We start from the raw sequence: 57,671 nt of genomic DNA, 5'->3' as shown, positions 1-57,671 counted from the left end.
CGGAGCGGCTCCGGTTGATGACCATTGCTGGCGTCGGAACAGCCCCGGGCCGCACCCTTCGTCGCTACGAGCGACCACTCGCCGAGAGGCGCTTGTTGGGCGTCAGCGTCAACTTCCCCGGTTCGCCGGGATGCCCGCGTTAGCCTGGGCGCCATGGTGCGCAGGCGCAGGGGGTGGGCCGCCGTGATCGCGGTGGTCCTGACGGCGGGCAGCGTGATCATCGGTGGCGGCGGCGCGGGAGCGGCGCCGCCATCGGCGCGTTGCTCGGAACCCGCGGGGCGGGATTTCGAGCGGGCCGTGCCGGAACAGACCGGTGTGGACTCGGGCCTGCTGGGCGCCGCACTGGATTTCGCGGCCTCGCGGAATCGCTTGAACGTGCAGGTTTTCCGGCACAATTGCCTGATCGGCGAGGGACCCTGGAATGCCGAAACCGGTGGCGTGCCGTGGAATGTCTGGAGCGTCACCAAGAGCGTCGTCTCGCTGCTGGCCGGAATCGCCTGGGATCGAGGAAAACTCGATATCGGCGCCACCCTGGACCGCTATCTCCCGCCGGGCATCGGCGATCCCGAACATCGCACGATCACCGTGGAGAATCTGCTCCAGGAGACCTCGGGCCTACGCGTGGGCGCGGTGACCGAGGGGATTACCGGCATCGTGCCCATCGATCCGTTCAGCGCGGTACAGGCCCTGGGGGTGCCGTTCGACGATCCGCCGGGCACCGCCTTCCAATACAGCCAGCGCAATGTGGATCTGCTGTCCTATGTCGTGGAATTGGCTGTCGGCGAACCACTCCAGGAATTCGCGCAGCGGGAACTGTTCGGCCCCCTCGGAATTCCGCGCACCGATTACTACTGGGCGCGCGACCGATCCGGGCACACTTACGGATACGCGCATCTTTTCATCCCGCCCGACGATCTGGCGCGCATCGGGATGCTGGTCGCCGAACACGGTCGATGGCACGGCCGCAGCATCGTTTCCAGCGCCTACCTGAAACGCGCGCTCACCCCGTCGGACACCAACTCCTGCTACGGCTATCTGTTCTGGACCGGTCCCGGCTGCGCGGAGAATCCCGAATTCCTGCCCACCGACAGCTATTCCATGTCCGGATTCGGCCTGCAGCACGTATATGTGGTGCCCAGCCTGGATCTGATGGTGGTGTGGACCGGCGTCTTCGGCGTCCACACCACGCAGGGCCCGAGCGGCCTGCTGCAGAACTGGACCGAGCCGCCGCACGAGTTCTTCCGCCGTCTGTTCGCGGCGTTCACCGGGGATTCGATCCCCGATCCGGGCCCCTACGTGGAGGCCCCGCTGTCGGTCGACGTCGGCGGGTATTTCGATCCGGACATCACCCTGGCCGTCTTCGGTGTCGGCGCGGATGCCTATCCGGGTTGTAACCTGCTCTCCTGCTTGAACGTTCCGTTGCACGCGCCGTTCAGCGACGCGCCGCCGGGCTGCCTGCTGGTGGCATGCGTCGGACCCGATCCGCGCACACCGGGAATTCGCTGACCGGCCGTCACTCCCGAGCTCGAATGTTTACGGCGTGACCGCCGCCCGGCTCGCCAGCTCCCGTAGTTCGTCGGCCGGTCGGCGACCGGCGAACTGCAGCAGATCACGCACCACCTCGCGGGCGCGATGATCGGTGTGCACCAGTTCGGGGGTTAGTCGCTCGGCATTGAGCAACGCCTCCAATGCCTCACTCGCCTGCCGCCGCTGCGCGTGCGCGCGAGCCACATCGACCAGGAAGCGGGCCTGCCGCTCCGGCGAGAGGATCGACGCGTCCACGGTGCGCGCGGTATCGAGTGCCTCACCGGCATCACCCAATTCGACCGCCACCGCCACCGCGTGCACGGCGACGCCGGTCGGACCGAACTCGGTGTCGAAATCGTTGCGGCCCTCGCCCAGCCGGTCGGCGGCGGTCCGCGCCGCCGCCAGCCCGCTGCGGGCGGCCGTGCGATTTCCGTCCGTCGCCGCGATCACCGCCAGCATGAGCTGCAGAGATCCGTAGAGCGACAACACTTCCGGTTTGGGTTGCTCGGATGCCGCCTGCGCGGCGAGCGCCGCCACCGACACCCGCGCCGCCTGCTCGGCCTGTTCCAATCGCTGCAGGCGCAGGAAGGCCTGTGCCATGCGATAGGTCCCGGCCACCACGCTGAGCGCGTCACCGGATTCCTCGGCCGCGGACAGCGCGCGGTCGGCCGCGACCCAGGCCGCGTCGACTTCTTCCTGACGGGTGAACGCCGTCGCGGCCACCTGATAGGCGCGCGAGAGCAGGGTCAGCACTTCGGGTCGCTGTGTGGTGCAGGACCGCGCGGCGTGCTCCAGATCCGGGATCAGTTCCAGCAGACTGCTGCCCACCTCGACGAGGCGGGATTCATGTGCCAGCTGCCAGGCCAGATCGACGCGCTTTTGTAGCTCGGCGAGATCCGTTGCCGACTCGCGATCGGATTCGTCCCCGAAAAGCTGTTCCAGCGCCGGATGTCCGGTGAGCAGCAACCGCAGTTGCTCGAAAACCGCCGAGCCGGGCCGATGCCCGTCGCCGCGGTCGGCGGCCATGGGTTCGGCCGCCTCGGGTCTGAGGTCGCGTACCGCCACGCCGAGCACGTCCGCCAGTCTTTGCAGAACGGACAGTCGCTCAACAGGCAGCACATCTCGCTCGACCTGCGACACCCAGCTTTCCGAGCGCCTTATGGCCGCTCCCAGTTCCTTCTGCGATAGTCCCCGCCGCCGGCGCAACTCCGCTACCCGTGCCCCAAGGGTACTTTCGGCCACCGGGTCAAACTCCTTCTGCCTGATCGGCTTTCCCGGCCGTCACCGCCCGCTTGTTTCGCCGATGTCTACCATGCCCTTCTCCTTCCGCCCTTTCCGTCCAGACGGGATCTGCCGACAAGGATTCCAGACCGGGCGAGCTTACGGCGCACAGTATGGAACATGGATTTTTCTTATTGCACCGCAATTTTTCTGTGTTTAACGTTTGAAGAGGACCCGTCGAACCAAACGGACGACAAGAGGTGGTCATGCCCGGCGAACTTCTCTTCTTCCTACTCGGAGCCGGAATCGGCGGCGCGGCAATGTGGTTCGCGGCGTGCGCCCTTGCGGCCACCAAGTATTCCTCCACTGCCGACGGGGCGACGGTGCAATCCATCACCGCGCGCCTCGAACGCGAGGGTATCCGGAACTCGCCCTCGATGAAAGGTCAACCAGCGGCACATCGAGCACAGCCCAGATGACCGCCGTGCCCGATACCGACGAAGTTCGTGTGCGCCTGAGGTTTCCCGGAGGAATGATCTTGGATTATCGGGCCGACCGCGCAATTGCCGAACGCCTCGCAGCGCATTTGCGGCCGCATCGCATTGAAGTGACCATTGACGGCTCGCTCACCGACCGACTACCCCCCTTGCCGTGCGCGGAACTGTGGACGGATTGATGATTCAAAAACGGACCGTGCACATTGTTGTGCACGGTCCGTTACGGGTAAAGCTGATCAGTTGTTCAGAAGAACTTCCGCGATCTGAATGGTGTTGAGCGCGGCACCCTTCCGGAGATTGTCACCGGAGATGAACAGCGCCAGACCACGGCCGTCCGGCACACCCGGATCCTGGCGGATGCGACCGACGAGCGACTCGTCGATGCCCGCCGCGGCAAGGGGGGTCGGCACGTCGGTGAGTTTCACGCCGGGCGCCTTCGCCAGCAGTTCCTCGGCGCGCTCCACCGAAAGCGGCCGCGCGAATTCGGCATTGATCGAGAGCGAGTGGCCGGTGAAGACCGGGACGCGCACGCAGGTGCCGCTGACCAGCAGGTCCGGCAGACCCAGGATCTTGCGGGACTCGTTGCGCAGCTTCTGATCCTCGTCGGTCTCGCCGCTGCCGTCGTCCACCAGCGCACCCGCGAGCGGGATCACGTCGAAGGCGATGGGGGCCACGTACTTGTTCGGGGCCGGGAAGTCCACGGCCGAACCGTCGTGCACGAGCTTCTCGGCATCGCCGATGACGGCGCGCACCTGGCTCGCGAGTTCCTCGACACCGGCCAGACCCGAACCCGAAACCGCCTGGTAGCTGGACACGATCAGGCGCTGCAGGCCCGCCTCGTCGTGCAGCACCTTGAGCACCGGCATGGCGGCCATGGTGGTGCAGTTCGGGTTGGCGATGATGCCCTTGACCAGGTTACGGGTGGCTTCCGGGTTCACCTCGGAGACGACCAGCGGCACCTCGGGATCCTTGCGCCAGGCCGAGGAGTTGTCGATGACGGTGACACCGGCCGCGGCGAAGCGCGGGGCCTGCACCCGGGACATGGTGGCACCGGCCGAGAACAGCGCGATGTCCAGTCCGCTCGGGTCGGCGGTCTCGGTGTCCTCGACCACGATGTCCTTGCCGCGGAACGGCAGCGTCTTGCCCGCCGAGCGCGAGGAGGCGAAGAACCGCACCTCATCGGCCGGGAAGTCGCGCTCCTCCAGCAGCTTTCGCATGACCGCGCCGACCTGACCGGTCGCGCCGACGACGCCTACACGCACACCCATTGCTCTATCGCCCCGTTCCGCCGTGGACCACGGCGACCTCGTCGCCGCCCAGATCGAACGCCGAGTGCAGCACCTTCACGGCCTCGTCCAGATCGGTGTCCTTGACCAGCACCGAGATCCGGATCTCCGAGGTCGAGATGAGGTCGATATTGATGCCGGCCTCCGCGAGCGACTCGCAGAAGGTGGCGGTCACGCCCGGGTGCGACTTCATGCCCGCGCCGACCAGCGACACCTTGCCGATGTGGTCGTCGTACACGACCTGGGAGAAGCCGATATCGCCCTGCCGCTTGGTCAGCAGCTCGACGGCGCGCGGGCCCTCCAGCTTGGGCAGGGTGAAGGTGATGTCGGTCTTGCCGGTCTCCACCTTCGAGATGTTCTGCAGCACCATGTCGATATTGATCTCGGCATCGGCGACCGCGCGGAACACCTTGGCGGCGTAGCCCGGCTCGTCCGGAATGCCGACCACGGTCACCTTGGCCTCGCTGCGGTCGTGCGCGACGCCCGTGAGGATTGCTTGCTCCAAGGGGATGTCCTCCATCGATCCGGTAATCATGGTGCCCGTCTTGTCGGTGTACGAGGACCGCACGTGGACGGGCACGTTGTAGCGGCGCGCGTACTCGACGCAACGCAGCATGAGAACTTTCGAGCCGCAGGCGGCCATCTCCAGCATTTCCTCGTAGGAGACGGTGTCCAGCTTCTGGGCGTCGGAGACGATGCGCGGGTCGGCGGAGAAGACGCCGTCCACATCGGTGTAGATCTCGCAGACATCGGCATTGAGCGCGGCGGCCAGCGCGACGGCGGTGGTGTCGGAACCACCGCGGCCCAGCGTGGTCACGTCCTTGCTGTCCTGACTCACGCCCTGGAAGCCGGCGACCAGCACGATGGTGCCCTCGCCGAGCGCCTGCTGCACCCGGCCCGGGGCCACATCGATGATCTTGGCGTTGCCGTGCGTGCCGGTCGTGATGACACCGGCCTGCGAACCGGTGAACGAGCGGGCCTCGGCGCCCAGCGAGTGAATGGCCATGGCCACCAGCGCATTGGAGATGCGCTCACCGGAGGTGAGGAGCATGTCCATCTCACGGGCCGGGGCGGCGGGCGCGACCTGCTGGGCCAGATCCAGGAGTTCGTCGGTGGTATCGCCCATGGCCGAGCACACGACGACCACGTCGTGGCCCTGCTTCTTGGTCTCGATGATCCGCTCGGCGACCCTACGGATGCGCTCGGCGGTGGCGACCGAGGATCCTCCGTACTTCTGGACGACTAGAGCCACGGCGGAAATCCTCCAAGATCGACAAACTGCTGCTACCGACCCACAACAGTACCGGCCCAGGTCTCGCGGATTTCCGCCTACCTCCTCCTACTTGGTGAACAAGGCGTTGAACAGCCAGTGGTACTTGGTGTTCTGGAAGGCGGCGATCGACCACTCGCCCCCGGTGCGGACGACCACGTACTGCACCATCTTGGTGTTGAAGCGAGTGCGCTTCTTGTTCCCCTTCACCACCGCACCCATCCCGTGCACGAGCGCCACGTCCGGCGCCACGAAGCGCACCGAGGTGATCTCGCCGATCGTGCGGGTGCCCTTCAGGTACTTCGCGAACAGCGGAACGTGCGAGGCCTCGATCGCCTCGCGCCCCTTCAGTCGCTGGCCGAACCAGGTCGTGTAGTCCGCGTCCGGGGCGAAGACGGCCGCGAAGGCCGCGGCGTCCCCGGCCTCCCAGGCCCGGTCGGCGCTGGCCAACAGGTCGCGGATGGCGGTTTCGTCGGTGAGTTGCTGCGTGGTCATGACCCCTCCAGATATCTGCTCAGATCATCAACTGATCGAGTAAGTAGTTGAATGAGTAAGATATTGTCCGAGTAAGACTAGGCTGTCAACCGATGACCGAGAAATCAGGGAAAACCCCGACACACGAGGAGCTGGGGGCCGCGCTCACCTTCGCCGCCCAGCGCAGCGCCACCGATGCCGTCATGCTGCACGGCGCCATGGCCGACAAGCTCGGCCTGCACGTCACCGACCTGCGCTGCCTGAACATGCTGCGGATCGGCGGACCGGCCACCGCCGGGGAACTCGCCCAGCGCACCGGCCTGACCACCGGGGCCATCACCCGGATGATCGACCGGTTGCTGAAGGGCGGTTTCGTTCGGCGCGAACACGATTCGAAGGATCGGCGACGGGTGATCGTGACCGCGCTCGACGACCGCATCGACGAGATCGCGCCGCACTACGAGGTGCTGGCGCGCGAGTTCGGCAAGATCGCCGGCGATTACAGCGACGAGCAGCTGGAGTTGCTGCTCGAGATCTTCAACCGGCTGCACGAGACCTCGCTGCGCGTCACCACGCTGCTACGCGAAAGCGACTGAGCCCGAAGGACTCAGTCGCTTTCGAAAGGAATTCGGCAGGGCGATCAGATCCGGTCGAGCCAGGTGACCTGAGTGCCGTTGCTGAACTCCTGCCGCTGGGTGACGGCGAACTGGGCCGGGCTGAAGTTGCCGCCGATCATGGGCAGGCCCGCGCCCGCGATCACCGGGTAGCGCTTGATGACGAGCTGATCGATCTCGTCGACGAGTACCCCGGCGAGCTTGGAGCCGCCACAGAGCCAGATGCCCTTGCCCTCCTCCTTCTTCAGGCGCCGAACCAGGCCGACCGGGTCGGACTCGACCAATTCGACCGCGGGATCGGCGATCTCACCGATCGTGGTCGAGAAGACGTACTGCTTCAGGTGCGAGTACGGGCTGGTCATGCCCGCCGCCAGCCCGGGCTCGTAGGTGCCGCGGCCCATGAGCACGGTGTCCCAGTCCCGGTTCGGCACACGGGCGACCCCGGCCTGCTCCCGCATGAAGTCCGGGACGGTCTCCGGGTAGCGCTCGTTGATCCAGGCCGCCAGATCGTCGGCGATCGGATAGAAGTCGTATTCACCCTGCGGACCGGCGATGTAACCGTCGAGGGAGACCGCCACGTAGTAGGCAAGCTTTCGCATGTTGTACCGCCTTGTTCGTAGTACTATGTCCGTAGTGGTTACGAACGTAGTACTACAGATGGAGTGGTGTCAATGGCTCGGACGAATCCGGAGCGGCGCAATGCGTTGATCGACGCGGCCATCGAGGTCCTGGCCCGCGACGGTGCGCGCGGGCTGACCTTCCGCGCGGTCGACAAGGAGGCCGGGGTGCCCGCGGGCACGGCCTCCAATTACTTCCCCAATCGGGACGAGCTTCTCCTGCAAGCCGGGCACCGCTACTACGAGCGGCTACAACCCAGCACCGAGACCATGGACCACCTGTTCACCGGACCGCGCACCCGCGAGACCATCGCCGAGCTGATGCGCGAAACCGTCGGGCGGGTCACCGATTTCCGGACGGGATATCTGGCGTTGCTGGAATTGCGCTTGGAGGCCGCGCGCCGCCCGGAGCTGCAGGCGGTGCTCACCGAGCGGGTGCGCGCCGACATCGACTTCAATGTGCGCAACCATCTGGACGCCGGCCTGCCCGGCGACGCCGATTCGGTACTGCTGCTGTACCTGGCCCTCAACTGGCTCATTGTCGAAAGGCTCACGCTGCCAGGAATTTTCACCGAGGAGGAGGCGGGGCGGTTGATTCGGGTCGCGGTGGATCGGGCCATCCCGACCTTGTGACGAGCATCACTTCGGGCGAATAATCTCCAGGCATGCGAGCGAGTGTCGGTGACCATCTGGTCATCCATGGGCGCAATGTCGGACTCCCCGATCACACCGCGGAAATCGTGGAAGTGCGTGGCGCGGACGGGGAACCGCCCTACGTCGTCCGCTTTTCCGACGGGCGGACCAGCCTGGTGTTCCCGGGTCCCGACTCGGTAGTGGAGCCCGGCTAGCGGGACCTGTTTCCGATCTCCGGAAACTATTTACGATCTCCATGCGGGGTGCGCGGATTCCCATGTCAGCCAGGGAAAACCGGTCGCACAAGACCGACCAGTCGGTAAGAAGCGGAAGTCGACACAGTTGACTCCCGAAGCGACGCTGGTCACAATCGGTCCCCGAGTGGAGGGTAGATATGCGCACGAAAACTGATCACCGGTTCGTCATCGACATCGATCCCGACCAGGTGATGGACGCGCTGCTCATGGTCGAGCAGATGCCTGATTGGTCGCCCTCCCACCAGGATGTCCGGGTCGCCACCCGCGACAAGTTCGGCCGTCCCAAACGGGTCTACGTGTCGGCCAACCTGATGGGCCGACCAGACCGGCAGGTCGTCGAGTACACCTGCACCGAGAACCGGGTCGAGTGGCGGGTTTCCGAGTCGAGCGCCGGAGCCGGCGGCAAGGGCTGGTTCGACCTCGCCGAAACCGAGGACGGCGCAACGGAAATCTGGTACCACTCGGAGATCTACCTGCCGATTCCGGCGCCCGGCATGATCATGAAGCGCAGCGCCCGCAAGGAGGGCGAGGCGATGATCAACAACTTCGTCGCCTTCGTCGAGGCGGTCACCGGCGTCGAGGGACTCGGCGAGATCGACGAGGCGACCTACGCCGAACCGGCCAGCGAATACGAGCAGTCCGGCGGCGGCTTCGTGCAGCCCGGCTACGGCCAGCGGATGGAATACGGCCGCAATTTCGAGCCCGGCTTCGGTACCGCGTAGCGGCCGGGCTTCGGTACGGCTTGATGCTCGTGGTGAACACTCGCCGCTGACACTGCCTTTCGAGCCGCGCGTTAGGCAATATGTCCCTCATGCCCGGTCCCTTACGAGCCCGCATCATGCCGGTCGCCGAAGACGCCTCGGTGACCCAGCTGGAACTGTTCTTCGACCTGGTGATCGTCTTCGCCTTCACCATGGTCACCGACTTCGCCGCGCACGAGACCACCGCGGTCAATCTGCTGCGCTCCCTGCTGATCCTGGCCATGCTCTGGTGGCTGTGGATCGGCTACTCCTGGCTCGGCAATGTGGTCAAGGCCGACGAGGGCATCGCCCGGGTGGCCATGTTCGTGGCCATGGGCGGCGCCTTCATGATCGCGCTGACCATTCCCGAGTCCTTCCACGATCTGCCGGGCGGCTGGTACGGGCCGCTGGTCTTCGTCATCTCGTACCTGGTCGTACGCCTGGTGCACCTGGCCGTTTTCTGGCTGGCCAGCGCCAACGACCCCCAGCTGCGTCGGCAGGTGATCCGCTGGGCGGCGGCCTCGGTCAGCGTGGCCAGCGTGCTGCTGGTGATCGGTGCGTTGAGCCACGGGACCACCCAGCTGGTGCTGTGGCTCGCGGCGCTGATCTGGGAGATGGGCTCGACGTTCTTCGCGGGCGACGAATGGCGGCTCTACTCGGCCTCGCACTTCGCCGAGCGGTACGGGTTGATCGTCATCATCGCGCTGGGCGAATCCATCGTGTCGATCGGCGTCGGCGTGGCCGGGCTGCCGATCTCGTGGTCGATCACGGTGGGATCGATGCTGGGTCTGACGGTGGCAGCCCTGTTGTGGTGGGCCTACTTCGATGTGGCCGCGCTGGTGGTGGAGCACGCCATGCATCGGGCCGGGGGCGAGCGCCGCATCCAGATCGCGCGCAACTGCTACACCTTCTGGCACTTCCCGATGATCGTCGGAATCGTGGCCATGGCACTGGGTTTGAAGAAGGTGCTCAGCTATGTCGGTGGAGCGCAAGGGCATTCGCTCAGCGATGAGCTGCACGGGATCCCGTTGTTCGCGCTGTACGGCGGCGTGGTGGCGTATCTGATCGCGCTGGTCGGGTTCCGGCACTACGCGACCGGGAAGGTGCTGGTGCCGCGCGTGGTCGCGGCGGTGGTGCTGCTGATCCTGATTCCGCTCGCGTCGGCACTGCCCGCCCTGGCCGCGCTGGGCATGCTGTGCGCGGTCCTGCTGGCCTTGATCGGGTTCGAGGTGGTCCGGTATGCCCAGCCGCGCGATCTGATCCGGCACGGGCTCGACTGAGGGGTCGTAGCGAGGGCTCAGAAGCGGGGCCGGTGGTCGACCGACTCGGCCACCCGCTCCCCCGCGTGCACGGCCTCGCGGATCTGATTGATGTTCTCGCGCAGCGCATCCGCCACCAGTTCGTCGGTGCGCGGATCGGCCAGCACCTGGAAAACCACGCGGAAGCTGGCGTCGGCGATGCCGCGAATGATGTCCTCGTGGAACGGGACATAGCGCACCCGGCCCAATTGCGGGTCCTGCCGGATGATTTCGAGGATCATCTGGTCGATCTCGGAGCGGTTCTCCTCCAGCGCGCTGGCGATATTGCGGGTGTACTGTCCCGTGCGCAACACCTCGGCGACCTCCTCGAGCACCGCCACGGTCACCGGGCGCTTGATCGCGTCGACGATCGCGCCCACCGAACGGTTCACGACGGCCGCGGTGATCCGGTCGCCGAACGCGCGGTCGGCCACGCGCCCCAGCCGCACCGCGATCACCACGATCCGCAGCAGCCGGAAACCGCGGAAGAACGGGCTGGTCACCGGGATCATGCCCAGGACCTCGTACCAGTAGATGAAGGGGAAGGTCCAGTTCCAGCCCTCCCGCCGCCAGCGCCACAGGAATTCGGCCAGGAACACCGCGCAGATGCTGTAGTCGAGGATCCGGATGGCCCGGTAGGTCTGGTCCGCGACCGGGAAGAACGTCACCCAGACGACCAGCGCGACGGACACCACCGCGAGGGCGAGCATGACGAAGTCCATCCACAGGACCGGCGGCTTGTGGGGGAACTCCTCCGCCTCCGGTGCGTCGGCCTCGATCACGACGTCCCCTTCCTCATCGAACGGTCCCGCCAGCGTAGTCGGCGCAAATGACCGGGAAGGGGTCCGCGGTGCGCGTTACTTACCGGCGCGGATGATCGCCTCGATATTGCGTTCGGCCACGGCGGTAATGGTGAGCGACGGGTTCACCGTCGCCGTGCTGCCCGGAATGGCCGCGCCGTCCATGACGTAGAGCCCCGGATGCCCGTGCACTCGCCCGTAGCCGTCGGTGGCCTGCCCCAGCACCGCGCCGCCCAGCGGATGCGCGGTGAAGAAGCCTTGCGCGTCATAGCCGATCGGCGTGTAGTCGACCATCGAGCCGCCCGCCTGCGCCACCTTGTGATCGACCGCGCGGCACGCGGCCACCACCCGATCCTGCGCCTCCCGCGGCCAGCTCAGCCCGACGGCATTGCGGCCGCGGTCGTAGCCGAAGCGGGCGCGGGTCGGATCCAGCACGATGCCCAGCGAGGCGATCGCGCCGGTATCCACCGGAATGCCCGGGACATACCAGTTTTCGAGGTGCAGCGGCATGCCCGACTCGTCGAGGATGCGGCTGGCGCTGGGCACGCCGCCGCCGGCCGCGCCCGGGGCGGTGAAGCTACGGGCCAGCACCACATCGCCATTGGTGCCCCAGCCGTCGCCCACGTGCTCGTTGAGATTGGGCAGGGCGCCGGTGGCCTGCGCGCGCACCAGCAGTTCGGAGGTGCCGACCGAGCCCGCGCCCAGGAACAGGCGATCGCAGGTGAGGGTGCGGGTGCCGAGTACCTGGCCGGTGGGCGACAGCTTGGTCACCGAGACCACGTACTTGCCGGAGCCGTCCTGGCCGATGGAGTCGACCCGATGGCCCGGGAAGATGGCCGACTTGCCGGTGCCCTCGGCGTAGCGCAGATAGTTCTGGTTCAGATCGAACTTGGCGCCGTTGGAGTTTCCGAGATTGCTGCGCGCCGCGGTCGCCGACGCGCGGCTGCCGCCCGCCAGTTCGGAGCGCACCACATCCCAGTTGAAGATCGAATCATTGGCCTGCGGTTCATATCCCGCGGCCCGCACCTGCTGATCCCACATCCGGGAGTGGGCGAAGGGCGCGGAGTCGTAGACGTCCTGCGGCATGGCGGACAGCCGCAGCATCTGCCGGACCCGCGGGTAATAGACCGAATCCAGTTCGTCGTAGCTCACCACGCCCCGGAAGACCTGATCGAACAGGTGCTTCGGCGGCGCGACCATGGCGCCGGTGAACACGATCGACCCGCCGCCGACCGCCGCGGCCCGCCACACGTCGATGCCCGGGTATTCGGTGACGTCGAGTACGCCGCCGAAATCCGCGAACGGCATGGGCACCCGGGTGACGCCGGTGAAGCTGGTGCGATGCCAGAAGCCGCGGCCGTCGGGCAGATCGTCGCCGGTGAAGATCTCGCGCCAAGGATCGTTGGGCCAGCGTGAGCCGCGCTCCAGCACCGAGTTCTGCACGCCCGCCTCGGCCAAGCGCAGCGCGGTCACCGCGGCGCCGAAACCGGAGCCGATGACGATGGCCTCGCTGTGTTCGGGCGGATCCGGTAGCGGCGCGAAGATTTCCGGCACCCAGGCCTGGAACAGCGCGTTCCACAGCGGATTGGCCGACGCCGTACCGGCGCCGCGCGTGGCGGCACCCGTCCCGGCGCCCGCCAGCAGGGCCGCCATCCCGGCAGCCTTGAGCACGGCGCGTCTACGCAACCGGCCACCTCCCTCTGTTCGCATGGCCGCGCGCGAGATTACCGGCCGTTGATCACCGCCTCAACAGGTTCGGGAACTATCACAACGATCGGCGGTCACCTCTGACCGATATGGGCAATCCGCTCAGGCCCGCAGGCGCTCCCGGCGCAACCGGTCGACCTCCGGGAGATCCAGCGGCGGAAGCGAATCCACGCCCAGGGCCCGGCTCAGCAGGTAGTCGGCGAGCTCGGGATTGCGGGCCAGGGCCGGGCCGTGCATGTAGGTGCCGAGCACCGAACCCTGCACGACGCCCTCGAGGCCGTCGCCCACACCGTTGCCGACGCCCTTGGTGACCCGTCCCAACGGCTTGGCGTCACCACCGAGTTTGGTTCCGCCACGGTGGTTCTCGAAGCCCGTGAGGGGCTGGGCCAGACCCGGGATCAGCGGCTGGGTGGCGACCTCGCCGATGGCGCGCTTGTCCTGCGGGGAGGTGGTGACGTCGAAAAGACCGACGCCGTCGACCCGTTCGCCCGAGGAGGTCTCGTACCAGTGGCCGAGCACCTGGATGGCCGCGCAGATGGCGAGCACCGGCGCGCCGCGCCCGGCGGCCTCCTGCAGGCCCGGGTAGCGCTGCAGGTGGCGGGTGGCCAGGCGCTGGGCGCTGTCCTCCGCGCCGCCCAGGGTGTAGACGTCGAGCGAGTTGGGAACCGGCTCGGTGAGCGGGATTTCGATGATCTCGGCGTCGTAGCCGCGCATGCGGGCGCGCTGGCGCAGCACCACGGCATTGCCGCCGTCGCCGTAGGTGCCCATCACGTCGGGCAGGACGAGGCCGATGCGGACGGTCGAATCGCTCATGCTTTGGTTCCCGCCTCCAGATCGCGGTTCAGGTCGCGGAACGCGGTGTAGTTGGCCAGCACCTCGACGCGGCCGGGCGGGCAGGACGCGATGGCGCGCAAGGGATCCGCGACGGTGATGTGCTCGACTCCAGCGTAGGTCAGCCGCACCGCGAGATCGGTGGCCCGCTCGCCCGCGGCCACCACCTGGGTGCCCTCGAAGTGCTCGAAGCGCACATCCCACAGCCAGGACAGGTCCTCGCCGTCGGGCACCTGGCCGTTGACCGCGATCACCAGACCCGTTGCGGCCGGGTCGATCATGGACAGGGCCTCCTGCCAGCCGGCCGGGTTCTTGGCCAGCAGCATGCGGGTGCTGCGGCCGTCCACGTCGATGCTGCGGTAGCGGCCCGCGATCTCGCGGACGGTGCCGGTGGCAGCGGCGGCCTTGACCGGATCCGCGCCCAGCGCGACAGCGGCCGCCACCGCCTGGGCGGCGTTGCCACGGTTCGCCCGGCCCGGAAGGGCAAGGGAGAGCGGGATTTCCAGCCCGTCGGGACTGTGCAGGCCCTGCTCGTCGACCCGCCACTGCGGCTCGGGACGCTTGAAGTCCGCGCCGGTGCTGTACCAGTGCTCGCCCTCCCACACGATGGGCTCGCCGCTGCGCGGGCAGCTGGTGGCGTCCACCGACCAGCCGCTGCCGGCCGACACCCACACCACGTTCGGGTGGTCGTAGGCGATGGAGGTGACCAGCACGTCATCGCAGTTGGCGATGAGCACGGCGGCGGGATGCCGGGCCATGCCCTCACGCAGGCGGCGCTCGATCATATTGATCTCGCCGACCCGATCGAGCTGGTCACGGGAAAGGTTCAGCAACACCACGACCGACGGGTTCAGCGCGTCGGCCACATGCGGCAGGTGCAGTTCGTCCACCTCGATGGCCGCCAGGGGCGCGGTGCGGTGCGCGGTGAGCGCGGCCACGATGCCCGCGTCCATGTTCGCGCCGTCGGCCTGGGTGGCGACCCGGCCGATAGTCTGTAGCGCCGCGGTGGTCATGCGCGTGGTGGTCGACTTGCCGTTGGTGCCGGTGATCAGCACCGTGCGCTTACCGCGACCCAGCTGCGTCATCAGCGAGGGATCGATCTTCAGCGCGATCAGCCCGCCGATCATGGAGCCGTTGCCGCGCCCGGCCCGCCGGGAGGCCCACGAGGCGGCCGTCGCCGCCCGCAGCGCCAGCTGTCCGCGCATCGAGATGTCTGCCACGACGCGAGTTTATGGGGACGGCGGGAGCGATGCGCGGGCGGTATCGAGGCCGGTGATGTGAACTACACCGCGGTCAGCTCTTGTAGAGCAGCTCCTCGTAATGATTGGCGTAGTAATCCTCCAGCTGCTCCACGGTTTCCGGGGTCGCCGGCTGCAGTTCCTTGACCATGGTCGCGTGCGAGGGCATATCGACCTCGGCCCACTTCTCCGGCTTCCACAGATTGCTGCGCAGCATGGCCTTGGCGCAGTGGAAGAAGATCTGCTCGATGGCGATCTCGATGGCCAGGATCGGGCGATGGCCCTTGACCACCATGTCGTCGAAATACGGTGCGTCGCGGACCAGCCGGGCACGGCCGTTCACGCGCAGCGTCTCGCCGCGGGTGGGGATCAGGAACAGCACGCCCACATGGGGATTGGACAGGATGTTCAGGTAGCCGTCGGCGCGGCGGTTGCCCGGGCGCTCGGGAATCACGATGGTGTGGTCGTCGAGCACCTTCACGAAACCCGCCGGATCGCCCTTCGGGGAGGCGTCGCAATTCCCCTCGGCGTCACTGGTGGACAGCACCACGAACGGCGAATTCGCGATCCACTGCTTGTCCCGCGCGTGCAGCGCGACGCGCTCCTTGGAGACGGCGCGCGGGTTCACCTCCCCCAGGAGTTCACGCAGTTCGGCCGGGTCGGTGATCTCGCTCATGATTCGATTCAACGCGCCCGGCACCCGTGCGCACCAGCGATTTTCCCGTGGTGTGAGAAATTCCCTAGGCGTCGAACATATTCGGCTGGCCCGCCGTGAAGCGAGCGATGTCCAGCTGCCGGAACGGTTCCAGCGCCTCGGAGCGGTAGAGCGTGAACAGCTTGCAGCGCGGGGCATCCGACCCGGAGACGTCGAGGATCTTGTTCACGGCCGTGCGGGCCGCCTCGGACGCACCCTCCATGGTGGCGAGGTCCACGTTGGTGCGTACGTAATCGCCCGCCAGGAACAGGTTTCCGAGCGTGGCGCTGTGCGATTCCGGGCGCAGCGCCCAGGATCCGGCCGTATTGATCAGCAGCGGATCGGCATTGACATTGCGTTTCTGCGCGGCATCCCAGGCGATCCCGGTGTCCAGGAACCAGGAGTGCAGATCCTCGTCGCGCAGCAGGTCGGCCCGATCGTTCAAATGGGCCTTCAGCTGCGCCCACACCTCGCGGGCGATCTCCTCGTGCGTGCACTCCTTGGCCGTCTTGCCGTACAACATGCCGGGCGTGTTCCAGTCGGAGATGTCTACCGACAGGCAGTCCTCCACGGTGCCGTCGCCCAGGCCGGTGACCGGCGTGCGGTTCCAGAACTGGCCCTGGGAGATGGAGGTCAGCGACCACGGCGAATCCACGTAGGCGACGTGGCCGCGCGCGATATCGGTGCGGCGGCGCAGGAAGAACTGGATGCCGGTCATCCAGTCCACGGTCAGCTGGCTCATGCCCGCCAATTCCGGTCGCAGCGAGAGGATTTCGGGTGTCCACAGGGCGCGGGCCACCTCCACCGGCATCGCGCTCACGTAATGGTCGGCGATGACCGTCTGGGCCGATCCGGACGAATCGACCACGCGCGCACCGGAGATCCGCGCACCGTCGACATCCAGGCCGCGCACCTCGGCATTGACGAAGGTGACTCCCAGTTCCCGGAGCCGGTTCACCCAGGGGTCGATCCACGCCTCGTTGGTGGCCCCGTTCAGGAGCCGGTCCAGCGCACCGTCATTGGCGACCTCGAGCGGGTTGCCCAGGAACTGCTCGCCCATGGTGCCGATGGTGAGGGTGCTGGCCTTGTCCTCCTTCGCGGCCACCAGCAGGGTGGTCAGCGTCCGCGAGAGCAGCATGCGAAATTCGTTGGAGCGCTTGCCCGCACCCACGTAGTCGCGCCAGGAGACCTGGTCCCACTGGCCGTAGCGGCGGGCGTCGCAGCTGGTGTTGAAGACCAGCAGGCGATTGGCGAAATAGAGGGCGTCCGCGGTGCCCATGCTGGTCGAGGTCGCGATGGCCGAGCCGACCGTCTCCCGGAAGTCGGCCGGGGTGGACCAGATCTTGCCGAACTTGCCCATGGGAATGAGGGTGTCGTCGGCGTCGGTGCGGGAGAACCGGGCTTCCGGGGCGGCGACCAGGTTGTCCCACACACCGTTGGCATTGCCCGCGAACGGGATTCGCCGCATGGTGTCGGGAATGTGGCGGTAGAAGCCGGGGAAGAAACGGAATCCGTGCTCACCCCACAGTTCCGGCCGCCCGTCCTTGCCGCTGCCCGGCACCGCGATGCTGCGCGCCTTGCCGCCGAGGGCCCGCCGCTCGTAGACGGTCACCTCGAAGCCGCGTTCGGCCAGTTCGTGGGCGGCGGTCAGACCCGCGACCCCGCCGCCCAGCACCGCCACCCGACGCCCGGTCTCGGCTCGGGCGGAGGTCGGTCGCGCGGCCCCCGCCGCCACCGTCCCCGCCATCGCCCCGGCCGCTATCGCTCCACGCAGCACTGTCCGCCGCGTGACGGACAAACGCTGTCCTGCCATACCCGTTACCTCCCACGCCTGGGGAGGATCCTAAGGAGCTGTCGCAGACAGATGGTCCGTTGGGGTGGAAATTTTCAGACTGATGCCCCGGAATTTTGGGGCTTTCCGGCCGGCCGAGGTCGCGGTGAACGCTCCGACGATCACGATCACGGCTCCGACCAGGGCCAATGCCGACGGAGTCTCGTTCAGGAAGGCCCAGGAGGCCGCGATGCCGACCACCGGCACCGCGAGCGACAGCGGGGCCACCGTGCTCGCCGGATAGCGGCTCATCAGATAGGTCCACAGGCCCGAGCCGGCGATGGTGCCCAGCAGGACGATGTAGGCCAGGGCGGCGAAGGCGGGCCAGCCGCTCGGCGAGAACGAGTCCAGCAGATCGTTCCAGCCGGTGGTAGGGCCCTCGGTCAGCGCGGACAGCGTGAACATGGGGATCGGCGGCACCACGGCCATCCACAGGGTCAGGTGCAGCGGGTTGACGTTCTCGGATTCGGCGGCGGCCAAACGGGATCCGATATTGCCGAAGGCCCAGCCCAATCCGCCGAGCAGGGTCAGCAGCAGCGGCAACAGCGCCGCGTGATGCGAACGGTCCCAGCCGATCACGGCCATACCGGCCATGGCCACCGCGATGCCCGCCAGCTGAATGCCGCGCAGCCGCTCCCGCAGGAAGACCGCGCCCAGCAGCACGGTGAACGGCGCGGACGACTGCAGCACCAGCGACGACAGACCGGTTGGCATCCCGGTCCGCATGGCCGTGAACAGAAAGGCGAACTGCAGGATCCCGAACCCGACCCCGTACAGCAGCAGCCACTTCCACGGCACCTGCGGCCGCGGCACGAAGATCAGCACCGGAATCGCGATCACGGCGAACCGCAGCCCCGCGAAGAAGAACGGCGGGAAGTGCTCCAGCCCCACATGAATGGCCAGAAAGTTCAGGCCCCACAGCACCACCACCGTGAGCCCGAGCAGTCGATCGCGATTGGTCATGCCGAAAATCTTGCGGGCACCAATAGGTAAGAACAATCGAATAATTCTGCAACAACGATGTAGTACAACTTAACCGTGCAAGCAGATCCACCCCGCTCGGTCCCGCCTCCACGCCGCGTCACCCGGGACACGCCCGGCGAATCCGCGCCGGATGTGTCGCGCGGTCCCGCCCGCGCGGAGACCGGCACGCCGCCGAGCACCCCGGCACGGGCGCGGCGGGTGGTGGCGGCCAAAACGACCGGAGCCGAGCGGACCGAGGCACCGGCCGGGCCGCTCATGTCGCTGGAAAGGCTGCGCGTCCTGCGCGAATTGGCCGATCGCGGGACGGTTGCCGCTGTGGCCGAAGCACTGTCGATGACGCCGTCGGCGGTGTCGCAGCAGTTGAAGGTGTTGGCCAAGGAAGCGGGCGTCGCGCTCCTGGAGCCCGATGGTCGGCGGGTGCGGTTGACCGACGCGGGACGGGCGCTCGTGGTCCGGGCCGATGAGGTGCTCGAGGCCATGGAACGCGCGGTCACGGAGATGGCCGAGTATCGCGGCTCGCCGCGTGGGCGGGTGCGGGTGGCCCTGTTTCCGTCGGGGGCGACCCTGCTGCTGCCACATGTGCTGGCCGAATTGGCGGACAGCGGCGTGGAGGTGGTGGCGGCCGACGAGGACGTGCCACCGGGTGAGGTGCCGCGTTTGCTGGCCGATTACGACGTGGTCCTCACCCACCGCGATGAGCGGGCGCCCTCGCTGGGCGGCCCCCGGGTGTCCGCACGGGTTCTCATGCGCGAGCCGATCGACGTGGTGGTCGCTCCCGATCATCGCCTGGCCCGGCAGGGTGCGGTGGTGCCCGCCGAGCTCTCCGACGAGACCTGGGTCAGCGTCCGCACCGGGTTCCCGGTCGACGACGTGCTGCGCTCGATCGCCACGGTCACCGGCGTCCAGCCCCGAATAGCCCAGCGGCTCAACGAATTCAGCGTCATCGAGGCCCTGGTGGCCAGCAACTACGGCATCGCCCTCATGCCCCGCTACGCCGTCCGCCACCCCGACCTGGTCATGCTCCGCCTGGCCGGTGTCCGCGCCGCCCGCGTCTACGACCTCGCCACCCGGCCCCATGCCGACAAGCGCCCCGCGGTCGCCATGGTCATCGCCGCCTTCCAGACCGCGGCCCGCCGCGCGACGGGCGCGGAGTAGCGCCGCGGAACACCGGAATTCAGCGGTTGACTTGGAGTGCACTCCAAGTTTTAGCGTGGCGGCATGAGCATTCGACTCGGGTATCAGATGCCGAACTTCAGCTACGGGGTCGCGCCGCGGGACTTGTTCCCGGCGGTGGTGGCGCAGGCGCGCGAGGCCGAGGCGGCGGGGTTCGACGCGGCCTTCGTGATGGATCACTTCTACCAATTGCCGCTGCTCGGGGCGCCCGAGGAGCCGATGCTGGAGGCGTACACGGCGCTGTCCGGGCTGGCGGCCTCGACCGAGCGGATTCAGTTGTCCGCCTTGGTGACCGGCAATACCTACCGGAATCCGGCGCTCACCGCCAAGACCGTCACCACCCTGGACGTGGTGAGCCGGGGGCGGGCCGTGCTGGGCATCGGGGCCGGCTGGTTCGAGCTCGAGCACCAGGCCTACGGATTCGACTTCGGCACCTTCACCGAGCGGTTCGAGAAGCTCGAGGAGGCCCTCGAGATCATCACGCCGATGCTGCGCGGGCAGCACTCCACCCACGACGGCAAGTGGTATCGCACCCAGGACGCCATGAACGAGCCGCGGGTGCGCGACGATCTGCCGATCCTGCTCGGCGGTGGCGGCGAGAAGAAGACCTTCGGGCTGGCGGCGCGCTTCGCCGACCACCTCAACATCATCTGCAATGCCTCCGAGCTGCCGCGCAAGCTCGACGCCCTGCACGCGCGCCTGGACGAGGTCGGCCGCGATCCGAAGACGCTGGAGACCAGCTTCCTGGCGTTCGTCATCGTCGACGAGGACGGCGATCGCGCGCGCAAGACCCAGGCCGAGATGCTGGCCCGGATCGGCATCACCGACCTGGGCGCGCTGCCCGTGGAGGCACTGCGCCAGACCCCGGCCGACCGCCAGTTCGTCGGCACCCCGGACCAGGTCGCCGAGCAGATCCAGACGCGGGTGCTCGATCAGGGAATCGACGGCGTCATCGTGAACATGGTGACCAACGGCCACGAGGCGGGCGCGGTGGAACTCGCCGGTCGCGCGCTGGCGCCCCTGGTCAGGGCCTGACCTCCGGCAAACGGAATGTCCCGCAGTTCGATTCGAACTGCGGGACATTCTCGTCTTCGCGGAGCTAGTGCTGCGGCGGGTAGCCGCCGTCGCCCGGCTGCGGGTAGCCGCCGCCCGGCTGCGGCTGATAACCACCCTGCGGCGGCTGCTGGTAGCCGCCCTGCGGCGGGAACCCTTGCTGCGCCGCGTGATAGCCGAAATCGTCGGCCACCATGGCGGCCAGCTCCAGCAGTGCGCGCCGGGTGGGCTTGCCGACCAGTTCCAGGTCGATCTCCGCGCCCTCGGCCAGGTGGTCGTCGAACGGGACGACCTGCACCGCGCGGGTGCGGTCCAGGAACAGCTTGCGCAGCTGGTCCAGGTCCACGGTCGAGGATCCCTTGCGAGAGGCGTTGACCACCACCACGGTTCGCTCCACCAGCTTGTGGTAGCCGTGGTGGTCGAGCCAGTCCAGGGTCGCCGAGGCGCTGCGCGCGCCGTCGATGGCCGGGGAGGTGACCAGCACCAGCGAGCTCGCCATATCCAGCACGCCGGACATGGCCGAGTGCATCAGGCCGGTGCCGCAGTCGGTGAGGATGATGTTGTAGAACTGCTGCAGGATGCCGATGGCCTTGCGGTAGTCCGCCTCGGAGAACGCCTCCGACACCGCCGGATCCTGTTCGGAGGCAAGCACTTCCAGGCGACTCGGGGCCTGCGAGGTGTGCGCCCGCACATCGGAGTACCGGCTGATGTGCCCGTCCTCCAACAGGTTTCGCACCGTGGAGCGGGTCTGCCGGGGAACGCGGTGGGCCAGCGTCCCGAGGTCCGGGTTGGCGTCGATGGCGATGACGCGGTCACCGCGCAGCGAGGCGAAGGTGGAGCCGAGACCGACCGTGGTGGTGGTCTTTCCGACGCCGCCCTTGAGCGACAGGATGGCGATCCGGTAGTCCCCGCGCACCGGCTGGTTGACCCGGTCCACCAGCTGCCGGTACACCACATCCGCGGCCGACTCGCCCGGATTGATGGCGCCGCCGGACGCCTTGTGCACGGCGCGGCGCCAGCCGCTGCGCGGTGCGCGCTTGGCCCGCTTCAACAGGTTCAGGTCATTGACCGAATGTCCCGGCGGCATCGGCTGCTGGCCGTACTGCTGCCCGAAACCGCCGGGCTGCTGCTGTTGCTGCGGAAAACCCGGCTGCGACTGCGGATTCCAGCCCGGCTGGAAGCCCACCTGCGGCTGCGGCGGTTGCTGCTGCTGCGGCGGCGCGGCCGGGGGCGGCGACCAGCTGTAGATCGGCCCGCCCGGCTGATCATTGGACGGCGCGAACTGGCCCGGCTGGCCCGGTCCGCCGAAATGCCCGGGCTCCATGGGCGTTTCGCCCTCGCCCGAAGCACCGGCCTGATCGGGGAAGACCCGGCGCACCATGCCGTCGCTGCCGATCTCCTGGCGGATATCGCCGTACGGCGTGTGGTCGACCACCTCGCCCAGCGGCCCGCCCGGGGCCGGAAAACCGTTCGGCGCACCGGGATTCGGCGGCGGCGCGAACTGCCCGGAATCCGGCGGCGGGAAGCCCGGAGGGCCGTAAGGCCCCGGGCCGCCCGGCGCGAAGGGATTGTGGCCGTCGGGACCGCCCGGGCCCGCGAACGGGCCACCCGGCGCGGCAAAGGGATTCGGGCCGCCCGGTCCACCCGGGAACGGCCCCCCGCCCATGTGCACCGTCTGGTCGATCGAGTCCGGCACCGGCGGGAAGAACCCGGCCACCTGATCCTCGGAGTCGGCCCCGCCTTCCTTGGCCCCGGCGGACTCGTCCAGCGCTGCCGCGTCCGCCTCCGACGCCTTCACGGCGTCGTCGACGTCCTCCTGCTCGACAGGCTTCGAGGTCGAATTCTGATCTTTCGTGGTCACGTGTCCCCCATCTGCTCGACAGCTCGAACAGAGAGCTCGGCGCTATTGCGTCCCAACGCTAGCATTCTCGAGCCCTCCAGACGTGGCGAGCCCGCCTCGACGAAGTCGAGACGGGCTCTCCTACCAGCGCTTTCATTCAGCTCTTACGAGCAGCTCGGTTGACCGCCGAGACCACCGCGCGCAGCGAGGCGGTGGTGATCGAGGTGGCGATGCCGACGCCCCAGGTGACCTGGTCGCCGATGGCGACCTCGACGTAGGCCGCGGCCTGGGCGTCGTCACCGGAGGACATGGCGTGCTCGCTGTAGTCCAGCACCCGCACGTCGTAGTCGATGGTGGCCAGGGCGTCGACGAAGGCGGCCAGCGGGCCGTTGCCCTCACCGGCGATGGCGTGCTCGACGCCGTCCACCTTGACCACGGCCTCGATGTGGTCGACGCCGCCGTCGACCTCGGAGGCGGTGACCTTCTGGCGGATGCGCTCCAGCGGCAGGATCGGGGTCAGGTACTCCTCGGAGAAGACGTCCCACATCTCCTTCGGGGTGACCTCGCCGCCCTCGCCGTCGGTGATCTTCTGGACGGCCTGCGAGAACTCGATCTGCAGGCGGCGCGGCAGCACCAGCCCGTGATCGGTCTTCATGATGTAGGCGACGCCGCCCTTGCCGGACTGCGAGTTCACCCGGATCACGGCCTCGTAGGTGCGGCCGACGTCCTTCGGGTCGATGGGCAGGTACGGAACCTCCCACACGATGTCGTCGACATCCGCGCCCTGCGCGTCGGCGGCGGCCTTCATGGCGTCCAGGCCCTTGTTGATGGCGTCCTGGTGCGAGCCGGAGAAGGCGGTGTAGACCAGATCGCCGCCGTAGGGGTGGCGCTCGGCGACCGGCAGCTGGTTGCAGTACTCGACCGTGCGGCGGATCTCGTCGATATTGCTGAAGTCGATCTGCGGGTCGATGCCGCGGGAGAACATGTTCATGCCCAGCGTGACCAGGCAGACGTTGCCGGTGCGCTCGCCATTGCCGAACAGGCAGCCCTCGATGCGGTCGGCGCCGGCCTGGTAGCCCAGTTCCGCGGCGGCCACGGCGGTGCCGCGGTCGTTGTGCGGGTGCAGCGACAGCACGATGGAGTCGCGGCGGGCCAGGTTGCGGTGCATCCACTCGATGGAGTCGGCGTAGACGTTCGGGGTCGCCATCTCCACGGTCGCGGGCAGGTTGATGATCAGCGGCTTGGCCGGGGTGGGCTGGATGATCTCGGAGACCGCGTCGCACACCTCGCGGGCGTAGTCCAGCTCGGTGCCGGTGTAGGACTCCGGGCTGTACTCGTAGCGCCAGTTGGTGTCCGGGTAGCGCTTCTCGACCTCCAGGCACAGCTTCGCGGCGTCGGTGGCGATCTTCTTGACGGCGTCGCGGTCGGCGCGGAACACGACCTTGCGCTGCAGGATCGAGGTCGAGTTGTAGAAGTGCACGATCACGTTCGAGGCGCCGGCGCAGGCCTCGAAGGTGCGCTCGATCAGCTCGGCGCGGGACTGGGTCAGCACCTGGATGGTGACGTCGTCCGGAATCGCGCCGTCCTCGATGATCTCGCGGACGAAGTCGAAGTCGGTCTGCGAGGCGGACGGGAAGCCGACCTCGATCTCCTTGTAGCCCATGCGCACCAGCAGGTCGAACATGCGGCGCTTGCGGGCCGGGCTCATCGGATCGATCAGGGCCTGGTTGCCGTCGCGCAGGTCCACGGCACACCAGCCGGGCGCGCGGTCGATGATCTTGTCCGGCCAGGTGCGGTCGGGCAGCTCGACCGGCTCGACCTCCTCGGCGAAGGGCCGGTACCGGAACACCGGCATGGAGGAGTTCTTCTGCGTATTCCAGGCGGGCTGGTCGGCGGGCGCGGGCTTGGACGGCGGGGTGATGTTGCGCGTACCGGATACGAAAGCGTCAGCAGGGGACATGGCGATTTATCTCCGAGGTGTGGCTGGATCCCAGGTATGGGGTAGACCGGCACGGCACATCCCCGCGACGGGAGCCGGTCCGTATCAGAACCCGTCGCGGCGGCCGAGGAGAAGTGCCCGCTGCATGATGATCACGAGTTTACATGCGGGCAATAGATGCCCGGAAGCCGGGGAGGCGGGGGCCACACCCGAGGTCTGCACCAGCACGGTCCGAGTGTGTCACCCCTGCGCGGCGGACACGCAGAGTTCGTGAATGAAGCGCATTTTGTCCAGAACCGGGTCGGCCAGCACGAAGGGATACGGATCCCGGTGGCCCATGGCGCGATTCATCATGTTGAGCGCCCAGACCAGGGGCAGCCAGAGTTCGATGATGCGGTCGAAGGCGGCATCGCCGATCGGGGAGCGGTCCAGGGTGGCCCCGGCGGGTGCGAAGCCGAAGGCGGCCGCGGTGTCGAGGGTGTCGCGGATGTGCAGGTAGTGGGCGAAGGTCTCGGCCCAGTCCTCGGTGGGGTGCATGGTGGCGTAGGAGGAGACGTGGGTGTTCTCCCAGCCGGGTGGCGCGCCCTCGGCGTAGTGGCGGTCCAGGGCCTGCTGGTAGTCGGCGAAGGGGTCGCCGAACAGGTTGTGGAACCGTTTGATGTGGTCGCCGTCGGTGATCAGGAGCAGCTGGTAGTAGTGCCCGATCTCGTGGCGGAAGTGCCCGAGCACAGTGCGGTAGGGCTCGGCCATCTCCACGCGCAGGCGCTCGCGGTGCAGATCGTCGCCCTCGGCCAGGTCGAGGGTGATGACACCGTGTTCGTGGCCGGTGGTGACGGGATCGTCGGCACTGGAGAGCAGCTCGAAGGCCAGGCCGAGCTCGGGATCGGTGGTGCGGTCGATGAGGGGCAGACCGAGTTCGGTGAGTTCGACGACCAGGCGGCGCTTGGCGGCCTCGGCCTCCCCGAAGGCGGTGAGCCACTTGTCTTCCAGCGCGCCCGGGCGACGGCGGGTCAGGCGGCAGGACTCGCACAGGCCGGGCGCGCCGGCGGGGACCAGCCAGTTGCATTGCGCCACATACTGGTTCGCACACATGGCAAACTCGCCGGGATCGACGAGGAGCAGCGCCCGCGCCTCGAGGCTATAGCCGATGTCGGAACCGCAACCGAGGCAGACGGTGTTCTCGAAGGCCAGTTGCTGGCCGCAGCGGGGGCAGGCGAAATCGCGCACGGTTCAGTCCTTTACGGGTGCGACGTCCACGGAGACCGTGATGGTGGATTCCTTGGCGTCGGTGTAGATGATGCCGCGCAGCGGCGGGACATCGGCGTAGTCGCGGCCCCAGCCGACGGTGACGTAGCGGTCGTCGGCGAACTGATCATTGGTGGGGTCGAAGCCGATCCACTCGTCGCCGGGCAGCCACACCGCCGCCCAGGCGTGGGTGGCGTCCGCGCCGACCATGCGCTCCTTGCCCGGGGGCGGGTCGGTGGCGAGATAGCCGGAGACGTAGCGGGCGGCCAGGCCCTGGGAGCGTAGGCAGGCGATGCCGAGGCGGGCGAAGTCCTGGCAGACGCCGCGGCGGTCGGCGAACACGTCGGCGACTCGGGTGCTGACGGTGGTGGAACCGGATTCGTAGGTGAAGTCGGTGTGGATGCGGGTGGTCAGTTCCTTCACCGCCTCCAGCAGCGGGCGCCCGGGCGGGAAGGATTCGGCCGCGTATGCGGCGACCTCCGGAATGATCTCCGGCGGGGTCAGGTCGAGGGTGAATTCGACTGCGAGCGGGCCGTTTCCGGCGGTGGGGCGGGCCTGCTCCCAGGTCGGCTGATCCTCGGGGGCGGGCGGGGGCGCGATCTCGACCAGGGATTCGCCGGTCACCTCGAGGCGGCGGTGTTCGGCGGTGACATGGAAGTAGAAGGTCGTGTTGCCGTAGACATCGGTGCCGACCGAACGGTCCGACGGGATCGGGTCGACGCGAATGTCGTGCGAGAGCAGGTGCTGGCCCGGGAATTCACGCGGCGTGAGATACGCGCGGCCGTAGGAACTGCTGACGACATCCGAGTACACGTAGACGGTGCGGTGCAGGACTCGCAGGCGGCGCATCAGCCCACCACCCGGGTGGTGCCCCACAGGGGCTGGATGTCGCGCGGCACCGAAAGCCGGGTGGCCTCGAAGGATTCGGACATCTTGCGCAGCCGCAGATGGACGCCGTCGAGGAGTTCGGCGAATTCGGTGCGGTGACCGTCGGCGTCGGTGACCTCCAGGTCGGCGGGGTCGAGGCGGCGCAGCATGCGCTGGGCGTCGGCCAGGAGCCGTTGCGGGCGTGAGGATCCGGAGGCTCCGGGCAGCGCCAGGAAGTCGTCGTCCAGGCGTGCCAGCTGGTAGGCCAGGGAACGCGGATTGTGGTCGTCGAACAGCAGCAGGCCCGCGACCGCGGCGATGCGGACCGAATCCCGGTGGCGGCGGCGGTAACTCACGGCGGAGACGGTGGCGGTCAGTACGGCGTCGGTCACCACGCGGCCGACCTCGGGCGGATAGGTGTCGGTGAGGGCCGCGGCCAGCAGGGAGGACAGCGCCAGCGCGCGCTCCAGGCGGCGGCCGATATCCATGACGTGCCAGCCGGTGTCGCGCACGGTCGATTCCGCGTCGATGCCGGTGAGCGCCAGCAGGCCGGACAGGGTCTTGGAGTGGACGGTCGAGAGCGCGGCGCCGCGATCGCCACGGACGCCGCGGTATTCGGCGAGGGCGCGGTCGATGGAGCCGAGCACCATCCAGGTGTCGGGTGAGAGCTGATCACGCACGGCACGTGCGGCCTTCGCGTAGCGCTCCACGGAAAAGGCGACGGAACCGGGGAGCTCGCGATCGACGGTGAGGGCGACCAGGTAGTCGTGGTCGCGGCGGGACGCGCCGGGCAGGGCGATCGGGACGGTCGGCTCGTCGGAGTACTCGCGGCGGCGCGGGGACAGCGACTGGGATTGGCTCTGCGACGACTGCGACTGTGATTGGGACTGCGACTGCGATTGCTTGCGCCGGTTGCGCCGCTTCTCCGCCGCATCACGTTGCGCCGCGGTCTGTCTCGGTGGCGGCAGCGGGGCCCCGGTCATCCGGCTCAGCGCCCGCATGAGCACCGGCATGGCCTCCGCGCCCTCCATCCATGGCCGGTACCGGTAGTCCTGGTGCCGGTCGTGGATGGCGCCGAGCAGGCGCGCGGTGACCTCGGCGCGCTCGCCGTAGCGGCCCAGCCAGAACAGGTCGTCGAGCACGCGCGGGGAGCTGACCACATCCACCGAGGCGACGGCGGCCACCCGGCGCTCGCGCTCCTCTGGCACCTCGACTGCGGGGGGCACCTCGACGGCGGGTACGGCCGGGACGGCGGCGGGCGCGGCGCGCACCCAGACGTCCTTGGCGGCCGCCTCGCCGATCATGCCGTCGGGTCCGCCGCGCTGATGCAATTGCCCCAAACCGCCCTGCATGACGCGATATCCGACCCGACCGGCCAGCGAGAACAGCCGCACCGCGACGGGTGCGGCGGCCAGTCCGCCGGAGCCGTCGACGGCCGGGGCCACCGAGAACCGCGCGGGTTCCTGGCCGACCCATTTCCAGCCCTCGGCCTCGATGCGGGCCCGCCATTCGGCGCGCTGGACCGCGGTCAGCAGGGGTCCGAATACCGTCGTGTCATCCACCGCGGAGCGCAGGATCAGGCGGTGCAGATTGGCGGTCAAATGTGAGCGTTCGGAATCCTCGCCACCCCAATAGGATTCGATGCCCGGCAGGGTGAGCTCCTCGTCCAGCAGCTGCCGCGACAGGCGGGGCAGGAAGGCCGACAGCGCCGGATTCTCCAGCAGCCCGCTGCCCAGGGTGTTGACCACCGCGACCGCGCCGCGGCGCAGCACCTCGACCAGGCCCACCACGCCCAGCCGCGAATCCGGCCGCAGATCCAGCGGATCGGAGAATTCGGCGTCCACCCGGCGCAGCACCACGTCGACCCGCTTCAGGGTGCCCAGCGAGCGCATCCACAGGAAGCCGTCCCGCACCACCAGGTCGGCGCTCTCCACCAGCGGGAAACCCAGCACCGACGCCAGATACGCCTGATCGAAGGCGGTTTCGGAGTGCACGCCCGGGCTCAGCACCACCACCACGGGATCCTCGTCACCGGCCTGCGGCGCGGCCTCGATGAGCATCAGGCGCATGGCGCGCACGAACGGGGTGAGAGGGCGCGGGCTGGCCAGTTCGAAGGCCTCCGGAATGGCGGCGGAGACGACGCGGCGATCGGCCAGCGCGTAGCCCGCGCCGGAGGGGGCCTGCGCCCAGTCGGCGAGCACCCGGAAGCCGGTGTCGCTCCAGCGGCTGACATCGCAGGCGTGCAGGAACAGCTGATGCCGTCCGGGCAGCGAAATACCGTGTGCCGCACGCACATACCCCCGGTGGCCGAACACCAGCTGCGGCGGCAGCAGGCCCTCGGTGAGGGTGCGGCGCGCCCCGTACACATCGGTCAGCACCGCGTCGAGCAGCCGGGAGCGTTGCACCACACCGGATTCCAGGGCGGTCCAGTCGGTGTCGGAGAGCAGCAGCGGGATCGGGTCCAGCCGCCACGGGGACGGGGTGGCGGGTTCCTCGGAGGTGGTCAGTTCGGTGTAGGTGATGCCGTCGTCCTCGATGAGGCGTCGCACCCGGCCGTCGATGCGGTGCAGGCCCTCGCGGCCCTGGTCGAGGAAGTCGGCGGACAGGTCGGCCCACATGGTGCGCAGGCGGCCGTCGCGGTCGACGAGTTCGTCGTAGTAGCCGCCGGTGGGCAGGCCGCAGGCGTCGAGCGCACCGGTATCGGCCGCGGCGGCACGGTAATTCGCGAAGTCCTCGAGCACGCCGCGCCGCGCCGCGAGGGTGTCCCACCGATCGGGCTCTTCCGGCGTGGCGTCACCGGGCGGCACCGCATCCAGCACTGTCACCGCAACCACATCCCCGGGTATGCCTGCCTATCGGTCGCCCGCGAGGCCCCACACGGTCCGCGCCCGGCGCAGATCGAGAATTCCGGGCGCTCCGACGTCCGTTGCCTGTACAGCCATTTTGGCACGCAGATCCGCGATATCCACCGGTCCCGGAGAGTGCCCGGTGGCCTCGAATCGCCGATTGCGCCGGGATTGCGCCACCACGGAATTCACCGGCGGCCCGGCGTAGAACATGCCGCCGGGATGACTCACGTGATACGTGCAGCCGCCACGCGACAACCCGGTCTCGAGCTCGATCACGTCGAAGACCAGCGGCGCGTCCACGGTGATCGTCGGATGCAGCGATTCCGGTGGCTGCCAGGCGCGATATCGCACGCCCGCCACCTGCACATCGGCCCGCCCGGCCGCGACCAGCGGCAGCGGGAAACCGTTGCAGGTCACCGCGTACCGATCGCGGTCGGCCCCGGTCACCCGCACCTGCAGGCGCTCCACCGAGGAGTCCACGTAGCGGGCGGTGCCGGATGCCGTGGTCTGTTCACCGAGGGTGTTCCACGGTTCGATCGCGCCGCGCAGTTCCACTTCCATATCTCCGAGTACCACCGTGCCGAAGCGCGGAAAACGAAACTCCGAGAACGGATCGAGCCAACTGGTATCGAATTCGATACCGTGCGAGCGCAGATCGGCCGCGACCTCGGCGATATCGGCCTGGATGAAATGCGGCAGCAGATACCGCCCGTGCAGATTCGCGCCGTGCCGGATGAGCGGCGCGGTGTAGGGCTGCTCCCAGAACCGCAGCACCAGCGCCCGCACCAGCAGCGACTGCACCATGGCCATGCGGAAGTGCGGCGGCATCTCGAACCCGCGCAACTCGACCAGTCCGAGACGGCCGCGGACCGAATCCGGGCTGTACAGCTTGTCGATGCAGAATTCCGCGCGATGGGTGTTGCCGGTGAGGTCGGTGAGCAGGTGCCGCAGCGCACGGTCGACCGCCCAGGGCGGGGCGGTGTGCTCGTCGGGATCCTCGCTCGAATTGCTCAGCCGCGCGATCTCCGCGAACGCGATCTCCAATTCGTAGAGCGAGTCCTCGCGCCCCTCGTCGACCCGCGGCGCTTGCGAGGTCGGTCCGATGAACCGGCCCGAGAACAGATAGGACAGCGCCGGATGCCGCTGCCAGTAGGTGAGCATGGAGACCAGCAGGTCCGGCCGCCGCAGCAGCGGCGACCGCGCGGGCGTGCGGCCGCCCAGCGTGATGTGATTGCCGCCCCCGGTCCCCCGGTCGGTGCCGTCCACATCGAAGGATTCGGTGCTCAGCCGCGCCAGCCGAGCCTGCTCGTACAGGGTGTCCAGCAGCCGTGCCTGCTCCTCGAAACCCGAAGTGGGCTGGACATTCACCTCGATCACGCCCGGATCGGGCGCGATGGACAGCATGTGCAGCCGACCGTCGGCCGGTGGCGGGTACCCCTCCAACACGACCGGCTGCCCGGCCGCAGCCACCGCCTCCTCCACCCGCCGCACCAGATCGCAGTACGCGCCGAATTCCCCGACGGGCGGCAGGAATACGAACAATCGCCCGTCGCGCACCTCGGCGACCAGCGCGGTGATCGGCGCGCGTTCGGCGGACTCGACCACAGCGGGCGGCTCATCCGGTTCCAGCGGCGGGCGCGGCGCGAAGGGGTCGGCCTCCGGGCGCGGCGGCGGCGCGTTCCAGGCGATCGAGCCCAGCGGCAGGCGCAGGCCCGCCGGAGAATCACCCTCCGTCAACATGATTCGACCCCGGCGCAGCCGCCAGTCGGCGCTGGCCCAGCCCGCCTCGTCGTCGCGGCGGTACAGCGACAGCACGTACGCGGCGGGCTCGCCGACGGAGGTGTCCAGGCGTGCCAGCAGGGCCTCGCGAGTCGCCGGTGAATCCCGGTCGATGTCGATATCCTCGTCGACCGCGACCGGCTCGCCGTGCGGTACAGCGGCTTTCGCCGCCAACCGGAGCAGCGGGTCCTCGTAGGCCGGTCGCACCTGACTGTCGGGCAGGCCCAATCCGCGCGCGATATGAGCGATCACGGCGCGGGCGGTCCGTGAGTCCGGAACGGAGCCGACGGGATCCGGGCCGGCGTCGCCTTCCGGAGGCTCCGCTCCGTTACTCGAGTCGCGCGGGCTCGGAGCGTCGACCAGAGCACCCGGCGACCCGTTCATTCGCTGCCGCGCGTGTCCTTCCGCCGACACCACGGTCCGAGCCACCGCCGGGGTCTGCGCTATCAAGGCGGGCTGCGCTTCCACGGCCTTGCCGCTGTCTGTCGTGTCCCGTATCGGCTTTCGGGCAACCGGCTCGGCCAGGTCGGTCGGACCGACGGCCTCTCCGAAGGACAGCCACGGGTGCGCGAGGAGTTCGGGTCGCCGCCACAGCGGCTCCCCGTCGTCGCGCCAGTGCATGGCGATTTCCCAGCGCGGCAACGGTTCTCCCGGATACCACTTGCCCTGGCGGTATTGCATCAGGCCGGTCGGCGCGTAGATGCGGCGGAGGCGTTCGGCCAGGTCGGCGGCGCGTTCGCGTTTGGCCGGGCCGTCGGCCTCGGTGGTCCATTCGGGACCGGTCTGGTCGTCGAGGGAGACGAAGGTGGGCTCGCCGCCGATGGTCAGGCCGATTCCGGCGGCCTCGGTGCGGGCGTCGACGGCCGCGCCCGCGGCGCGGATGCGCTCCCACTGGGAATCGGTGTAGGGCAGGGTGACTCGCGGATCCTCGTGGATGCGGCGGACCGTGTTGGAGAAATCCAGGGTGGAGTTGACCGGGTCGGTGGCGCCGGTGATGGGCGCCGAGGACACCGGGTGCGGGGTGGCCGCCAGCGGGATGTGCCCCTCCCCCGCGAACAGGCCGGAGGTGGGGTCCAGGCCGACCCAGCCCGCGCCGGGCAGGTACACCTCGGTCCAGGCGTGCAGGTCGGTGAAGTCGGCGGGCGGGCCGGACGGTCCGTCCAGAGACGGTACGTCCTGGGCCAATTGGATGAGATACCCGGAGACGAAGCGCGCGGCCAGGCCGAATTCGCGCAGGATGGAGACCAGCAGCCAGGCCGAGTCCCGGCACGAGCCCAGGGCGCTGCGCAGCGTGTGATCGGGCGTCTGCACACCCGGCTCCATCCGGATGGTGTACGCGACGTCCTGGCGCAGCGCCTGATTCACGGCGATCAGGAATTCGATGGTGCGCGGCCGGTCGTGCGGGGTGTGCCGGCGCACCCAGTCGCGCACCAACGGACCTGGCCCGGACCCGGATTCGCCCTCGTCCACAGGTCGCAGATACGGCTCCAGATCGGCGAGCAGCTGCGGCGAGTAGGCGAACGGGAACTGCTCGGCCTGCTCCTCCACGAAGAAGTCGAACGGATTGATGGCGTCCATATCGGCGATCAACCCGACCACGATCGACAGCTCCGGCGTGGGTTCGTGGAAGATCAAGCGCGCCAGGAAGTTTCCGAACGCGTCCTGTTGCCAGTTGACCCAGTGATTGCCCGGGCTGACCCGCAGCGAGTACGCCTCGATGGTGGTGCGCGTGTGCGGCGCAGGGCGCAGCCGGACCACGTGCGGATGGACGCGCACGGGGCGGTCGAAGGAATAGGTGGTGCGATGTTCGAGGGAAACCTTGATCCCCATCCGTCCAGTTCACCATGCGGAGGGCAGACCACGCTGGCGTTTTTCCGACAGATCGGGCGACACGCGGTGAGCTCCCACAGTTGTCGCACCCGGGTGATATCACCGTAACGAGGGGTGAAGGAGGAAGGGATGCCCGAAAGCGATTGCCCGGAGTGTGAATCGGCGCTCGACCACTGTCACGGGACATTGATCGCGCATGCCACCGGTCCGGTGGAGTGCACCGAACCCGACTGTTTCGATACCGCCCGGGCACGGCACATCTTCGTGGCCGACTGCGGCGATGTAGCGGGCGGCTGCGCCTGCGCCGCGCCGACGGTGGAGACCGGTCGGAAGGCCCAGGCGGGCTAGCAACTAGCCTGGCCGGGTGAGTTACGACCTGGTTCTGCTGCCATCCGGTGCCGCCGCGTCCGCCGAAGCGGTGGACGCGTATCTGACGGCGCAGGACGGCCGCCCGGCCGGCGACGTCGTCGGCGAGATCGCGGCCGAGCTCGACAAGCGCAATGCCGAGCTGCCCGAGATCGACGCCTTCCTGGGCGCGCCCGCCGCCGAGGCGGTGCTGGGCGACGCGCTGTTCGTGTCCACGCCCTACGACTCGCTCGGGTTCACCCGGAACCTGTTGTTCGAGCTGGCCACTCCGCGCGGCTACGCGGTGTGGGATCCGCAACTGGCGTGGCTGCTGGATCCGGCCGGATCGATCGAGGCCGCCGTCACCCACGGCGGTGCGGGCGAATTCCCGTATCTGACAAAAGAACTGGTCGACGAATGGATTCCGAACCTGGGACAGCCCGGTCCGTATCTCATTGTGGAAACCGGTGATCAGGTCTACATCCAGACCTATCGGCATCCGGATGGCCATTACGACCTCGAATACCGCGATGGGTCGGCGGATAAGCATTTCGCCGCCACCGCGACCGACTCGCGAATTGTCGCCGATCTGATCTGGGGTTGGGCCACCGGAGATCGTTCCGGATTCGCGGCACTCGATTGGCAGCGACTCACGCTCTGAGCCTTGAATAACGGACCGATTTCAATTTCGGCTCGCCCTACCCGGCAATGACGGATTCCCGCGTGTCGGAAAGCTAATCTTTCACTTGATCGACACAGGGCTAATTGCACGCGGCGTTTCCGGGCTTGTTCGCATTAGTCACCGAGGCGAGGAGCGAGAGATGAAGCTACGTCCGACCATGAGCGCGGGGACCCTACGCAAGGGCTTGGCAGTCGTGGCCGGATTAGCGGCTACCTTCGCGATAGCGGTGGCTTTACACGCCAGCGGCGCGGGGGCGGATATCCCCCGAAACGTTCAGCACATTCCGTGCCCCCAGCCGGCGGCGCTACCCGCACCGCCGACCTGGACTTAACGGCTACAGCGCTCGGCGACCGGAAAGGGCTCGCCCGAGCGTCAATTCGTCGGCGAATTCCAAGTCGCCGCCCATCGGCAATCCCGAGGCCAGGCGCGTCACGCTCAGGCCCGGGAAGTCGCGCAGCATGCGGACCAGATACGTGGCCGTCGCCTCGCCCTCGGTATTCGGATCGGTGGCGATGATGACCTCGGTGACGTCCACGCCGTCGTCCTGATTTCCGATGCGGGTCAGCAGTTCCCGAATACGCAACTGATCGGGGCCGATGCCCGACAATGGATCGAGCGCGCCGCCGAGTACGTGATAGCGGCCGCGGAATTCGCGGGTGCGCTCGATGGCCTGCACATCCTTGGGCTCCTCGACCACGCAGATCATGGTGCGGTCGCGGCGCGGATCGGCGCAGATGCGGCAGAGTTCACCGTCGGAGACGGTGCCGCAGACGGCGCAGAACCGCACGCCGTCGCGCACCTTCTGCAGCGCCGCCTGCAGGCGGTCGATCTCGGGGGGCTCTACCTGCAACAGGTGGAAGGCGATGCGCTGCGCGCTCTTCGGGCCGACGCCGGGCAGTTTGCCCAGCTCGTCGATGAGATCCTGAACCGGACCCTCGTACACCTACGCCGCCCCGCTCAGAATCCGGGCAGCGCGCCGCCGCCGAAACCACCGGCAAGCGGGCCCAAACGCTCGGCGGCCAGGTTCTGCGCGGACTCCATGGCGTTGTTGAGCGCGCCGATGATGAGATCCTGCAGCGTCTCGACGTCCTCGGGATCGACCACCTTCGGGTCGATGGTCAGCGCCAGCACCTCACCGGTGGCGCGGATCTTGGCGCGCACCAGGCCGCCGCCGGCCTCGCCCTCGACCTCGGATTCCGCGATCTCCTGCTGCGCGGCCATGACGGCCTGCTGCATCTGCTGGGCCTGGGCCATCAAGGCCTGCATGTCGAAACCTTCACCGGGCTGCACGGCGCGTCCTTCCTGAGGGATGGTGATTGCTCCCCAGCCTAGTCGGCGGGGCGCGGCGATCTTCTTGACTCTCCCCTCGCTGGAGGGTGTTCGCTTAGGGCATGACAGCGACGGTTCCGATCGGCGAGTTCTCCCGGCTCACCTACCTGACCATCAAGACGCTCCGGTACTACCACGAGATCGAGCTGCTGGCGCCGGTCTCGATCGATCCGAGCTCGGGCTATCGGTTCTACTCGACCGAGCAGGTGGACCAGGCGCATCTGATCAAACGGCTGCGCGAGCTGAGCATGCCGCTGCCGGAGATCAAGGCGGTCATGGCCGCGCCGGACCAGGCGGCGCGGGACGCGGCGATCCGCGCGCACCTCGAGCGCATGGAGGCGGAGCTGGTGCGCACCCGCGACGTGGTGGCCTCGCTCAAGGCGCTGTTGCTGCCGTCGGCGGCGATCTCGGTCGAATACCGTTCCATCACAAGCCATCCCGTGCTGGCCATGGCCACGAAGGTGACGCGCGACGACTGCGGCGAATGGTGCGAGTACAGCTTCGGCTCCATGTACGGGCAGCTGGCCGCCGCCGATCTGGCGCCCGCCGGGCCCGGGGGCGCGACCTACGCGACCGAGTTCTTCGAATACGACGAGGGCGAGGTCGTCACCTATGTGCCCATCGAGGCGCGGCATCGGGACCGCTTCGATGCCGGGGTCGTGCTGGACCTACCGGCCCGTCGCTTCGCCATCGCCGTGCACGCGGGCCCGTTCACCGATTTCGACCGGACCTATGGCGCGCTGGGCAGCCATGTGGCCGAACACGACTCCGCGCTCACCGAACCCGTGCGCGAGATCTACCTGGTCGGGCCCGGTGACGCCGAGCCCGACGACTACCGCACCGAAGTCTGCTGGCCGATCGGCCGGCTCTGAGTTGGAAAACACCAGAAGGAGAGAACCATGGCACTGACCCTCGGCAATATCGTCTTCGACTGCCACGATGCCGCCGCGCTGGCGGGCTTCTACGCGCAGTTGCTGGACCGCACCGTCGACGAGGGTGCGAACGAGCACTTCGCGACCATCGACAATGCCGCCGCCACACCGACATTCATGTTCGTGGCGGTGCCGGACAAGAATCCCGGCAAGAACGTCGTCCACCTCGATCTGACCGGCGGCGCGCTGAGCGACGAGATCGAACGGGCGGTCGCCCTGGGGGCCAAGCACATCGCGGACTTCGACGAATACGGCGTGAAGTGGGCGACGATGGCCGACCCGGAGGGCAACCTGTTCGATATCGGCCAGGAGAACTAGGCCGGCAGAACTAGGCCAGTTCCTTCTTCAGGTTCTCGAGCACCTCGGCCTGGATCTTCTTCAGGCCGAGCGGCGCGAAGATGCCCTCGAAGATGCCGCCGATGCCGCCCGCGCCCTTCCAGGTGGTGCGCACGGTGACCAGCGAGCCGGAGCCGGAGGGGGTCACGGTCCAGGCGGTGACCATGGAGGAGTTCGAATCCCGTTCCGTCACCATGGAATCGGAGACCGAGACGACCGCGTGCACATTGCGGGAGCGCTTCTCGGTGGCCTGCAGCGTCCACTCGGCGACGGTGCCCGCGCCCTGCCCGCCCTCGACCACCTTGTAGTCGCGGTAGTGCGAGGAGAGGATCGCCGGGCGCACCTTCTCGTAATCCGCGATCGCGTCGAGGGTGCGCTTCGGATCCGCCGCCACGACGATCGAACTGGAGGCGCTGACCTGTCCCACCATGTGCTCCTTTGTGATTGCGCGGGTTACCGCTCGGTCATGCTACGCCGGAATCGGGCGGCGCCGGATTCTCCGGGGTACCCGTTTTCCGGTGCTGCAGACCTCGGAATGCACCTATCCTGGGTGCATCTTTCGGGGGAGGACACCGCGGATGACACGGTTCGTGAACTGGGTGCGGCTCAATATCGACGGTGTCCTGACGCTGGTCGTCGCGGCCGTCGCGATCGTCGTCGAGGCCTTCGACAAGTTCGGCAATCTGAACCCGGTGAGCGGGGCGACCCTGCTGGTCCTGGGCCTGCTCGCGCTCACCCTGCTGCGGGATCGGAACCGGACCGCGCGGCTGGTGCAGGAGCTGGCGGCGGTGCGGCTGCTGCACGGCGCGGAGATCGATCAGGCCCACGCGCAGGCCCGCCGCGAGACCGACAACTGGATCTACAAGGGCGGCACCGGAACCTATCTGCGGGCGGTGACGCTGCCCTATTTCCTGGCGCGGGCGCGTGACGAAAGCCACCTGCTGAATCTGCGGGTGGAGGTGCTGGATCCGGGCAACGAGCAGCTGTGCCTGGCCGACGCGCAGTACCGGAGCTCACTGCAGCCGCAGGGCGACGCCAACGGCCGGCCGTGGACGACGGACCGGATTCGCAAGCAGTCGTACGCCACCGTGCTGGCCTGCGCCTGGTACCGGCACCAATCGGAGTTCCTGACCATCGAACTCGGGCTGTCGTCGGCGCTGACCACCTACCGCTGGGACATGTCCGACAATGTGGTGATCATGAACCAGCGCGGGTCCAAGACCCCGGCGCTGCTGTTCGAGCGCGGCAAGTCCCAATACCCGGATTTCACCCGCGAATTGGCGGTGAGCTTCAAGCAGGCCAAACCGGTGCAGCTCAGCCGCGACGCCGATCTGCGGCCGCCGACCGAGCCGACCATCGCGCAGGTGCGCAGGCTGCTGGAGAGCCTGGGACTGCCGCTGCCGCACGCCTACACCGACGACGATGTGGTCGAGATCGTGGAATACGCACTGCGGCCGGTGAATACGTTCTAGGTGAGCAGCAGCCCCGCCGTGGCGGCGGCGGTCGCGGCCACCGCGAGCACCAGGCCGGTCAGCACGAATTTCCGCATGGGGACCCGCACCTCGTGGGTGCGGCAGAACTCCAGGCACAGCAGGGTCGCCAGCGAGGCCCAGGGCGTCACCAGCGGGCCCACATTGGTGCCGATGAGCAAGGCCAGCAATTGATTTCGCTCACCGGAGGCGATCACGGCCTCTCCCGCGGTATAGGCGGGGAGGTTGTTGACGATGTTCGACAGTCCCGCACCGGCGCCCGCCGCGCGGAACACTCCGAGGCCGCTGGTGTCCCGGCCGATCAGGTGATCCATCACCGTCGAGAGTCCGTGTAGCGACAGCGTAGGCACCACCAGGAACAGTCCGGACACGAACACCAGCAGCTGCCACGGGAACAGCGACCAGCGCAGGGCCGATCGATCGCAGATCGCGAAGGTCGCGATGGCGATGGCCGCGGCCACCGCGGCGGCGATGCCGATCCGGTCCCCCACGAACGGGATGGCCAGCACGAACGCCACACACGCTCCCCCGGTCGCGTACAGCAGCACCCGTTCGCGCGCATCGGCCGGTCGAATCGATTCCGGCACCACGTATCGGTCGGTGCCCCGCTGTGACCGCCGCCAGTACCACCACCACAGGCACACCATGGTCATCGCGATCGAAAGCAGTTGCGGCAGCCACATTCTCGCCGCGAACTCGGTCGCCGTGAGCGCCACCCGGTCGGCGGCCAGCAGATTCGTCAGATTCGACACCGGCAGCAGCAGGCTCGCCGTATTCGCCAGCCACAGCGTGGTCATGGCCAGCGGCAGCGGCGGAATCCGCGCGGGCACGGCCAGCGCGAGCATGACGGGAGTCAGCAGCACCGCGGTCGTATCGAGGTTCAGCACCATCGTGGTGATCGACGCGAACGCCACGCACAGCAGGAACAGCCCGGCGTAGTTCCCGCCCGCGATGATGGCCAGCCGATGCGCGATCACATCGAAGACCTTGGCCCGCCGCGCCAGATTCGCCAGCACGATCACGCTGCCCAGGAACAACAGCAGCGGCGCGATCCGCCGCATATTGTCGGCCGCCTCCGCCCGCGGTAGCAGTCCCGTTGCCACACAGAGCAACCCGACCACCAGCACCCCGATCCGGACGGCGTCCAGTACGCCCAGCCGCCGGACCGGCCTGGATGAATCCATCTGTTCGGGCATTGGGACATGATCGCAGGCGCGGCCGGATCGATCGCGGGATACTGGACGGGTGACACTGTGGGGTGGGGGGTCGCGGATGCTCTTCACGAGCTATTCCCCGGCCGATGAACGGTGGGCCATCTGGCTGGCCTGGCAGTTGGAGCATGCGGAAGCTAGATACCGAACGGTCTTATCGGCGTGGGACTTCGACCCGGCCACCAACTACGGCGAATTCGTGCAGCGGGGCGTGCGCGAGTCGGATCTGGTCGTCGCGGTCCTGACGCAGAACTACGTGTCCTCGCGCCACGCCAATCGGGAATGGCAGGCCGCGCTGGACGCCGATCCGGGCAAGCTGCTGGCCATCCGGGTCAGCGAGTGCTCACTGGAGTGGCTGCCCAGCGGGGTCGGCTGCCTGGATCTGCTCGGGGTGCGCGACGCCACGGACGTGCGGCGGCTGGTCCTGGACCGGGTGGAGCGCATGCTGTCGGAGCGGTGGACGCCGCGCCGGGCGCCGGACGCGCGGGCGGACGATATCTGGGCTCCCGCACCGGAATCCCTGGCGGTCGGCCGCCGCCCGCTGTCCCCGCCGGACTTTCCCGGCGACAGCGCGGTGAACCGGACCCACGCCGGGCTCTCGATCCTGCACATCGGCGGGCCGCGTTTCGGCCGCGGCCTGCGCGCCACCGACATCCCCACCGATCCCGAGGGGCTGCAGTCGCACCTGTGGGGCGCGGTCACCGAACTGGTCGACGAAGATGCTCCGCCGCCCGATCTGATCGTGGTCAGCGGCGATCTCACCGAATCCGCCCACCCGACCGAATTCCACAAGGCGAGATCGTTTCTCGGCGGCCTGCGCGTACTGCTCCGGCTGGAACCCGACCGGCTGGTCGTCGTGCCGGGCAATCGCGATATCTCCAAGCTCGCCTGCGAGGCCTACTTCCTGGAATGCCAGGCCAACGACCGCCTGCCCAAACCGCCCTACTTCGCGAAACTGAAGCTGTACGAGCAGATGTTCAACACCCTCTACCGGGGGCTGGACCATCTGCTCTTCGATGTCGGGCAGCCCTGGACGCTGTTCCCCATCCCCGAATTGCGGCTGGTGGTCGCGGGTCTGAACTCGACCATGGCGGCGACTCATCGCGCCGAGGACGATTACGGCGCGGTCGGCATCGATCAGAAGGACTGGTTCGCCCAGCAATTGCGCTTCTACGAGGCGCGAGGGTGGTTCCGGCTGGGCGTGATCCGACACGATCCGGCGCCGGGGCCCAGCACCTCGCCGTATGACCCGAGCGTCCTGCGCGACGCCGAATCCGTTTTCCGGCGGCTGGGTCCGCGGCTGAATCTGCTGCTGCGCGGCCCGGGTCCGGCCGGTCGGTCCGTCGCGCATCCGGGCGGCACGCTGCCGGTGCTGTCGGCCCCCGAGGCCGGCCATGCCGAGCTCATCCACATCACGGCCGCCGGGGTGACCCGATATCGCCCGGATGCCGTCGAGCCACCGGTCCCGCAGCCGCTCACCTGGGCCAATTCCGTTGCCGCACTGGAACGCCGGGCCAGCACGCCCGAACTGCCGCCGCCACCGCCACCCGCGCCGCGTCCCGAACTCCGGGCGGGCGAGACGTCGCGCCCGCACGACCTGCTGCTGGAACAGCTCGCCGAGGTGTGCGAGGTCCGCTTTCCGGGCGCCCGCATCCGCCGCATCGCCGCCGATCCGCCGTATCTGCTGGTCACCGTGAAATCCGATCCGGTGATCGAGCAGCTCATCATCGGCGCGCATGTCGGCGAGGTGACCGCGCAGGTGCTCGACGAATTCCTCGGCCCGGAGCCCAAACCCGGCTCCCAGCTCATCTATCTCGGCCCCGCGCCCGGCCGCGAACTGCGCGACCGCGCGGCCGCCGAGGGCGTGCGCATCCGCAGCTTCGCCGACTTCCAGGGCCTCGCGGATCTGGGCGACTATGTGCGCAAACAGTCGGCCCGGCTGCGCGACGATCCGGCCTACGCGGCCGAACTGTATGTGCCGCAACGCTTCCGGATGCTGGCTCCGCGCGGGCGCGAGGTGCGCAATGATCTGGTGGCCGAGCTGATCGAGCTGGTGACCGCCGAGGACGGCCGATTCGTGCTGCTGCTCGGCGATTTCGGGCTGGGCAAGACCTTCGCGCTGCGCGAGCTGACCCGCCGCCTCACCGAGACCGCCTCCGATCTCGTCCCCATCCTCATCGAACTGCGGAACCTGGATCGCACCAGCTCGCTCGACACCCTGCTGGCCGCGCACCTGGCCAACAACGGCGAATCCCGCATCGATCTGCGCGCCCTGCGCTACATGCTGGAACAGGGCCGGGTAGTGCTGCTGTTCGACGGCTTCGACGAACTGGTCACCCGCCTCAACTACGACAGCGCCGCCGAGCACATGGCCACCCTGTTGCAGGCGGCGACGGGCCGCGCCAAGGTGGTGGTGGCGGGGCGCACCCAGCATTTCAAGTCCTACGACCAGATCGCGAATGTCCTGGATACCCAGGAGGATCCGCATCCGGACCGCTACATCCTGGGCGTCGAGAATTTCACCCACGAGCAAGTGCACGCCTTCCTGGTGAACCGCTACGGCGGCACCGGTCCCTCCGCCGACGCACGGATGCGGCTGCTGCGCGGCATTCCGGACCTGCTCGAATTGGCTCGCAATCCGCGCATGCTGAGCTTCATCTCCGACCTGGACGAACATCGGCTGCGCACCGCCGCCGGTGCGCATCAGATCATCGGCCCGACCCGCCTGTACCGGGAGATCCTGACCGCGTGGCTGAACTACGAGATCGAGCGCTCACCCGAGCGCGCCAGCTCGCAGCCCACGCTCCGGATCGACGAATTGTGGCTCGCCGTCACCTATTTCGCGCTGCGGGTGTGGGAGACCGGACGCCCCTACCTGACCCTGACCGAGCTGACCGAGGTCGCGCACGCGGCGGTCGAGCGGATCGACGCCACCCGGCTCAATGTGGCGCAGTTCGTGCACACCCTCGGCTCCCGCAGCCTGGTGGTGCGCGGCGAGGACAACCAGTTCGGGTTCATCCACTCCTCGGTGCGGGACTGGCTGGTGGCCGCGCACGTCGCCGCACAGCTGGGCGACGGGGTGACCGCCCCGGCGCCGCTGGCCCAGGCCCAGTTGGAACCCCTGGCCGTCGAATTCCTCTGCGACCTGGCCGATGTGGAGCTGTTGCGCGCCTGGGTGGAGCGCACCCAGGCCGATCCGGCCGCGCACGAGATCACCCGCACCAATGCCGCGCGCATCGCCGCCCGGCTGCGCATCTCCCCGCACGAGGACCTGCGCGGCCTGGACCTCTCGCGCGAGGACCTGTCCTTCCGCAACCTGGCGCGGCTGGACTTCACCGGCGCGAACATGACCGAAACCCGGCTCTCCGGAGCGGTATTGGACAACGCGATCCTGCACGGCGTGCAGCTGACGGGCGCGCAACTCGAGCAGGCGTCGCTGGTCGGCACGGATCTGCGGGGGGCGGATATGACCGAGGCCCAACTGATCAGCGCGAATCTGGAGAAGGCCGATCTGCGCGGCGCCCGCCTGCACCGGGCGCGACTGGACCAGGCCTCGCTGGTCCGCGCCAATCTGGGCCGCGCCGACCTGACCGGCGCCCGGCTGGCCCGCACCGATCTCACCGGGGCGCGCGGGGAGGGCAGCCGCTGGACCCGGGCGGCCCTGCTGGATGTGATCGGCGACCCGATCGGCACCGATCTGACCGGCTCCGGCCGCGTGCCCGGCACCCCGCCGCTGACCGAATTCGCCCCGGCCGCAATCGGTGTCAAGCACGGCGTCGACCCGCAGAGCGGACGGCTGCCGCGGCCGCTGGCCTACAGTCCGGACGGCGGTACCGTCGTCATCGGCTGCGATTCGGGCAGCCTCGTGGTCTACGGCACCGATACCGGGCGGACCCTGCGCACCCTGCACGGACATCGCGGGCGGGCCTTCGCCGTCGCCTACACCGAGAAGGCGCTGGTCAGCGGATCGGCCGATGGCACCGTCCGGATCTGGGACGCCGCCACCGGCGCGGTCCGGAAGATCCTGACCGGCCACGAACAATGGCCGTGGCCGCTCGAAACCGATACCGCCGGAACGCTGCTCGCCACCGGCGACGCGGGCGGTACGCTGCGGCTGTGGCTACTGCCGGATGGCGAGCCGCTGCACGAGTTCGAACCGCCGGACGCTGTGCCGCAACGCATCTACAGCATCGCCTTCCACCGCGACCGGGTGGCCGCTGCGTATCACGATGGGGCCGTGCGCATCTGGCAGATTTCCACCGGCGCGGAGGTCGGCGGTTTCCAGGGCGCGCACGGACCGGTCCGCCGCATCTGCTGGGACCCCATGGGCACGCTGCTGGCGGTCGGGGGCGCGGACGGCACCCTGGGCCTGTGGGATCCGGCCACCGGCGACCTGATCCACGAACTGCGCGGCCACCGGGACGTCGTATACGCCGTGGCCTTCCACCCGGTCGAGCCCATCCTGGCCAGCGGCGATATCGCGGGCGGAATCCGTCTGTGGGACACCGGCACCGGCGAGCCGCTGCACACCCGGACCGAACACGGCCGCGCGCGGGTGCACTGGGTCGGCTTCGATCCCTCCGGTGACATGCTGGCCACCGGCGACACCGCGGGCGCGATCTATGTGCGCGACGGGCGCACCGGCGCGCCCCTGCACAGGCTCACCGGCCACACCGGATCCATCTGGCCCTTCGCCTTCCGGCCCGACGGCAGCCAGCTCGCCGTCGCCGACGACCAATTCGCGCTGCGCATCTGGAATCCCGCCACCGGCGAGAGCCTGCACGCCCTGAACGGGCACGGCCGCCACGTGCGCGCCGTTTCCTTCAATGCCGACGGCACCCTGCTGGCCGGGTGCGGCAACGACGGCAGCGTGCGGCTCTGGGACGCCGCGACCGGGCGGCTGGCCAAACGCCTGCACGGCAGCGCGGACGGGCTCGTCACGCTGGAGTCCGGGGTCTTCAGCCCGACCGCGCCCACGCAGCTGGTGACCGTGGGCAATGCCGGGCGGCTGCGGGTCTTCGATATCGAGGCGGCGGTCGCGGAGCGGGACATCACCGTCGACTCCGCGCCGGTCTGGGCCATCGCCTACGACCCGACCGCGCGCTTCATCGCCACCGCCAACGATGACGACACCGTCACCCTGTGGACCCGCGAGACCGGTGGCGAGCATGCGGTCTGCGCCGAACACCGCGGCCGGGTGCGGTCCATCGCGTTCGATGCCGACGGCTCGCGGATGGCCACGGGATGCGATGACGGGCATGTCCGGATCTGGGATGTCGAGGCGGGAACCCTGGTCGCCACCCTGTTCGATCGGGATCACGCGGGCGGTTCCGGTGGCCATCGCGTCTACGGGGTGGTCTTCCACGGGGACCGGCTGGCCAGCATCTCCTGGGACGGCACCGTCCGGATCTGGAGCGTCGCGGGCGGTCCGCCGCTGCACCGGCTGGATCTGCATCGCGGGCGGCTGTGGTGCGCGGCCGTGGATCCGGCCTCGGGCCTGCTGGCCACCGCGGGCGACGATCTGGTGATCCACCTGTGGGACATCGCCTCCGGCAAGCATCTGCACACCCTGCACGGGCATCGAAACCGGGTGCGCTCCTTGACCTTCGATCCCACCGGCCGGGTGCTGGCCAGCGGCGGCAACGACGGTTCGATCATGCTGTGGTCGCTCGCCGAATCCGGCCGGGCGCCGGAATTGCGGGCCACGCTGCTCGGGCTGCCCGAAGGCTGGGCGGCCTTCACGCCGGACGGCCGCTACAAGACCGAGGGGCTGACCGCGGGACAGTTCTGGCACGTAATCGGCATGTGCCGATTCGAACCGGGCGAGCTGGACCCGTATCTGGCCGAAATCTGCCAGGTGGATCTGGACGATCTCCTGTGATGCGCCCGGGCTCCGCGTGATCGGCCAGCGCACAGTGCAATTCAATCGTTAGCAGGAGTAAGAATCATCACGATGATACGGGGAATAGACTCACAGGAAGGCAGGTAAGGACTGCCGACACGCATGCAAACTGTGCGTGAAAAACCGCCCCGCCGGTGCTTCCCTGCTGGCCGTACCGGTCGGTGCACGCTAGGTTCCGAGGGTGGCAGTGAGTCTGTTGGGGAAGGCCGGCCGCGCACCGGCCGCACAGGAATCAGGTTTCACCGCGCATCAGGCCGGAGTCGATCGCCTGCTGGCCTCCTACCGGGCGATCCCTCCCGATGCGAACGTACGCCTGGCCAAGAAGACGTCGAACCTCTTCCGGGCCCGGGCGAAGACCAACGCGCCGGGACTCGATGTGTCCGGATTGACGCAGGTCATCGCGGTCGACCCGGAGGCGCGCACGGCCGATGTGGCGGGCATGACGACCTATGAGGACCTGGTCGCCACCACGCTGCCCTACGGGCTGGCCCCGCTGGTGGTCCCGCAGCTCAAGACCATCACCCTCGGCGGCGCGGTCACCGGGCTGGGCATCGAATCCACCTCCTTCCGCAATGGCCTGCCGCACGAATCCGTGCTCGAGATCGATGTGCTCACCGGGGCCGGCGAGATCATCACCGCCACCCGCGACGGGGAGCACGCCGATCTGTTCCGCGGCTTCCCGAATTCGTACGGCACGCTTGGTTATTCGACGCGGCTCAAGATCGAGCTGGAAAAAGTTGATCCCTATGTCGCGCTGCGGCACATCAGGTTTCACGATCTGCGCGAACTCGAAGCCGCCATGGAGCGGATCATCGCGGATCGCGCCTGGGATGGCGAGCGGGTCGACTACCTCGACGGCGTGGTCTTCACCGCCGACGAGAGCTACCTGACGCTGGGCCGCCAGACCGATGAGCCCGGCCCGGTCAGCGACTACACCGGCATGGACATCTTCTACCGGTCCATCCAGCACGACTCGAAGCAGCCCAAGCGGGATCGGCTGACCATTCACGACTACCTGTGGCGCTGGGACACCGACTGGTTCTGGTGCTCACGGGCTTTCGGCGCGCAGAACCCGAAGATCCGGCGTTTCTGGCCGAAGCAGTACCGGCGCTCCAGCTTCTACTGGAAGCTCATCGCGCTGGACCACAAGTACGCGATCGGCGACAAGATCGAGGCGCGGCACGGGAATCCGCCGCGCGAGCGGGTGGTGCAGGATGTCGAGGTGCCCATCGAGCGCACCGCGGACTTCATGGAGTGGTTCCTGCGCGAGATCCCGATCGAGCCGATCTGGCTGTGCCCCTTGCGGTTGCGCGACACCGAGGGCGAACGCCCTTGGCCGCTCTACCCATTGGAGCCCGGCCGCACGTACGTCAATATCGGTTTCTGGTCGGCCGTGCCGACCACGCCGGGACAGCCCGAGGGCGCGGCCAACCGCGCGATCGAGCACCGGGTGTCCGAACTGGGCGGTCATAAATCCCTGTATTCGGACGCCTACTACGACCAGGATGAATTCGCCGACCTGTACTACGGCGGCGACACCTATTCATCCCTGAAGAAACGCTACGACCCGGATTCTCGTCTACTGGATCTGTATTCGAAGGCGGTGCAACGCAAGTGACCACGTTCAAGGACCGTTCCGACGTATTCGCCGAGCTCGGAACCAAACTCAGCATTGCCGAGATCTTCGAGACTCTGCTCGACGGCCCGGTGCCCATCCGGCTGACCTGCTACGACGGCAGCAGCGCGGGACCGCAGGACTCGGAGTTCGGCCTGGAGATCCTGACGCCGCGCGGGGTCAACTACATCGCCACCGCGCCCGGCGATCTCGGTCTGGCGCGCGCCTACATCTCCGGCGACCTGGCCGCCCACGGCGTGCATCCGGGCGACCCCTACGAACTGCTGAAGGCCATGGGCGGCTTGAAGTTCCGCCGACCCACCGCCCTGCAACTGGTGGTCATCGCCCGCTCGCTGGGCTGGGAGCTGCTCAAGCCGATCGCCCCGCCGCCGCAGGAGACCCTGCCGCGCTGGCGGCGCATCGCGCTGGAGGGCCTGCGGCACAGCAAGACTCGTGACGCCGAGGCCATCCACCACCACTACGACGTGTCCAATACGTTCTACGAGTACGTGCTGGGCCCGTCCATGACCTACACCTGCGCGGCCTACGAGGATCCGGCCTGGACCCTGGAGCAGGCGCAGGAGAACAAGTACCGCCTGGTCTTCGAGAAGCTGAACCTGAAGGCGGGCGACCGGCTGCTCGACATCGGCTGCGGCTGGGGCGGCATGGTGCGCTACGCCGCCCAGCGCGGCGTCAAGGTCATCGGCGCGACGCTGTCCGCCGAGCAGGCCGAGTGGGCGCAGGCCAAGATCGCCGAACAGGGCCTGTCCGATCTCGCCGAGGTGCGCCACTCCGACTACCGCGACATCCGCGAGGGCGACTTCGACGCGGTGTCCTCCATCGGGCTCACCGAGCACATCGGCGTGCACAACTACCCGGCCTACTTCGAGTTCATCAAGTCGAAGCTGAAGGTCGGCGGCCTGTTCCTCAACCACTCCATCACGCGGCCGGACAACACCCGCATCACCAAGGCGGGCGACTTCATCGACCGCTACGTCTTCCCCGACGGCGAGCTCGCGGGCTCCGGGCGCATCATCACCGAGGTCCAGAACGTGGGGCTGGAGGTGCTGCACGAGGAGAACCTGCGCCAGCACTACGCGCTCACCCTCGCCGAATGGTGCGACAACCTGGTGAAGAACTGGGACGACGCGGTCGCCGAGGTCGGCGAGGGCACCGCCAAGGTGTGGGGCCTGTACATGGCGGGCTGTCAGCTCGGCTTCGAGCGGAATGTGGTGCAGCTGCACCAGATTCTGGGCGTCAAGCTGGGCGAGGATCAGGCCTGGACGGTGCCGCTGCGCCCGTGGTGGAAAGCCTGACCTGATCAGGACGACAGGCCCGGCACGGTGATTCCGAGCCGGGCCGTCAACCACGGCAGTGACGAGGTGAAGGCCGCGGAGGCGAACTGCCAGGTGTGACCACCGACGGTGGTGTGCACGGTGCAGTCGATGCCGAACTGCTTACCAGCGTTGCAGAGCTCCTCGGCCGCGCCCTCCTCATTGGTGTCCATGACGCCGTCGCGGCCGCCCTTGCCGATCTGTTCCTCGTTCACCTGCGGCCGGCCCGGATAGTGTTGCTGCCCGGTGTTATTGCGCTTGGGCGCGGTCAGGTCGTCGAAGAGGCCGACCACATCGGTGTACGGGCCGTGCTTCGCCATAACGGTCAGCGGATCGAATCGCGCCCAGGCGTCGGCGTCTCCGCCGTAGAGCCGCTTGATGGTCTGCTCCTTGGTGCCAGCGGTCGGGCCCAGATCACCGGCGATATCGACGAAGGTGCCGAACTGGTCGGGGTGCATGACGGCCAGATCCACCGCGCAGGTGCCGCCCATGGACCAGCCGACCACCGCCCACTTCGCCGGGTCGGCGGATACCCCGAAGGTCGATTCCATATAAGCCGGAACATCATTGGTGAGATGGTCGGCCGCATCGCCGCGCGGGCCGTTAACGCATTCGGTGTCGTTGTTGAAGCTGCCGCCGGAATCGACGAAGACCAGCACCGGGATCACCCCATTGTTCCTGGCCGCGAAATCGTCGACGGCGGGCATGATCTGGCCGCTGCGCACCCAATCCGCCGGAGTGTTGAACTCACCGCCGATCATCATGATCGTCGGCAGCGTGGGCGGTTTCGGCCCCGTGAACCAGGCGGGCGGCAGGTACACGTATTCGCGACGATGCCGGAAGTCGCTGCCGGACTCCGGAATATCGACCTCGACGATCCGGCCCGTCCCCACGTCGGTATTGCGCAGGTCCGCCAGCTCGTCCTCGTCCACCTGATGCGGCAGCGGATCGGCGTTGGCCGCATCCCACGCCGCCCGCACGGTCGGGTAGTAGCCGACCCACTGGTTCAGCACCACGCCCGTGTACAGCAGCGCCGCCGGCACCGCCAGGATCGCCGCGATCCGCTGCCACCACGACCCGGTCCGCAGCCCCACGATCGCCGCCACCAGGCCCGCCGCCGTCAACCCCACACACGCCCACAGCAGCACCGGGGCCGGATCCGAGGCCAGGCCCTGATCATTGGTGTAGCTCCACGCCGCCCAGCCCGCCGCGATACCCGCGACCGCGCACACCGGCATCCACAGCAGCCACCACCGGCGCGTGAACCGCGCGAACGCCAGCACCAGCAGCAGCACCGCCACGAACGCCACCACCTGCGGCACCCACCCGTGCAACAGCGAAACCGCGTGGTGGAAGCCCGAATACCCGGTCCGCGCGGTGGGCGCCTGCGGAGCGGGCGGCGGGGGCAGCACCGGAGACTGCAAGGGCAGGGCCGGAGACAGCGGCGGCACACGGGTCGACGACACGACGGCGATTGTCGCCGCGGTTCCTCGAGAAACCCTGTGAATACCCTGCGCGAACTCTGGAACCGCGCCCGGGACCTACAGCAGCGAGTCCAGGAACCGGCGCGGAACCTCCTGCCCGTCCGTCCCGCCGCCCAGCGGCATCTCGTGGCGCAGCGTGCGCAGGATGTTCAACACCCCGGGCCCCGCGTCCAACAGCGGCCTGGACCAACCCAATTCCGCGCATCGCACAACCACCGGGCTGAGCACCGCGATGGACTCGCCGAGCCATCCGGAGGCCGACAGGCATTCGGACAGCAGCAACGCCGAGTCGAGTTCGGCGCGGGGACGGTGCTGTTCGCGAATCCGCGAGTGCAGGGCGCGGGCCCGTTTGACCGCGGTGTCGTCGGTGCCGAGCGGGGCCAGCTCATCACTGCCGCGGTCGTCGCCGCGATAGTGGCGGGCCAGCAGCGCGCGGATGGTGGCGACCTCCTCGGCCTCGGCGGCCAGCGCGGCCGCGCCGGTGACGTGGCGCAGCGACCGGACCATCGGGTCGGTGACCAGGCCCGCGGTGATCGGATCGGCGGGCAGGCCCAGCCGCAGCCGCTCGGCCCGGACATGGGCGGCCAGGCGGGTGAGCTTGCGCTCGGCGGCCAGGCGCGCGCCCTCGTCGAGGCGGGCCGTGGCGGTCTCCAGGTCGCCGCGCACCGCCTTCACCCGGGCCCCGCTCACGAAGATGGTGATCAGGAAATCCACCGGGCCGACCCTCGCGGTGAGTTCGTGGCTCTGGTCCAGCAGGCGCTCGGCGCTGTCCAGATCACCGCGCCGGTAGGCCACCTCGCCCAGCAGCGCGGCCGCCACCCGCACCGGATGCGACCGCGAACCCGCGCGATCGCGGGCGGTCTGCCAGGCCTGTTCGAAAAAGCCGGTGGCGGCGGCGATATCGAGCTGCTCGTAGGCCGCGTCCCCCTGGGCGCACAGGCCGAAGACCTCGCCCAGCGGATCGGCCGAGCGGGCGTGATAGGGCGCCGCCCACTCCTGCATGCCGCGCGCGCCCTCGAAGTCGAAGTCGCACAGGCGCACGAAGGAGGCCAGATTCGCGGCCGTGGACACCGTCCACGGCGGCAGTTCATCGGCCAGCTTCAGGCATTCGGTGATCTTGTCCTGCACTCCGTCGGTGCGATCGCGCGCCACCTGGTCCGCGGCGGCCAGCACCGCGGCCTGACAGCGCTGGTGCACCGCCTCGGTGTCGTCGGAGGAACTGCGCGCCAGCATGTTCGACAACCGGCCCAGCGCGCTGCGCGCCGCGCCGGACTGCTGCAGGTTCACATTCGCCCGCGCCAGCGCCATCAGCAGCTTGGATCGCGAAGCCACCTGCTGCACCGGCAGTTTCGACACCGTCCCGAACAGCGTCGCCAGCCGGGAACTGTCGATCAGGTCCATCCCGCCCTTCTCGACCAGGTCCAGGGCGAAGTTCAGATCGGTGGCGGCCAGGGCGTGATCCACCGACTGCCGGATCAGGTTGTGCGCGGCGAACCAGCGGGAAGCCTTGCCGTGCAACTTCTTCAACGCCCCGGGCTGGGCGCGGTCCAGGCGGGCGCGCAGATGCTCGGCCACCATGGGCTGCATGCGATACCAGCTCGGATCCTCGGCGAGCCGGTGCAGGAACAGCTCCCGCTGCTCGGCCTGCTCGAGCAGCTCGGCGGCGTCCTTCGCACCGGTCAGCGCCTCGGCCAGGGAGGCGTTCACGCGTTCGGGAACCGCTATGGCGCACAGGAATTCGAGCATGCGCGGCTCGATGGTGTGCAGCACGTTCTCGGCCAGGTATTCGCGAATCGCCTTGTTGTCCCCGGACAGCCCGGCGATGAGCCGATCCACGTCGTGATCGGCCGAACGCAGCGAGAGCCCGGCCAGCTGGATCGCGGCGGGCCAGCCGTCGGTGGCGGTGTGTATCTGCTCCACCTGACGGTCGGTCAGGGCCAGGCCCAGCCGCTCGACCAGAATCTGGCGGGTCTCCTCCGCGGTGAGCCGCAGATGCGCGGAGCCGACCTCCACCAATTCGTCGGCCACCTGCATCCGGCTCAGCGGCAGTCCGGCCCGCTCCCGGCTGGTGATCACGAAACGCAAATGGTGCGAACAGTTGTCGAGCAGCGACTCCATGACCCGCTGCGCCCCGGCATCGGTGATCCGATGCCAGTCGTCCACCACCACGACCACCGGAATGTCACTGGCCTGTATCTCGTCGATGAGCGCCGACACCGCGTACGGCACCGCCTCGGCGGGCCGCTCCTCCAGCAGCTGCTCGAGTCCCGAACCGATCTCCGGGCGCACCCGGCGAATGGCGGCGATGATGTGGGCCAGCAGCCACACCTCGTTGTCGTCGTCGCGGTCGATGCCGATCCAGGCCACCGCGACCCCGCGATCGGTGAGCTCGGCACACCACTGCGCGGCCAGCGTGCTCTTGCCGAATCCGGCCGGACCGTGGATCACCGCCAGCCGGCGCGGGCCGCCCGCGCGCAGCGGCTCCAGCAGCCGGGGTCGGGGAATCGGCTCCCGCGCCGGGGTCGGCGGGCGGAACTTGGTGGCGGCGGTGGGCGGCAGCGTATTTCCGGTGGAGGGGAACCGGATGCTCGCGGTCCCCGAGGGCCGCAGCGTCAGCGAGGGACTGCGCGGCGCGGTCACCACGGTGTGCGTGCGCTGGCGCGTATAGGCCTGTGTCGCCTCGGAATCCGCGCCGTCGCGCTGCCGTTCGTCGCCCTCGAGCAGCGCCATCTCGTCGGGCATCTGCCCGTGCTCGCTCTGCACCGTCCGCAGCAGTTCGCCGAATTCCACGGCGCTGCCGGGCCGTTCGCCGGGCTCCGGTGACATGGCGACCTCGATGGCGGCGGCCACGTCGGGCGGGATCTGCAGTTCCCGCAGATCCGGAATCGGCTGGCTGGTGATGCGCAGGAACTGCGCGATGACCTTCTCCCCCGCCTGCCGCTCGTAGGCGGCGTGACCGGTCAGCAGGGCGAACAGGGTGGAGCCCAGACCGTAGACATCGGAGACCACGGTCGGCTCGTCGCCCTTGAGCACCTCCGGCGCGGTGAAGGCGGGCGAACCGGTGATCATGCTCGTGGACGTGCGGAAACCGCCTGGGATACGGGCGATTCCGAAGTCGGTGAGCTGCGGTTCCCCGTAGCGGCTGAGCAGCACATTGGCCGGTTTCACATCGCGGTGCAGCACCTGCGCGCGGTGCGCGGTCTCGATGGCCCCGGCCAGTTTCACCCCGACCCGCAGCGAATCCATCCAGGACAGCGGGCCGCTGTCACGCACCACCTGCTCGAGCGATCCCCGTGTGGCATAGGGCATCACGATGTAGGGCCGCCCGCCCGGCGTCACGTCCACCTGCAGGATGTCCACGATATTGGGATGGCCCGAGAGCCGTCCCATGGCGTGTTCCTCGCGCAGGAACCGTTCCCGGCTCTCGTCGTCAATCTCGGTGGACAGCACTTTGACCGCGACCACACGATCCAGCGCCCGCTGGGCACAGCGGTACACCACCCCGAAACCGCCCCGCCCGATCTCCTCCGCCTCGAACAGCCCCATGGCCTCGAGCTCATCGGTGATGCTCATGGGAAGGTATGCCTGCGTGGAGTTTTCGGGAGGGGTCTCGTCACTCCGCGAGCCACCCGGGCGCGCCTGGTTCATCTGGACCACCTCGAACTGCCACCGTCGAACTGGAACGAGCGCGTACCGAACGTACGGGCTGTTTCCGGTGTTCTACCCGCGCATAATCCAACGTAGCGCGGACCTGCACCACGCGTGCATGAATCGGCACCCGTCGGGGTATACCCACCCGTCCCCTTCATACCCATTAATCGCCGAGACCCGGGTCGCTTATTTCGCGACCCGGGTCTCGGTCAGTTCCTCAGCGGCGTGCCGCTCAGTTCCTCAGCGGCGTGGCCGCTTCGGGATTGTTTACTTGCGCAGCGAGGCCGGGACCTCGAAGCGGCTGCCGAACTTGGCGGCCAGCTCGTCGGCGCGGGCCACGAAGGCCTCCTGGCCGCCCGGGTAGCCCACGATGAACTGGTGGGTGCCACCGGTCCAGGCCGGGAAGCCGATGCCGAAGATCGAGCCGATGTTGGCGTCGGCGGTCGAGGTCAGCACGTTCTCGTCGAAGCACTTCTGGGTCTCGATGGCCTCGGCGAACAGCATGCGGTCCTTGAGGTCCTGCAGAGAGACACCCTCGGGCAGCGCGGTCGAGGTCTTGAAGGTGGAGCGCAGCTCCGACCACAGACCGGTCGCCTTGCCGTCGACGTAGTCGTAGAAGCCCGCGCCGCCGGCCTTGCCCTTGCGGTCGAACTCGCCCACCAGCTTGTCGAGGATCTGCGCGGTCGCGCCGGAAGCGGCGTCGATCTCGCCACCGGCGGCCACGATGGCCTCGGCGGTCTCCTTGTAGATCTTCTGCATGGTGGTGAAGTTCAGCTCGTCCGACAGCTTCAGCGGCGCCGCCGGGTAGCCCGCCTGCAGACCGGCCTGCTCGATGGTCTGCGGGTCGATGCCCTCACCGAGCATCATGATGGCCTCGTTGATGAACTTGCCGATCACGCGCGAGGTGTAGAAGCCGCGCGAGTCGTTCACCACGATCGGGGTCTTGCGGATGGCGAGGGTGTAGTCGTACACCCGGGCCAGCGCCTCGTCGGAGGTCTTCTCGCCCTTGATGATCTCGACCAGCGGCATCTTGTCGACCGGCGAGAAGAAGTGGATGCCGATGAAGTCCTCGGTCCGCTTCACGCCGTTGGCCAGCAGGGTGATGGGCAGGGTCGAGGTGTTGGAGCCCAGCAGGGCGTCCGCGTCGACGATGTCCTCGATCTCCTGGAAGACCTTGGCCTTGAGCTCCGGGTTCTCGAACACGGCCTCGATGACGAAGTCGACACCGGCGAAGTCGGCCGGATCGGCGGTCGGCTTGATGCGGTCGAGCAGGGTCTTGGACTTCTCCTCGGTGGTCTTGCCACGCGAGAGCGCCTTCTCCTCGAGCTTGACCGAGTAGTCCTTGCCCTTGTTGGCGGCCTCGATGGTGACGTCCTTGAGGACGACGTCGATGCCGGCCTTGGCGGTGACGTACGCGATGCCCGCGCCCATCATGCCCGCGCCGATCACGCCGACCTTCTTGATCTCACGCTTCGGCACGTCCTTCGGACGCGAACCGCCGTTGTTGATGTGCTGCAGGTCGAAGAAGAACGCCTGGATCATGTTCTTGGCGACCGGGCCGGTCAGCAGGGACACGAAGTAGCGCGACTCGATCAGCGAGGCGTTGTCGAAGTCGACCTGGGCGCCCTCGACCGCGGCGGCCATGATGGCCTGCGGCGCCGGCATGTTCTGGCCCTTGAGCTGCTTGCGCAGGTTGGCCGGGAAGGCCGGGAGGTTGGCGGCCAGCGCGGGGCTGGACGGGGTGCCGCCCGGGATCTTGAAGCCCTTCTTGTCCCACGGCTGCACCGCGGCGTCGGCGTTGTCCTTGTTGGCCAGGATCCACGCCTTGGCGGCCGGGACCAGCTCCTCGACCGAGCCGACGACCTCGTTGACCAGGCCGGTGGCCTTCGCCTTCTGAGCGTTGAACTCGTTGCCCTGCAACAGGACACCCATCAGGCCGTTCGCGATGCCGAGCATGCGGGTGACGCGGGTGACGCCGCCACCGGCGGGCAGCAGACCCAGCTTCACCTCGGGCAGGCCGATCTTCAGGCCCTTCACGTCGGCGGCGATGCGGTAGTGGGTGGCCAGGGTGATCTCCAGGCCGCCACCGAGGGCCGCGCCGTTGATGGCGGAGACAACCGGCTTGCCCAGCTGCTCGAGGCGACGCAGGTCGCTCTTGATGAAGGTCAGCTCCTCCATGATGGCCGCGGCGTCCGCCGGGGTGGTCTGCATCATGTTCTTGAGGTCACCGCCGGCGAAGAAGGTCTTCTTCGCGGAGGTGATGACGACACCGGTGATGTCGTCCTTCTCGGCGACCAGGCGATCCACGGTGGCCCGCATGGAGTCCTTGTAGAGCTGGTTCATGGTGTTGGCGCCCTGGTTCGGGTCGTCCATGGTCAGCACGACGATGCCGTCGGCGTCCTTTTCCCAGCCGATCATGTTCTCGGTCATTGTGTTTCGTGTCTCCCTTGAGAAAAGTCGGTGGGCGTCAGACGCGCTCGATGATGGTGGCGACACCCATGCCGCCGCCGATGCACAGGGTGATGAGCGCGTAGCGCGCGTTGCGACGGTGCAGCTCGTCGACCATGGTGCCGGTGATCATGGCGCCGGTGGCGCCCAGCGGGTGGCCCATGGCGATGGCGCCGCCGTTGACGTTGAGCTTCTCGTCCGGGATCTGCAGATCCTTCTGGAACTTCAGCACGACGGAGGCGAAGGCCTCGTTGATCTCGTAGAGGTCGATGTCCTCACGCTTCAGACCGGCCTTGGCCAGCGCCTTCTCGGCGGCCGGGGTCGGACCGGTGAGCATGATGGTGGCGTCGGCACCCGAGGTGGCGGTGGCGACGACGCGGGCACGCGGGGTCAGACCCGAAGCGGCGCCGGCCTCTTCGGAGCCGACCAGCACCAGGGCGGCGCCGTCGACGATGCCCGAGGAGTTACCGCCGGTGTGGACGTGGTCGATGGCCTCGACGAAGTGGTAGCGCTGCAGGGCGACGGCGTCGAAGCCACCCATGTCACCGATGCCGGCGAAGGCGGACTTCAGCTTGCCCAGGTCGGCGGCGGTGGTGCCGCGGCGCATGTGCTCGTCGTTGTCCAGCACGGTCAGGCCGTTGATGTCCTTGACCGGGACGACCGAGCGGGAGAAGTAGCCGTTGTCCCAGGCCTTGGCGGACAGCTCCTGCGAGCGCACGGCGTAGGCGTCCACATCGTCGCGGGTGAAGCCCTCGATGGTGGCGATGAGGTCGGCCGAAATGCCCTGCGGGACAATGTAAGCGTCGTAGCTGGTCTTCGGGTCCATGAACATGGCGCCGCCGTCGGAGCCCATGGGCACGCGGGACATGGACTCCACGCCACCGGCGATGACCAGGTCGTCGAAGCCGGAGCGGACCTTCTGGGCGGCCAGGTTGACGGCCTCGAGGCCGGAGGCGCAGAAGCGGTTGAGCTGGAAGCCGCCGACGGTGTCGGGCAGGCCCGCGGTCAGCACCGTGGTGCGCGCGATGTCGGCGCCCTGGTCACCGACCGGCGAGACGACACCCAGGATGATGTCCGAGATGCGATCCTCGTCGAGGTTCGGGAACCGGTTCCGCAGCTCCTGGACCAGACCGGTGGTCAGGTCGATCGGCTTGACCGAGTGCAGCGCCCCGCCACGGTTCTTACCGCGCGGGGTGCGGATGGCCTCGTAAATGTAGGCCTCTGTGGTCATATCGGAGTTTTCCTCTCTTGGGTGCGCCGTCACCGCGTTGTGCGGAGCGGCCGCGGGTAACCTCGCCGACCGGCCTTACGACCGACCGCCTGACGGTGTACAAACACCGTCACGAGCAGGTTTGTTGACGCTCCAGTAACCCGTACGCCTGGGCATACCTTAGAACCTCGCGAAACCGATACTCACGGCCACCCGATCATAGTACCGAACTATGCGAACTCCGGTTAACTTAATCTGCCCCGCGGGCGAACTGTCAACCCTCGAGAGGTGTGGCGCCCAACTCCGATCGCAGTAGCGCTAGGGCCACCTCATCCGGGTCGCGGCGCTCCTCCGGAGGCACCGGCTTGGCCGACTCCTCCAGCATCTCGCGCTCCTCCTCCGGCGTAGTAGCAGGTGGGACGCCGTCATAACCTACCGGCGAGTAGTCCCCCGGCCCCGGATCGTCCGGGAGGTCCGGCCCGTCAGGCAGCGGAATATCGTCCTCCGGCGGGGCGAAACGGGCATTGCCGGAGTCGAACGGATCCGCGCTCGCGGGAGCCGGATCGGCGGGCGCCTGGACGGCCGGCGCGGGGCGGCGGCGGGCGCGG

44 protein-coding genes and 1 pseudogene are annotated in these 57,671 nt (G+C 68.3%); 17 read left to right on the top strand and 28 right to left on the bottom strand.

Features of this window, described 5'->3' with window-relative positions; genetic code table 11:
- Positions 1–153: 153 nt before the first annotated feature.
- Complete coding sequence (locus tag ON43_RS01450; RefSeq protein ID WP_040802617.1) at positions 154–1,506, top strand: serine hydrolase domain-containing protein; 1,353 nt, start codon at positions 154–156, stop codon at positions 1,504–1,506.
- A gap of 27 nt (positions 1,507–1,533) precedes the next feature.
- Here ON43_RS01450 and ON43_RS01445 read toward each other — a convergent pair whose 3' ends face one another.
- Positions 1,534–2,769, bottom strand: a complete 1,236-nt coding sequence (locus tag ON43_RS01445) for a helix-turn-helix domain-containing protein (RefSeq protein WP_040802615.1) — start codon at positions 2,767–2,769, stop codon at positions 1,534–1,536.
- Positions 2,770–3,223: 454 nt separating this feature from the next.
- Between ON43_RS01445 and ON43_RS44560 the strand changes: the two genes are divergently transcribed.
- Positions 3,224–3,424: a hypothetical protein gene (locus tag ON43_RS44560; RefSeq protein ID WP_157513863.1), complete on the top strand. Its 201-nt coding sequence runs from the start codon at positions 3,224–3,226 to the stop codon at positions 3,422–3,424.
- 57 nt (positions 3,425–3,481) lie between these two features.
- On the opposite strand, the gene ON43_RS01440 is transcribed toward ON43_RS44560, so the two are convergent.
- The 3 genes from ON43_RS01440 to ON43_RS01430 form a co-directional block, all read right to left on the bottom strand.
- Positions 3,482–4,513, bottom strand: a complete 1,032-nt coding sequence (locus ON43_RS01440) for an aspartate-semialdehyde dehydrogenase (protein WP_040802613.1) — start codon at positions 4,511–4,513, stop codon at positions 3,482–3,484.
- 4 nt (positions 4,514–4,517) lie between these two features.
- A complete protein-coding gene (locus tag ON43_RS01435; RefSeq protein ID WP_040802611.1) occupies positions 4,518–5,783 on the bottom strand; it encodes an aspartate kinase in 1,266 nt (421 codons plus the stop codon).
- A gap of 87 nt (positions 5,784–5,870) precedes the next feature.
- On the bottom strand, positions 5,871–6,296 hold the full coding sequence (locus ON43_RS01430; RefSeq protein WP_040802610.1) for an SgcJ/EcaC family oxidoreductase: 426 nt from the start codon (positions 6,294–6,296) through the stop codon (positions 5,871–5,873).
- A gap of 92 nt (positions 6,297–6,388) precedes the next feature.
- Between ON43_RS01430 and ON43_RS45875 the strand changes: the two genes are divergently transcribed.
- On the top strand, positions 6,389–6,871 hold the full coding sequence (locus ON43_RS45875; RefSeq protein ID WP_051177749.1) for a MarR family winged helix-turn-helix transcriptional regulator: 483 nt from the start codon (positions 6,389–6,391) through the stop codon (positions 6,869–6,871).
- Positions 6,872–6,915: 44 nt separating this feature from the next.
- Here the strand turns inward: ON43_RS45875 and ON43_RS01420 are convergent, their stop codons facing one another.
- Positions 6,916–7,488 carry a dihydrofolate reductase family protein gene (locus ON43_RS01420; protein ID WP_040802608.1) on the bottom strand — a complete coding sequence of 191 codons (573 nt, stop codon included), beginning with the start codon at positions 7,486–7,488 and terminating at the stop codon, positions 6,916–6,918.
- Between the two features lie 72 nt (positions 7,489–7,560).
- On the opposite strand from ON43_RS01420, the gene ON43_RS01415 reads away from it, so the two are divergent.
- From ON43_RS01415 to ON43_RS01400, 4 genes are all read left to right on the top strand, one after another.
- A complete protein-coding gene (locus ON43_RS01415) occupies positions 7,561–8,139 on the top strand; it encodes a TetR/AcrR family transcriptional regulator (RefSeq protein WP_040802606.1) in 579 nt (192 codons plus the stop codon).
- A 32-nt stretch (positions 8,140–8,171) separates the two neighbouring features.
- A complete protein-coding gene (locus ON43_RS01410; protein WP_040802604.1) occupies positions 8,172–8,354 on the top strand; it encodes a DUF1918 domain-containing protein in 183 nt (60 codons plus the stop codon).
- Positions 8,355–8,533: 179 nt separating this feature from the next.
- Positions 8,534–9,118, top strand: coding sequence for an SRPBCC family protein (locus tag ON43_RS01405; protein ID WP_063712469.1), 585 nt, complete (start codon positions 8,534–8,536; stop codon positions 9,116–9,118).
- A gap of 89 nt (positions 9,119–9,207) precedes the next feature.
- Positions 9,208–10,416, top strand: a complete 1,209-nt coding sequence (locus ON43_RS01400; protein WP_040802714.1) for a low temperature requirement protein A — start codon at positions 9,208–9,210, stop codon at positions 10,414–10,416.
- A gap of 17 nt (positions 10,417–10,433) precedes the next feature.
- Here ON43_RS01400 and ON43_RS01395 read toward each other — a convergent pair whose 3' ends face one another.
- The 7 genes from ON43_RS01395 to ON43_RS01365 form a co-directional block, all read right to left on the bottom strand.
- Positions 10,434–11,216, bottom strand: coding sequence for a hypothetical protein (locus tag ON43_RS01395; protein ID WP_051177747.1), 783 nt, complete (start codon positions 11,214–11,216; stop codon positions 10,434–10,436).
- Between the two features lie 75 nt (positions 11,217–11,291).
- Positions 11,292–12,920 carry a GMC family oxidoreductase gene (locus tag ON43_RS01390; protein WP_040802602.1) on the bottom strand — a complete coding sequence of 543 codons (1,629 nt, stop codon included), beginning with the start codon at positions 12,918–12,920 and terminating at the stop codon, positions 11,292–11,294.
- A gap of 123 nt (positions 12,921–13,043) precedes the next feature.
- Complete coding sequence (locus tag ON43_RS01385; RefSeq protein ID WP_040802600.1) at positions 13,044–13,754, bottom strand: type 1 glutamine amidotransferase; 711 nt, start codon at positions 13,752–13,754, stop codon at positions 13,044–13,046.
- Positions 13,751–14,977, bottom strand: coding sequence for a Mur ligase family protein (locus tag ON43_RS01380; protein WP_040802710.1), 1,227 nt, complete (start codon positions 14,975–14,977; stop codon positions 13,751–13,753). Before ON43_RS01380 ends, ON43_RS01385 begins: the two co-directional genes overlap by 4 nt.
- An 88-nt stretch (positions 14,978–15,065) precedes the next feature.
- Entirely contained in the window at positions 15,066–15,686 is a 621-nt protein-coding gene (locus ON43_RS01375) for a pyridoxamine 5'-phosphate oxidase family protein (protein ID WP_040802598.1), read from the bottom strand.
- A gap of 64 nt (positions 15,687–15,750) precedes the next feature.
- Complete coding sequence (locus tag ON43_RS01370) at positions 15,751–17,517, bottom strand: hydroxysqualene dehydroxylase (protein ID WP_040802597.1); 1,767 nt, start codon at positions 17,515–17,517, stop codon at positions 15,751–15,753.
- Positions 17,518–17,547: 30 nt separating this feature from the next.
- Complete coding sequence (locus ON43_RS01365; RefSeq protein WP_051177745.1) at positions 17,548–18,498, bottom strand: EamA family transporter; 951 nt, start codon at positions 18,496–18,498, stop codon at positions 17,548–17,550.
- Positions 18,499–18,774: 276 nt separating this feature from the next.
- On the opposite strand from ON43_RS01365, the gene ON43_RS01360 reads away from it, so the two are divergent.
- Positions 18,775–19,674, top strand: coding sequence for a LysR family transcriptional regulator (locus ON43_RS01360; RefSeq protein WP_040802706.1), 900 nt, complete (start codon positions 18,775–18,777; stop codon positions 19,672–19,674).
- 63 nt (positions 19,675–19,737) lie between these two features.
- Positions 19,738–20,727, top strand: a complete 990-nt coding sequence (locus ON43_RS01355; RefSeq protein ID WP_040802596.1) for an LLM class F420-dependent oxidoreductase — start codon at positions 19,738–19,740, stop codon at positions 20,725–20,727.
- A gap of 64 nt (positions 20,728–20,791) precedes the next feature.
- Here the strand turns inward: ON43_RS01355 and ON43_RS43460 are convergent, their stop codons facing one another.
- From ON43_RS43460 to ON43_RS01325, 7 genes are all read right to left on the bottom strand, one after another.
- A complete protein-coding gene (locus tag ON43_RS43460; RefSeq protein ID WP_083913084.1) occupies positions 20,792–22,411 on the bottom strand; it encodes a MinD/ParA family ATP-binding protein in 1,620 nt (539 codons plus the stop codon).
- Between the two features lie 331 nt (positions 22,412–22,742).
- Complete coding sequence (leuA, locus tag ON43_RS01345; RefSeq protein WP_040802595.1) at positions 22,743–24,545, bottom strand: 2-isopropylmalate synthase; 1,803 nt, start codon at positions 24,543–24,545, stop codon at positions 22,743–22,745.
- Positions 24,546–24,629: 84 nt separating this feature from the next.
- On the bottom strand, positions 24,630–24,752 hold the full coding sequence (locus ON43_RS46705; protein ID WP_281033289.1) for a hypothetical protein: 123 nt from the start codon (positions 24,750–24,752) through the stop codon (positions 24,630–24,632).
- 12 nt (positions 24,753–24,764) lie between these two features.
- Positions 24,765–25,751, bottom strand: coding sequence for a zinc-binding metallopeptidase family protein (locus ON43_RS01340; RefSeq protein WP_040802594.1), 987 nt, complete (start codon positions 25,749–25,751; stop codon positions 24,765–24,767).
- A gap of 3 nt (positions 25,752–25,754) precedes the next feature.
- Positions 25,755–26,618 carry a transglutaminase family protein gene (locus ON43_RS01335; RefSeq protein ID WP_040802703.1) on the bottom strand — a complete coding sequence of 288 codons (864 nt, stop codon included), beginning with the start codon at positions 26,616–26,618 and terminating at the stop codon, positions 25,755–25,757.
- A complete protein-coding gene (locus ON43_RS46010) occupies positions 26,618–29,461 on the bottom strand; it encodes a circularly permuted type 2 ATP-grasp protein (protein WP_245568429.1) in 2,844 nt (947 codons plus the stop codon). Before ON43_RS46010 ends, ON43_RS01335 begins: the two co-directional genes overlap by 1 nt.
- Before the next feature lie 27 nt (positions 29,462–29,488).
- Positions 29,489–33,094 (bottom strand): transglutaminase family protein, encoded by a 3,606-nt coding sequence (locus ON43_RS01325; RefSeq protein WP_040802593.1) that lies wholly within the window; start codon positions 33,092–33,094, stop codon positions 29,489–29,491.
- 129 nt (positions 33,095–33,223) lie between these two features.
- On the opposite strand from ON43_RS01325, the gene ON43_RS01320 reads away from it, so the two are divergent.
- Positions 33,224–33,442: a hypothetical protein gene (locus tag ON43_RS01320; RefSeq protein WP_040802592.1), complete on the top strand. Its 219-nt coding sequence runs from the start codon at positions 33,224–33,226 to the stop codon at positions 33,440–33,442.
- Between the two features lie 16 nt (positions 33,443–33,458).
- Positions 33,459–34,100, top strand: coding sequence for a hypothetical protein (locus ON43_RS01315; RefSeq protein ID WP_040802591.1), 642 nt, complete (start codon positions 33,459–33,461; stop codon positions 34,098–34,100).
- Positions 34,101–34,455: 355 nt separating this feature from the next.
- Here ON43_RS01315 and recR read toward each other — a convergent pair whose 3' ends face one another.
- Positions 34,456–35,064, bottom strand: a complete 609-nt coding sequence (gene recR, locus ON43_RS01310) for a recombination mediator RecR (protein ID WP_040802590.1) — start codon at positions 35,062–35,064, stop codon at positions 34,456–34,458.
- A 14-nt stretch (positions 35,065–35,078) separates the two neighbouring features.
- Positions 35,079–35,411: a YbaB/EbfC family nucleoid-associated protein gene (locus ON43_RS01305; protein ID WP_040802589.1), complete on the bottom strand. Its 333-nt coding sequence runs from the start codon at positions 35,409–35,411 to the stop codon at positions 35,079–35,081.
- A 101-nt stretch (positions 35,412–35,512) separates the two neighbouring features.
- Here ON43_RS01305 and ON43_RS01300 point away from each other — a divergent pair, with 101 nt between their 5' ends.
- Positions 35,513–36,322: a MerR family transcriptional regulator gene (locus ON43_RS01300; protein WP_040802588.1), complete on the top strand. Its 810-nt coding sequence runs from the start codon at positions 35,513–35,515 to the stop codon at positions 36,320–36,322.
- A gap of 27 nt (positions 36,323–36,349) precedes the next feature.
- Entirely contained in the window at positions 36,350–36,700 is a 351-nt protein-coding gene (locus ON43_RS01295; protein WP_040802587.1) for a VOC family protein, read from the top strand.
- Positions 36,701–36,710: 10 nt separating this feature from the next.
- Here ON43_RS01295 and ON43_RS01290 read toward each other — a convergent pair whose 3' ends face one another.
- Positions 36,711–37,145: an SRPBCC family protein gene (locus tag ON43_RS01290; RefSeq protein WP_040802700.1), complete on the bottom strand. Its 435-nt coding sequence runs from the start codon at positions 37,143–37,145 to the stop codon at positions 36,711–36,713.
- Between the two features lie 151 nt (positions 37,146–37,296).
- Between ON43_RS01290 and ON43_RS01285 the strand changes: the two genes are divergently transcribed.
- Complete coding sequence (locus ON43_RS01285) at positions 37,297–38,190, top strand: hypothetical protein (protein WP_040802586.1); 894 nt, start codon at positions 37,297–37,299, stop codon at positions 38,188–38,190.
- Here the strand turns inward: ON43_RS01285 and ON43_RS01280 are convergent.
- Positions 38,187–39,404 (bottom strand): SLC13 family permease, encoded by a 1,218-nt coding sequence (locus tag ON43_RS01280; protein ID WP_040802585.1) that lies wholly within the window; start codon positions 39,402–39,404, stop codon positions 38,187–38,189. The two genes, ON43_RS01285 and ON43_RS01280, sit on opposite strands and share 4 nt — an antisense overlap.
- A 76-nt stretch (positions 39,405–39,480) precedes the next feature.
- On the opposite strand from ON43_RS01280, the gene ON43_RS01275 reads away from it, so the two are divergent.
- The 3 genes from ON43_RS01275 (at position 39,481) to ON43_RS01265 (ending at position 48,252) form a co-directional block, all read left to right on the top strand.
- On the top strand, positions 39,481–45,300 hold the full coding sequence (locus ON43_RS01275) for a WD40 domain-containing protein (protein ID WP_063712468.1): 5,820 nt from the start codon (positions 39,481–39,483) through the stop codon (positions 45,298–45,300).
- Positions 45,301–45,508: 208 nt separating this feature from the next.
- Complete coding sequence (locus ON43_RS01270) at positions 45,509–46,939, top strand: FAD-binding oxidoreductase (RefSeq protein ID WP_051177743.1); 1,431 nt, start codon at positions 45,509–45,511, stop codon at positions 46,937–46,939.
- A complete protein-coding gene (locus ON43_RS01265) occupies positions 46,936–48,252 on the top strand; it encodes a class I SAM-dependent methyltransferase (protein WP_040802583.1) in 1,317 nt (438 codons plus the stop codon). Before ON43_RS01270 ends, ON43_RS01265 begins: the two co-directional genes overlap by 4 nt.
- Before the next feature lie 5 nt (positions 48,253–48,257).
- On the opposite strand, the gene ON43_RS01260 is transcribed toward ON43_RS01265, so the two are convergent.
- From ON43_RS01260 to ON43_RS01240, 5 genes and pseudogenes are all read right to left on the bottom strand, one after another.
- Positions 48,258–49,700, bottom strand: a complete 1,443-nt coding sequence (locus ON43_RS01260) for an alpha/beta hydrolase (protein WP_083913083.1) — start codon at positions 49,698–49,700, stop codon at positions 48,258–48,260.
- A gap of 111 nt (positions 49,701–49,811) precedes the next feature.
- Positions 49,812–53,327 (bottom strand): serine/threonine-protein kinase, encoded by a 3,516-nt coding sequence (locus ON43_RS01255; protein WP_245568428.1) that lies wholly within the window; start codon positions 53,325–53,327, stop codon positions 49,812–49,814.
- Between the two features lie 345 nt (positions 53,328–53,672).
- Entirely contained in the window at positions 53,673–55,835 is a 2,163-nt protein-coding gene (locus ON43_RS01250) for a 3-hydroxyacyl-CoA dehydrogenase NAD-binding domain-containing protein (protein ID WP_040802581.1), read from the bottom strand.
- Between the two features lie 37 nt (positions 55,836–55,872).
- Positions 55,873–57,084: an acetyl-CoA C-acetyltransferase gene (locus tag ON43_RS01245; protein WP_040802579.1), complete on the bottom strand. Its 1,212-nt coding sequence runs from the start codon at positions 57,082–57,084 to the stop codon at positions 55,873–55,875.
- A gap of 253 nt (positions 57,085–57,337) precedes the next feature.
- Positions 57,338–57,671 (bottom strand): annotated as a pseudogene (locus ON43_RS01240) (DNA polymerase III subunit gamma/tau); the annotation flags it as partial.

The organism is Nocardia concava NBRC 100430 (assembly GCF_000308815.1).
GTDB classification, from domain to species: domain Bacteria; phylum Actinomycetota; class Actinomycetes; order Mycobacteriales; family Mycobacteriaceae; genus Nocardia; species Nocardia concava.
Note: the sequence above shows the minus strand (reverse complement) of the source record. Positions and strands in the feature narration are given on the sequence as shown.

Coding starts and splice junctions, on each gene's coding strand:
- leuA (WP_040802595.1), bottom strand. CDS start 24,545: ATGTCCCCTGCTGACGCTTTCGTATCCGGTACGCGCAACATCACCCCG.
- ON43_RS01245 (WP_040802579.1), bottom strand. CDS start 57,084: ATGACCACAGAGGCCTACATTTACGAGGCCATCCGCACCCCGCGCGGT.
- ON43_RS01440 (WP_040802613.1), bottom strand. CDS start 4,513: ATGGGTGTGCGTGTAGGCGTCGTCGGCGCGACCGGTCAGGTCGGCGCG.
- ON43_RS01420 (WP_040802608.1), bottom strand. CDS start 7,488: ATGCGAAAGCTTGCCTACTACGTGGCGGTCTCCCTCGACGGTTACATC.
- ON43_RS01400 (WP_040802714.1), top strand. CDS start 9,208: ATGCCCGGTCCCTTACGAGCCCGCATCATGCCGGTCGCCGAAGACGCC.
- ON43_RS01280 (WP_040802585.1), bottom strand. CDS start 39,404: ATGCCCGAACAGATGGATTCATCCAGGCCGGTCCGGCGGCTGGGCGTA.
- ON43_RS44560 (WP_157513863.1), top strand. CDS start 3,224: ATGACCGCCGTGCCCGATACCGACGAAGTTCGTGTGCGCCTGAGGTTT.
- ON43_RS43460 (WP_083913084.1), bottom strand. CDS start 22,411: ATGGGCGGGGGGCCGTTCCCGGGTGGACCGGGCGGCCCGAATCCCTTT.
- ON43_RS01360 (WP_040802706.1), top strand. CDS start 18,775: ATGTCGCTGGAAAGGCTGCGCGTCCTGCGCGAATTGGCCGATCGCGGG.
- ON43_RS01320 (WP_040802592.1), top strand. CDS start 33,224: ATGCCCGAAAGCGATTGCCCGGAGTGTGAATCGGCGCTCGACCACTGT.
- ON43_RS01325 (WP_040802593.1), bottom strand. CDS start 33,094: ATGGGGATCAAGGTTTCCCTCGAACATCGCACCACCTATTCCTTCGAC.
- ON43_RS01300 (WP_040802588.1), top strand. CDS start 35,513: ATGACAGCGACGGTTCCGATCGGCGAGTTCTCCCGGCTCACCTACCTG.
- ON43_RS01255 (WP_245568428.1), bottom strand. CDS start 53,327: ATGAGCATCACCGATGAGCTCGAGGCCATGGGGCTGTTCGAGGCGGAG.
- ON43_RS01375 (WP_040802598.1), bottom strand. CDS start 15,686: ATGAGCGAGATCACCGACCCGGCCGAACTGCGTGAACTCCTGGGGGAG.
- ON43_RS01250 (WP_040802581.1), bottom strand. CDS start 55,835: ATGACCGAGAACATGATCGGCTGGGAAAAGGACGCCGACGGCATCGTC.
- ON43_RS01365 (WP_051177745.1), bottom strand. CDS start 18,498: ATGACCAATCGCGATCGACTGCTCGGGCTCACGGTGGTGGTGCTGTGG.
- ON43_RS01285 (WP_040802586.1), top strand. CDS start 37,297: ATGACACGGTTCGTGAACTGGGTGCGGCTCAATATCGACGGTGTCCTG.
- ON43_RS01410 (WP_040802604.1), top strand. CDS start 8,172: ATGCGAGCGAGTGTCGGTGACCATCTGGTCATCCATGGGCGCAATGTC.
- ON43_RS01450 (WP_040802617.1), top strand. CDS start 154: ATGGTGCGCAGGCGCAGGGGGTGGGCCGCCGTGATCGCGGTGGTCCTG.
- ON43_RS01370 (WP_040802597.1), bottom strand. CDS start 17,517: ATGGCAGGACAGCGTTTGTCCGTCACGCGGCGGACAGTGCTGCGTGGA.
- ON43_RS01430 (WP_040802610.1), bottom strand. CDS start 6,296: ATGACCACGCAGCAACTCACCGACGAAACCGCCATCCGCGACCTGTTG.
- ON43_RS01295 (WP_040802587.1), top strand. CDS start 36,350: ATGGCACTGACCCTCGGCAATATCGTCTTCGACTGCCACGATGCCGCC.
- ON43_RS01275 (WP_063712468.1), top strand. CDS start 39,481: ATGCTCTTCACGAGCTATTCCCCGGCCGATGAACGGTGGGCCATCTGG.
- ON43_RS01405 (WP_063712469.1), top strand. CDS start 8,534: ATGCGCACGAAAACTGATCACCGGTTCGTCATCGACATCGATCCCGAC.
- ON43_RS01380 (WP_040802710.1), bottom strand. CDS start 14,977: ATGCGCGGACAGCTGGCGCTGCGGGCGGCGACGGCCGCCTCGTGGGCC.
- ON43_RS01385 (WP_040802600.1), bottom strand. CDS start 13,754: ATGAGCGATTCGACCGTCCGCATCGGCCTCGTCCTGCCCGACGTGATG.
- ON43_RS01415 (WP_040802606.1), top strand. CDS start 7,561: ATGGCTCGGACGAATCCGGAGCGGCGCAATGCGTTGATCGACGCGGCC.
- ON43_RS01335 (WP_040802703.1), bottom strand. CDS start 26,618: ATGCGCCGCCTGCGAGTCCTGCACCGCACCGTCTACGTGTACTCGGAT.
- ON43_RS45875 (WP_051177749.1), top strand. CDS start 6,389: ATGACCGAGAAATCAGGGAAAACCCCGACACACGAGGAGCTGGGGGCC.
- ON43_RS01355 (WP_040802596.1), top strand. CDS start 19,738: ATGAGCATTCGACTCGGGTATCAGATGCCGAACTTCAGCTACGGGGTC.